This is a genomic window from Streptosporangium album (assembly GCF_014203795.1).
Classification (GTDB): Bacteria; Actinomycetota; Actinomycetes; order Streptosporangiales; family Streptosporangiaceae; genus Streptosporangium; species Streptosporangium album.
Window position 1 is genome coordinate 57672 of sequence record NZ_JACHJU010000001.1, and the last position, 57671, is coordinate 115342.

Consider the following 57671-nt stretch of genomic DNA (forward strand, 5'->3'; position numbering starts at 1 on the left):
CGAACACCCCGCGTGTCCAGAACCGGTGGTACCCGGCGGAGCGCTCGCTGACGAAGAAGTGAACCTGCCGCAGGACCTCGGCGCCCAGCAGCCAGAAGATCCACGGCGCGGCGACCGCGGTGACGACCAGCGCTTCCCGGAAGCTCATGATGCCCTCATAGGAGGCCATCGCATTCCAGACCAGGATGAAATAGATGATCGTCAGGATGACGACGAACTTGACCCGGTCCCAGAAGGGCATCCGCTTACGGGTCCGGGGATGCGGGTCGGTCGGGCCGGAGCCGGGTGCACGGAGGCCCTCGAAGCTCGGGGGCGGCGGGGATGACTTCAAGACGGGCTTCTCCTCACCCGGTGAGTCGCTTGACTTTGAACGAGTGTGCGATCCCGTCGAACTCGGCGCCGCGCCTGCGATAACAGCCCGCCGAGCAGCGGATCAACAGTGTGGAGATCCGCTTGCCGTCGCCGGCCAGGTAGGAGGTGAGGTCGAAAGTCTGAACGCCCGCCCCCTGGACCGCGTAGTTGAACCGCACATGCACCCCGCGCAGACCGTCCCCGGGGTCGAGCACCTCGTCGGCGAGCAGTTCGAAACCGGTCAGCGGGTAGCCGGGACCTTCGCGTACTCCGCCCGGATCGGCGCGGTGACAGGAAGGATCGAGTTGCGCATGCCGTTCAGGGAGACGGCGTCCTGCTCCTCGGGGAGGAGTTTGGCGACCCGGGCGAAGACGAACGGCTCGTCACCGGTGCCGTAACCGAGGAGGTGATCGGCGGAGGGAGCCGTGTGGGCGTCATAGGCGATCGACCAGACGAGTTGCCGGCGCAGTTGCGCGGTGGCCGACTCGGGGTCCTCCCCCGTGACCGCCCGCTCCAGCGCCTTCTGGTCGACCTTCCGCCAGGCCGCCGGAACTTTGAAATAGGTCTGCCCGTCGTCCTGGCGGACGTAGGTGAACTCCGAACGGAAACGGCCGGGTATCAAAGGACACCACCCTCCGACACCCGGCCCCCGGGGACACCCCTAGGTCAGGCTGTCGCAGCTCCTCGCGTCGGCGTCCTTGGCCGCCTTCGGCACCCACCGGACATTCGCGAACGAGGCGGAGAACGCCCCCTCGGTATAGACCAGGAACGGTGTGTTGACCACCTCCAGATCAAGGCCCGTCGCCGCGAAGCACGCGACCGGGATCTTGACCGTCGCCTTGCTCCCCACCGGAAGCCCCTGGAACAGCGACGTCGCCACCACCTCGGAGAAGCAGGGGTAAACACAGTGGACACTGATCACGGTCCGCGCCGCCGGAGCCTGATGGACGACGGTGTCGAAGACCAGAGCGGCGTCGGCGTTGAGGTAGCCCCGCAGGTCGCTGCCGCCCGCCGGGTCCTGCATGTAGAACTGCGCCGGTCCACTCCCGTTCCAGGTCGCCTTCAGACCGTCCTGCTGCACATTGACGTCGGACTGCACCACGCTGATCGCCGAATGCGCCGCCTCACCGTCGACGCCGATCTCGGTACCGCCCCAGCTGTCCGCCGAGCCGATGAAACTCCGGTACGGCGCGACATCCGCCCGGTTGAAGATCTCCAGATCCTCACTCGCCTCACCGCCGCCGCCCGTCTGACCGCAGCCCGCCTCGGGGACGGTCTCGTCGAGCGTTCCGACCGAACCGCTCTGCCCGGAGCGCAGGCCGTACCCGAGCGGGAAGAGCGGGTCGTAGCCCTCACCCCCCGGGTTCAGCGGCGTCTGGCACGCGCTCTTCGGCCAGGAATACGACAACGTGCCGGTGTACCCGGCCTCCCGGTGCGATCCGCGGACGAGCAGATCCGCGACGCCACCGCCCTCGGTGCCCGGCAGCCAGGCGGCCACGAAGGCGTCGGAGCGGTTGAGCTCCTTGTTGACCCAGAGCGGCCGGCCGGAGACATAGACGGTGACCACGGGTGCGCCCCTACCCCGGACCTTGTCCAGGACGGCCAGGTCACCCGGGTAGAGCTTGGCCGCCTCCAGAGAGCGCCGCCCGAGGTCGCCGACCCCCTCGGCGTACGGCGTCTCGCCGATCACCGCGACGACCGCGTCGTACGCCGAGGGGTCGACGCCGTCCGCCGTCTCGCTGAAGGTGACGTTCGCCTCGCCCAGCACCTCGCGCAGACCGCCCAGGATCGTCGTGCCGTTCGGGAAGTCGGCATTGGTGTTGCCGGTGCCCTGCCAGGTGAGGGTCCAGCCCCCGGTCTGGTTCTGCAGGCTGTCGGCGCTCTTTCCGACCACGAGCACCTTGGAACTCCTGGCCAGCGGCAGCACCGCGCCGTTGTTCTTCAGCAGGACCTGCGACCTGCGGACAGCCTCGCGGGCGAGCTTCCTCGCCTCCAGGGCGCGGGCCGACCCCGCCAGGGCGCGCCCGGACGGCTTCGGCGCGCTGAACACTCCGGCGCGCAGCTTCACCCGCAGGATCCGCGTGACCGCGTCGTCGATGCGCGCCATCGGGATCTCACCGGCTTCGACCTGCGCGACCGTGCTGGCGATGAACGCCTTCCAGTCGTTGGGCACCATCACCACGTCGATACCGGCGTTGACCGCCCGCGCGCAGCTCGCGTTGGTGCACCCTGCGACCTGGCCGATGCCGTTCCAGTCCGAGACGACGACGCCGTCGAAGCCCACCTTCTGCTTGAGAATGTCGGTGAGGGCGTGCTTGCTGCCGTGCAGCTTGCCCTCGTCGATGCCGAGATCCGCGTTCGCCCAGCTGTTGAAGGACACCATCACGGTCTGGGCCCCCGCCGCGAGCGCGCCGTAGTAGCCCTGGCCGTGAATGTTGATCATCTCGGCCTCGGACGAGGGGTTCACCCCCTGGTCGGTCCCCTTGAGCGTGCCGCCGTCACCGATGAAGTGCTTGGCGGTGGCGATGACCCCCCTGTCGCCGATGCCCTGCGAACGCCCGCCCTGCAGGCCGTTGACGGCCTCGTACCCATAGGCCCGGGTGATCCGGGGATCCTCGGAGAAGCCCTCGTAGGTACGGCCCCACCGATCGTCCCTGACCACGGCGAGGGTGGGCGCGAAAGCCCAGTCCTGGCCGGTCGCGCGGATCTGCGCGGCCGTCGCCGCCCCGATGTCGCGGACGAGACACGGATCGTGCGCGGCCCCCAGGCCGATGTTGTGGGGGAAGACCGTCGCGCCGTAGACGTTGTTGTTGCCGTGGACGGCATCGATGCCCCAGATGACGGGGATCTTCGTTCTGGTGCCGACGGACGCCTGCCAGTAGGCGTCGGCGAGGTCGATCCAGGCCTGGGGCGAGGCGTGCTTGTCGCGGCCGGGCCATGAGCCGCCGCCGTTGAGCACCGAGCCGATACCGTACTGCCTGACCTCCTCGGGCGTGATCGCCGCGATCTCCGGCTGCGTCATCTGCCCGACCTTCTCGGACAGCGTCATGCCCGCGAGGATCTTCGCCACCCGCTTCTCGTCGGCCGGGTCCCGCTTGATCCGGCTCTTCACCTTGGGCCAGTCGGCGAGCGCGGGCAGGCTCTTCTCAATGCGGGCACAGCCGCCGGCGCCCAGAGGCGGCCTGCCGATCTCCGGCTGCCGGATGGCTGCTGCGGCGTCCGCGGCCACAGCCGGGATCCCGGGGGCGCCGGCGGCCAGGAGCGCGAGGCCCGCCAGCACCGCGAGTCCGCTCCGGCGTGCGCCCGATCGGGCGAGAGGTCTGATCATCGAGGGTCCGTTCTCGAGACGCGGCAACAGTCGTGGCGGTCCCCCGGTCCGCACTGCGCAGATCCTGACGCCGTCACGGCAGCCGAGTCAATACCTCGCGAGAGCGCTCTCCCACAGAGACAGTCACCCGGTGGACGGCGGACACATCTGAAACACCGGGTGGAAGGCTCTTTTCATCCCGTCCCGTTCACCTGCGGGACGGCGATCAGATCGATCGCTCCTGAAAGCGCTCTCACCCAAATGCGAGACCCTCTGCCGCAGAACATGTCATGCGCGGAAAGTCAGAACCGGATCACCGCCGCCACGGTGGTGACGCGTCAGCCGTGTGCTTCGAAACGCTCCTCGGGGATCACGTCGGGCACGCCTCGCAGGCCGTACAGCGAGGCCACCGCCAGCACGGCGATCAACCCGGCGGCGGCGAGCGAGGTCACATCGACGGAGTCGACGAACGCCTGCCGGGCCATCGCCGCGACGGCCGCGCCCAGCTCGGCGGGGAGCGTCGCAGCCGCCTGCAGCGCGGTGGGCAGCGATTCCGCGACAGGGGCCGCCACCTCGCCCGGCAGCCCCTCGGGGAGCCGGAGGCCGGAACGGTAGAAACCGGTGAGGACGCTGCCGAGGATGGCGATGAGGTTGGCACCGACCGACGCGCTGAAGGCCCGTCGCCGGAAGAGCCGGACGTCGATCAGCGGTTCGGCCAGCCGGGTCTGTCGCCTGGCGAACAGCGTCAGCCCGGCGACACCGAGCGCCGCAGAGACCAGGACACCGGGGGTCGCCAGGCCGTACGCGGCCACCTCCTTTACAGCGTAGATCACAGCGATCACGCCGGCGAAGGACAGGAGGACACTAGCGAGGTCGATCCGCCCGGCCGAGGGGTTACGCGACTCCGGGAGCACGAAGAGGCCGGTGACCAGGATGAGCGCCATCACCGGAAGATTGATCAGGAAGACCGAACCCCACCAGAAGCGGTCGAGCAGCAGTCCGCCGACGACCGGTCCCAGGGCGAAGCCCGCGGCGCCCATCCCGCTCCAGACGCCGACCGCCACGGTCCTCTCCTTCGGGTCGGTGAAGGCGTTGCGGATGATCGACAGCGTGGAGGGCATGATCGTGGCGCCTGCCACCCCGAGCAGGGCGCGGGCGGCGATGAGCAGTTCCGGGGTGGGCGCGTAGGCGGTCACCGCCGAGGCCGCGCCGAAGGCCACGGCTCCGGCCAGGAGCAGCCGCTTGCGGCCGATCCGGTCGCCGAGGTTGCCCATCGTGATCAGCAGGCCGGTCAGCGTGACCGGCGGCGCTGACGGCCCGCGCACCGACCGCTGACGGCGCGTGTACGGCGGCGCCCGGATGTGCCCCACGTCTCCGGTCTTCCCGTGGCGACCCGTCCGGCGCCCCTCCGGCAGGTCGGCCCCCGGGGTCACACGCCGAGCAGGGCGATCACCTCGCTCCAGGCCATGCGGGTTCCTGTGAGCCATTCCTCCTCCTAAACGGTCCCGCCGATCCGGGCACGGACGGCCGCCGTGACGCGCACGGCGTCCGGGTGGGCCGACGCGGTGCCGCGCAGCGTCGTGGCCGCGCCCAGCAGCCTGGCCGCTCCCCCGGCATCGCCCTCCAGCAGCGTGATCTCCGCCAGAGCCTCGACCACCGAACCCGCCACCGGCAGGTAGCGGCGGAGCGCCGGCTCCAGCGCCTTGACGTACCATCCCCTCGCCTCTGCCCTGTCACCGCTGGAGGCGGCGCTGAGATATCCGGCGTGCGCCGTCTCCAGGTCACCGTCGCGGACGCTCCCCTGCGCCCTGCGGTAGACGAGCTCGGCGATGTCCTCCACCGACTCCAGTTCCTCGGCCAGGCGGAGCGCCTCGTCGGCCAGCGCGCGCGATGCCGCCCTGTCCTCCCGCACGTCGGCCAGCTCGGCCAGCGTGAGCGCGGTCCCCCAGCGATCCCCGAGGGAACGGAACAGTTTCAGCACATCCTCGAAGGAGCGCTCCGCGGTCCCTGCGTCACCGCTGTGCAGCAGGTAGTAGCCGTAGCCGAAGCGAGCCAGCGTCCACAGCCACGGGTCCGCGGCGGCCTGCACCGGCCCGTCCGGGACACCTATGGCGCCGGAGTCGGCCGGACCGGTGAACAGCGGCCACAGCATGCCCAGGAACGGATACCGGTACGGCTGGTCGATCGACGGGATGAACGGGGCGACCGCCTCCAGCCGGGCGGATGTCTCCGGCGACCGTGACTCGCTGGAGAAGGCGAGCAGCACACAGATGGCATACTCCTCCTCCAACCCCTCGACTGGTGACGGCCCGATCACGCCGAGAAGGTCGGCGGCCAGGCCCTCCCCCTCCGAACGGCGTCCCCGCGCCCACCAGTACATGGCGAGCCCCGCCAGGAGGCGGAGCCCCTGCTCGATCCGGCCGGTGTCGACGGTCCAGCGCAGCGCGGCGTGCAGGTCGTCGCGCTCGTCGTCCAGCCGCCGCAGCCACTCCAGCTGCCCGTCGCTCCGCAGGTGCGGGTCCGCCGTGGTCGCCAGATCCACGTAGTGGGCGGCATGCGCTTCGTGGTATGTCTCCGTCTCGCCCGCCTCGGCCAGCCGTTCTGCGCAGTAGGCGCGGATGGTCTCCATCCCTCCGTCGGCGACGGGGGCCAGCTCCACGAAGCAGACGTCGCCCCGCTGCGCCGCGGCGACCTCTCCGGCCAGCCGGGTCTTGCCCGCGCCGCCGGGACCGACCAGGGTGATCAGCCGTGACTCACCAAGCAGCGCGCCGAGCCGGGAGGTCTCGTCCTTCCGTCCGACGAAGCTGGTCAGCCGGGCCCGCAGACCCGACCGGACAGGTGCGGCGCCGGAGGTGAACGCCATACCCGGCGCGGGGCCGCCGCCGAGTTCCTCGCCAAGGATCCGCCTGCCTGCCGACACCGTAGAGGGCCCGCATCAGCTGCCCGTGCAGCCGTTCCCGGAGCGGATGGGCGGCGGCCAACTCCTGGAGCTCGGCGACCAACTCCCGGTGGCGGCCAAGATCCAGCTCGGCCTGGACGCGGTCCTCGACGCAGTCGAGCCGGAGTCTGTCCAGCTTGATGGCGGGCGCATCGGCGAAGGGCGCCTCCCGGACGTCGGCCAAGGCGGGCCCGCGCCAGAGGGAGAGCGCCTCGGCCAGTGTCGTGGCCGCTCGCCGGGGGTCACCGGCCCCAGTGCCCGGCGAGCCGCTCGAAACGGTAGGCGTCGACCGCGCCGGCATCGACCACGAGCCGGTAACCGGCCGGATGGAACTCGATCATGCTCTGGGCTCCGAGTGTCCTGCGGAGCCGGGAGATCTGGGACTGCAGGGCGTTGGCGGCGTTCTCGGGAGGGTCTGCGCCGTACAGTCCGCCGATCAACCGCTCGGTGGTCACGATCTTCCCCGCGGCCAGAAGCAGCAGCACCAGCAGGGCGCGCATCCCCGGCCCGCCGACGGTGACCACGCGCCCGCCGTCGAGCGTGATCCGCGTGGGGCCGAGAATGTCGAACTGCATGTCTCGATTATCGGGGGCGGGACGCCGATCACCGCTGCGGTCCGAGCTCTCCGGCCGGGGAGGTGGCGATGCGCGCCCGACCCGGATTTTGGGTCTAGGCAAGGGCGGACAGGTGAACTAACTTCTGGAAAAGTATCTTGTCCGAACCGCCGTCTCCACCTGCTCGCCTCCGGGAACCACCTGATCGCCGTCGCCGCCCGGGCCGTGCCGCCCCGGGCGGCGGACGAGGGCGGACCGGTGAACCGGACGGAGGACGTGCGTGCCCAGAGCCCTCCCCCACCCCGAGCGGCGGCCTGTCCTGGTGACCGGGGCCTCGTCGGGGATCGGCTCGGCCGTGGCCGTCGGCCTGGCGGCCGCCGGATATCCGGTGGCACTGGGCGCGCGCCGTACCGCGATCTGCGAGGAGCTGGCGGTGAGGATCCGCGCCGACGGCGGGGAGGCGGCGGCGCTGGCCCTGGACGTCACGTCGGACGAGTCCGTGTCCTCCTTCGTCGCCGGGGCCGAGCAGGTGCTGGGCACCGCCGAGGTGGTGGTGACCTGCGCGGGCGAGGTGACGCCGGAGAACGCCTATGAGACGGCCACACCCGACTTCGAGGCGCAACTGCAGCTCAACCTGGTCGGCACCCAGCGGTTCGTGGCCAAGGTGGCACCCGCGATGGCGACGAGGCACCGCGGTGACATCGTGTTCGTCAGCTCCGACGTCGTACGGCTGCCGCGCCCCCGGATGGGGGCCTACGTCGCGGCCAAGAACGGCGTCGAGGGGCTGGCCAGGCACGACCGCTTCCTCAACCCCTGTGACGTGGCGGCGGCCGTGCTCGCCGTGATCTCCATGCCGCGCGGCGCGCACGTCACACTGCTCGAGGCCGAGCCGGAGGCGCCCCTGCCCGCGGAGCGGCCTGCCCGCGGAGCGGCCTGCCCGCTGATCGGCGGGGCGTGTGGATCCGGCACGGTCCGGGGCGCCTGGTGCCCAGGCCGGGGGCCGAGATCGTCGTCTTGCCCGAAGGTGGGTGATACGTTCCAGTGAAAGGTCCGCACCATGGGCACAATCCCGTCTCTGCGAGATTCGAGCGTGTGATCGCCGGATCGGCGGGGGACGTGAAGAGGGATCGGATTCATCGGGATGGGCCGGGCAGGCGGGCCCGAGATGATCACCTCGCGGAAGACGGCATACCTGTAACGCCCGGCGACCTACTGCACGACATATTGGTACATGTCAGGACTATTGCGAGAAGGTCTATCCCTGGCGGGGAAACCAGCCGGGAACGAGGGGCTCAGACGTCTCTCGCCCTGCTCGCCTGAACCGGCTGGCTGACGGACTCGGAGTGCCTATGAGCGACCACGCGAACGAAAGCACCCCTGACCGCCGGGCCCGCGGATTGGAGATCATGAAGCGGGTCCATGGCTGGGACCAGGTCGGCGAGGGTCCCGGTGACTTCTTCGGCATGACCATCGAACATCTGTTCGCCGAGGTGTGGTCCAGAGACGGGCTGAGTATGCGAGACCGGCGGCTGCTCCTGCTCGGCCTCCTCGTCGGGCAGGGCATGGACGACGCGATCGACGTCCAGCTCGACGCGGCGCTGCGCACCGGGGAACTCACCCCGGACGAGCTCCGCGAGATCGTCATCTTCCTCACCCACTACGCGGGCTGGCCGCGCGGCGCCAAGCTCAACACCCAGGTCGAGGAACTGGTCGCCCGCGTCATGAAGGCGTAGCCCCGTCCCGCCGGCACCCGTCACGCCCGCGGAACGCGACAGGGCGGCGGCAGGCGGTGCGGCCGGTACGGCGAGCCGGTGCGATGCCTGTCGGCTCGCCGTACCGGCCCCCGGCCGCCGCCAGCCGGAGCCGGATGCGGCCGAGTGGCCGGCTCGCAGGCGACCGGCACCGGGGCGCCGACCGGCCGTTCAGAGACGCTCGACGTTGGCTCCCCGGCAGCGGTCGCGTGTGTCGAAGACGAAAGGGCTCACCCGCTGGATCATCTCGTAGTCGAAACAGTCGTGGTCGGTGAGGATCACGACCGCGTCCGCCTGTGACAGCTCCCCGGCCGTCGGCTGGACGATCTCGATCCCCGGCGGCGGCATGAGCGCGTCCACGTGGGGATCGGCGGCCCGCACGTCGGCGCCCAGCTTGCCAAGGACCTTGGCCACCTCGATCGCGGGCGACTCCCGGCAGTCTCCGGCGTTCTTCTTGTAGGCGAGGCCGAGCAGGAACACCCGGCTGCCCTTGACCGCCTTGCGCCGCTGGTTCAGCCCGAGGATCAGCCGGTGCACGACGTGGTCCGGCATGTGGTCGTTGATGTCGTTGGCCAGTTCCACGAACCGGAAGTTGTGCCCCAGGCTCCGCTTGACCTTCCAGGACAGGTAGGACGGGTCGATCGGCAGGCAGTGCCCGCCGACCCCCGGGCCGGGGGTGAAGCGCATGTAGCCGAACGGCTTGGTGGAAGCGGCGTCGATGGCCTCCCACACATCGATCCCGAGCTGCTGGGCGAAGATCGACAACTCGTTCACCAGGGCGATGTTGACATGCCTGAAGGTGTTCTCCAGGAGTTTGCACAGCTCGGCGACCTGCAGCGACGAGACCGGAACGACGTCTCGCACGATCCGCTCGTAGAACTCCCGGGTCCTTTCCAGGGAGGCCTCGTCGATCCCGGAGACGACCTTCGGCGTGTTCTCCAGCTGCCACCGGGGGTTGCCCGGATCGATCCGTTCCGGGCTGTAGCCCAGGAAGAAGTCCTCGGGCGTGCACAGCCCCGAGCCCTCCTCCAGCAGCGGCCGGAGATACTCCTCGGTGGTTCCGGGATAGGTGGTGGACTCCAGGATCACCGTGGCGCCCGGCCGGATCAGCGGGGCCAGCGACTCGCCGGCCGAGCCGATGTGGCGGAGGTCGGGGACGCCCTCACGTAGCGGGGTCGGCACCGTTATCACGCAGACGTCGAATGCCTCCGCGTCGGCGTAGTCGGTGCCGACCAGGTAACGGCCGGAACGGTGGGCGGCGACCAGCAGGTCGTCGTCGACGTCCTCGACATAGGACTCGGCGGCGTTGAGCCGCTTGACCCGCCACTCGTCCAGATCGATCCCCACGACGTCGAACCCCGCGCTGACCGCCCGCATCGCCAGAGGCAGGCCAACGTACCCCTGGCCGACGACGACCAGTTTCTCTCCCATGTCAGGACCCCCGTCACTTCGAGTGATATACGACCTGACTGTAGGAGCCGAGTGTCCTCGAAACACCGATTCGGCGACACCTCGGGCGTGTCGTCTCCGCGTTTCAGGGGTCCACCGCATGTCGGTTCAGGGCGGCGAGAACAACAACCGTAAGGTCGATTACTCAGATACATATTGATTTTACTTACGGACAAAGGGATAACTTCATGATAAAACACGGTTACCCTCGTGCTCTTCGGCGGAATATCCGTAGCTCCTGGCTGGATGCGACTCTCGCGACCGTCCTCGCGCTGGGCATACCCCTCGCACTGTCACCCAAAGCAAATGCGGACATACGGCCGGTGACTCTCGGAAATGCCATGGACTGCGTGGTCATGGCCGGCAACGCGGTCACAAGCACGAATCTCACCACGATCACCGGTGCGGTCGCCTTGAGCCCGGGCACCACGATGAGCGGCTTCCCACCGGGAATGCTGCGGGGAGGGGTACACAAGAACGACGCCGAGGCGAAGGATGAAAAGGCCGACGCGGTCGCTGCTTACAACGACGCGGCCGGGCGGACACCCACCGCCACCATTCCCCCGAACCTCGGAGGAGGGGCGACCATAACCCCGGGTGTCTACGACACTTCCGGAGGCGTCTTCGAGCTAACCGGGACGCTTACGCTTGACGCCATGGGCGACCCGAACGCGGTCTTCATCTTCCAAGCCGACTCCGCTCTCAACACGGCAAGGGTCAGCAACATCGACCTTGCGAACGGCGCACAGGAGGACAACATCATCTGGCAGGTCGGCAACTCGGCGACCCTGGGGCCATACTCCACCTTCCGGGGGAACCTCCTGGCCCTGAACGATGTCATGGTGATGAAGGGCACGGCGATGTACGGCCGCGCCATGGCCCTGAACAATGTGGTGGCCATAGACGGCACGAGCATCCTGCCGACCACCCGGGTCACGTTGCCGAACAACCCACCGACCACTACGACCCTGGCCTCGTCGCCGAACCCGTCCCGGAAAGATGAGCCGGTCACCTTCGCCGCCAAGGTAAGCGGAAACTTCGAAGGGGTCGGCCCCACCAACGAAGTGCTCTTCAAGGACGGCTCCGCCGTCATCGGCTCGGCCATGCTCGACGACTTCGGCGTCGCGACGTTCACGACCGCAGAACTCACCAGAGGCGTGCACCCCATCACGGCTGTCTATGTGGGCGGCGGCACCGCCGTTGGTGAGGCCTGGGTCGACTTCGCCCCAAGCGAATCACTCGTAGTGAATCAGCAGGTGCTCAACCGCTAGGCCCGTTTTCCGCACGTGGCTGATCGTCAGCGGAGTTCTCTGGGATCAACGTCGAGGAGATCGAGGAGATCGAGCTGGAGGTCGCTGGGTTGAGGAATGATCGGGGGCGACTGACCGGCCGTGGGAATGATCCGCAGGCCGGCCAGCGCCTTGAAGATGAGTCCACCGGTGGGAACCGCGGCTCGTCCGGCGTACAGACCGTTGACCTTGGTCGTTTTCTGCCGGGCCAGGGCTTGGCGGACCTGGCGTTCGACCAGGCAGAAGATGAGCAGGGCCAAGCAGATCACGGTGATCAGCGCACTGATGCGCCGGTTGCTCTTCAGGTAGAGGGTGGTCACGGCGAGCGGCCCCTTGAACGCCGCGTAGCGGCGCTCGACCGATTCCTGCTTTTTGTACAGCAGCAGGACCTGCGCGGCATCGGCCGGGCCGGGATCAAGATTGGACAACAAGGCGTACCAGCCGTCGGCTGCGGCTTCGGCCTCGATCGCCTCTTGGCTGAGCTCCCAGGTCAACGTGGGCTTACCGGTGGCCGGATCGGTCCCGACCTCAGAGGGCACGGCTAATCATGCATGAGGTCGTTATCGAGTAACTCGTGACCCGCACTGCCATATCTGGTGTCTCATTGTCTGAGAACGCCGGAGCCGTGGCATACTCCCCGGCCTGATCCTCCTCTTCCGCGGTAACCGGATAAGAGCGTAACGTTGCACGATCATCGAATACGTCGAGGTCATGAAAGATCCCGACCAAACGGGCATGTTTTATCTCGAGATGTCATTTATTTGCTCCAATCGTAACCTTGATCAGGCATCGCCACCCCATAAGCGGGCATCTCCCGTTCGCACCGCCATGCAATGCGGTGACTCGGAAAATCCAATTTTTCGCCGCAGGGAGAATCCCATTGATTCCTCGCAGAAGCATATCGGCCGTCGCGTTGGTGATGGCCTGTGGAACATTGGGGTTACCGAATCCGGGAGTGGCCGGCGCGAGCACGATCACCGAAACGGCCGGAACCACTCTCGTGGACCGACTCGCGAACAGGAACGATGTCCCCTGCATGGCCCACAGGTATCGTCACCGGAAATCCTGTAGGTGTCGGTGCGATCGGTGCGGATGCCGACATCGTAGCTGCAGGCGGGGCCCTCGAGGACCGAAGGGGCCCTCCGGCGAAAAAGGCCCCTGCGGGAAACAAGGACCACCCGGAGAAAGGGGACTTAACGGAGAAAGTGGGCTGAATGGAGAAAGGGGCCCGAAAGGACAGGATGGTCTTCCTGGGACGATTTCTAGCGTCGATACGACGCTCGTTTCGCTTACATTTCCGCCATATGATACAAACTTCACCGCCTATGCCAAAGGCGGTACTACCTGGATCCGGGACCCCCGGACCGCCCCGCCGCAGGCATGGCACAGTCTCGCCGCAGTGCCGGGCTATCCGGCCGGCGCGATCGGCGTCTCTTTGACCGAAGCCGCCGCACCCCTCAGCAGCCTTCTGATCACGGTGCTGACATCGGACGGCACCCTTACTGAGACCAAGTGCATTCTTACTGCATCTTCCCCGCCCCCAGGCCTGGCCTGGGGATCAACCTACTGTGCCCCGTTCACCGTCATCACTCCGCCATCCGGCTAAAAGCCCGCTGAAGATCTTGGTCTGGGACTGTCGCGGGCGGGGTGGATGCTCTGTCGTCAGGCGGCAGTTGCCTCGGGCAACCAACCGGGCCACCTCTCGTTCGACCGGTGGGCACCGGCGACAGGACCGAACAACTCACTCCGAGAACGCAACATCGCGATGCTGGCCAGGCAGTCACCACCCGGCATCAGCGTGATCGTGAGATAGGCGACGACCTTGCCGGGGCGCGGACCGCACCACTGGGCCACCGCTGCTCCAACTGCCTCGAAAGAGCCTGATTCAGGCCGATGACACGCAAGGTCTCCAGCAAGAGCAGGCCGCCCGGCCAGGAGATCGTCCCCCCATCGTCGGCGGATACGGTTTTGACGCGAGAAGCAATGATCTTCACGCGAAAAGTGTCTCTTGATCTGGCACAGACAGGACTCTCAACAAGCCCCGCCCTCGCACACCAAAGAAACCTTTATCACATAAACGATCAAATTTGCCTAGATTCACCGTGAAGCCCGAGGTCGGATGGCAAACCTATTTAAAGTACCGGCCGTGGAGTGCATCCATGGATAAAGCCCATTCAAATCGAATACTAATAGAGGCCTCTCCATGATCCAACATAGGCACATACCGCAATTCACTAAAATCTCATCTGCCCCCATATGTCGCGACGCCTTTCACGGATGCGACGATGCTCGATCGACACTTCTCGCCACCGGCATCTTTCATGCTCTTTATGGCAAATGCGGCCAACCGGGCAGAAGCAAGGTGGGGATCACAAGGTTGATCCTTAACGTACGGACTGCATGCAAGATCCGACGCCCGATATATTCCGAGATCACCGAAGATATGAGTTCCATGCCCAAACTCCATCGTGGCGCACCCGATCAACCGGCCGTTATGATCCCGCCGGTACAGCTGAAGCGTAAAACCGGTTACCGCAGCCTCCTCTCGCGAAGCATCGGTCGCTCCTGGCTCGTAGCGCTGCTGGCAGCCGTCCTGTCGATGGGCGTGATCGTCGGAACGCCACACAGTGCGAACGCGGATCAGGCACCGGTGAGCCTCGGCGATGCCGCGTCCTTCGGGGTTCTGGCCGGGGCCGCGGTGACGAATACGGATCTCACGGCGATCACCGGGGATCTTGGAGTGAGCCCGGGTAACTCGCTGACCGGCTTCCCACCCGGCACGGTGAGCGGGACCATCCACGCAGGCGACGCCGGAGCGGCCAATGCCAAAGCTGACCTGATCGCCGCCTACAACGACCTCTCCGGACGAACACCTGCCGTCACCGTGCCGACAGAACTCGGCGGCACAACCATAACCTCAGGCGTCTACAACTCCACCAACGGCATCTTCGGAATAACCGGAACGCTCACACTCGATGCCGAAGGCGAACCGGACGCGGTCTTCATCTTCCAGGCGACCACCCTCTCCACGGCAAACGTCAGCAACATCAACCTTCTGAACGGCGCCCAGGCAGATAATGTCTTCTGGCAGGTCAGCGGCTCCGCGACACTCGGGACCTACTCCACTTTCCGGGGAAACGTGCTGGCGCTGACGTCAATGACGGTGAGCGCCGGCACCGCCCTCTACGGCCGTGCCTTCGCGCTCAACAACACGGTCATACTTCAGGGCACCAGCAATCCGCCGAAAACCCGTATCACCGTGCCGAACGACCCACCGACCACAACAACCCTAACCACATCAGCCAACCCCTCCCAGAACGGGCAGCCGATCACCTTCACTGCTGCGGTGAGCGCGGTCACAGGCTCGGTCGTCCCTCAGGGTGAAGTGGTCTTCAAAGATGGCTCGACCATCATCGGCTCAGGCTGGCACGACGACTCGGGCCCCGCCACCTTCACGACCTCCAGCCTGGATGCAGGACCGCATCCGATCACCGCCGTTTATCTCGGCGGCAACACTTCCGACGGTCAGGCCATCATCCATTTCGCTCCGAGCAGGTCGCCCGAACTGATCCAGACCGTACAGACCAGCCTCTGGGATAACACGGCGATTCCGGCCGTCCAATCTTATCCCGACCCCCAGGCCAGTACGGCGGGCGTGAAATTCAAGGCGACCACGGCCGGAACCATCAACGGCATCCGGTTCTACAAGGGCGCACAGAACACCGGAACGCACACCGCAAGCCTATGGACCAGCAGTGGCCAGCTACTCGCGAGCGCGACCTTCACCAACGAAACCGCATCCGGATGGCAACAGGCGAACTTCCCCACACCCGTGAACATCGCCGCCAACACCACCTACCTCGCCTCCTACCACAGCACATCCGGATACTATTCAGTAACAAGACCCTACTTCACCACCCAATACACAAACGGTCTACTCATCGCGCTCGCAAACGGTGCGGAAGGCGGAAACGGCGTATACAAGTACAACGCAACAAACACCTTCCCAACCAGCGGTTACCAAGCCAGCAACTACTGGGTGGATGTCATGTTCACACCCTCGAACAGCCTCTGGGACAACACAGCGGTCCCGGCTGTCCAATCCCAGCCCGACTTCCAGCCCAGTACGGCGGGCGTGAAATTCAAGGCGACCACGGCCGGAACCATCAACGGCATCCGGTTCTACAAGGGCGCACAGAACACCGGGACACACACCGCAAGCCTATGGACCAGCAGCGGTCAACTGCTCGCGAGCGCGACCTTCACCAACGAAACCGCATCCGGATGGCAACAGGCGAACTTCCCCACACCCGTGAACATCGCCGCCAACACCACCTACCTCGCCTCCTACCACAGCACATCCGGATACTATTCAGTAACAAAATCCTACTTCACCACCCAATACACAAACGGCCCGCTCACCGCGCTCGCAAACGGCGCGGAAGGCGGAAACGGCGTATACACGTACGGCGCAACAAACACCTTCCCAACCAGCGGTTACCAAGCCAGCAACTACTGGATCGACGTGATATTCGTTTCGTCTTAGCCTCGATCTTTCTTAATCAGAGGTGTGGTCGGCTGACGCTGTAGCCGATCGCTGGCTTCGGTGTCCGGGCAGCGTGGCGGCCTGACTGTCGCGCCAGGTAGGCGGGGTTCACACGCCCGCGGATGTCTTTCTGATCGTCCGGACGGATGCCGCTGGTCAGGTTGGTGCAGGCAGTGCCTGCAGTCGTGCGATGGCCATGGTGATCTGCTTGGCCCAAGGCCATCGTGCGGCAATGCGGAGGCGTAGTTTTCTGCCGCCTTGAGACAGCCCGCGCCGGGTGGTCTTGCCGCTGGAGGCGGGGATCGGAGCCACGCCGCACAGGGCACCGAAGCCGTTGCGGAAAGTGAGCCGGTCGGGGTTGTCGCCGCTGGTGATGAGGAGTTGGGCGACGGTCTCGACCCGACGCCGTGGATGCCGAGCAGATCCGGTCGGGCCTGGGTAATCAGGGTTTTGAGGTGGGGTTGGAGGTCGTCGATCCCGGCGGTGAGAACCGGGTAACGGCGGGCCACACTGCGCAGGCGTCCAACGGGTCGGACTTGCACAGGTTATGGCGTTACCACCGGTCGGGCCGGTTGACCTCGATGACGACGAGGCCTTCGGCGCGCAGGTGGCGGACCAGGCCGGCGCCGTAGGAGCCGGTGCCCTCAACGCCATTGGCACGCAGTCGGCCAAGTAACCGGTCGTAAACCGGGGCAGCGGCCGAGAACTGGGCGTCGGCGATTCGGCCGCCGTTCATCAACTCCACGACGGCGCGGTGGATGTCGGCGTGGGTGTCGACCCGGGGCCTCCGCCGGCGGCGCTGTGCTAAAGGTCATGCTCGGTCATGGTCACTGCGTGTCGTACCCGCTCTCGCCCTGATTCATATCAGTTTGGGGTGATCATCCCGTATCTCTCGGTTGGGCTTGACACAGAGAGGACCCCGCGCAAGCCTCGGGGGCAGGTCGGGACGGGCATCGTCAGGACGATCGCAATGGCCTGACGGAATTGCCGGACTCGGGTCAGGCCTCGGGGATCTTGATGGTGCGCTTGCGCTGGCCGCGGATCAGGCGTGCACCGGCGTGCACCGGCGTGCACCGGCGTGCACCGGCGTGCAGAAACGCATAGCACAAGGTGGGGGTTCGGCGTTCGCGAGATCGTCGTCGCGGTACAGCAGGCGGAACCAGGCGAACAGGTCGCGGCGGCAATGCATCAGGTCTGGTTGACGGCGAACCGCCACGCTCACGGCCTCAGCCCTCGGAATCCGAGAGCGTCGGATCACCGCCACCCATCTCGGTGGCGACACCGCCGTCTATGAGGCCTGCGTCCAGTTTGCTGGAGGCACATCATCAGAGTTGATCCAGACCGTCGGCGACAGAGCCTTGACGTAGCCGCCAGGAGCGCCCACTCCGACAGGACCTAAATAAAAATCTGGCAAGAACATCACCGGATGGGAGCGTCCCCAGCGCCCTCCAACCATCGCATCGTCAGGCTTTCAATCGTCTAGTCATTTACTGTGACGGTTTGACCGAGGGGTCTAAGTGCCAGACGATAAACAGCAGCTCGGTCCAAGATCGCGGCGGACTCTCCGGAGCGCACTGATCACCTTCGGAGGCGGAGCGGTGGTCATACTCAGCCTGATGGGGGCGGCCTTGCCGCCATCCCCCACGCCGGAGGCCAGCTCGCCGACCATGCTGACATCAGCAGGCCCGATGGAGAACGGGATGGCATCCATCAGTCCGGCGTCGAGCGATCCCGGGGCCTCCCCATCCAAGAAGATATCGCTCGCCAAGAGCACAACCAGCGGCGCATACGACAGGAAGGCCAGGAGCCGGCCCGTCCATGCACGGAGGATCAGAGCCGGGTGCCCGCCTACTTCTGTCATCTGTATAGAGAACAGCCTACCGGGCAGTCCTCCTACCGAATGGGATGTTCCATCACAGAGCCTAAACATCGAGGGATACGCCGCCCAAATGAGCGTAAACAGGGGGGAGGCTATCCAATTCAAGGTGAACACCAATGCGACAAATTATCGTCTGGATATTTATCGCATTGGATATTACAGCGGCATGGGCGCACGGCTGATAACGACGATCGAGCCCTCCGCCGCCTTGCCCCAGACACAACCAGCCTGTTTGGGCGACACAACAACCGGCCTGATCGATTGCGGAAACTGGGGGGTATCGGCCTCCTGGGCAGTGCCGAATGACGCCGTTTCCGGAGTCTACGTTGCGAATATGATACGGGAAGACGGAGTAAGCGGGGTAAGTCAGATCGTATTTGTCGTCCGAGACGATGGGCGCAATTCGGATATTTTACTTCAAACCTCCGACGCCACGTGGACGGCGTACAACAAATATGGCGGCAACAGTCTTTATTCGGGCAAGCCGGTGGGGCGCGCCTACAAGGTGAGCTACAACCGTCCGTCTTTTACGCGTAGCAGTTTCTTCCTGGCCGAGTACCCCCTGATCAGATGGATCGAGGCCAACGGATACGACGTCAGCTACACCAGTAGTTTCGACACGGCCAGCCGGGGACTGGAGTTGCTTGAACACAAGATATTCATATCCTCCGGACATGACGAGTACTGGTCCAATGAAATGCGGGATAACGTCAAGAACGCTCGAGACAACGGGATTAACCTCATCTTCTTCTCCGGAAATGAGATTTTCTGGAAAACCAGGTGGGAGAACTCTCTCGATGCGACAAATACCCCCTTTCGGACACTCGTCTGCTACAAGGAAACTCACGCCAACGCCAAGATCGATCCGAGTCCACAGTGGACAGGGACGTGGCGTGATCCTCGCTTCTCCCCTCCATCGGACGGCGGAAGGCCTGAGAACGCCCTGAAGGGGCCGTTGTACATGGTGAACACTCCTTCAAACGATGCCATCGTCGTTCCTGCCGAATATGGCGACATGCGACTGTGGCGCAACACGTCTATCGCCGACCTGCAACCCGGCCAGAAAGCAACCTTTCCCACGGGAACACTTGGATATGAGTGGGATGAAGCACCCGATGATGTGTTTACACCGGCGGGGGTGGTGAAGTTTTCCAGAACGACCTTGAGCAAATCAACGACGTATCTGCTTGATTTCGGCAGCACATATGGCGCAGGAGACCCGACACATAGCCTGACGCTATATAAGCACGGGAGTGGCGCGCTGATCTTCGGCGCGGCGACTGTCCAGTGGTCCTGGGGACTCGACGACCATCATGATCTGACTCCCGCAGCCGGCGGCCGCTTGGGCGATGTACCTCCCACGGATATCCGGATGCAGCAGGCGACAGTCAATCTTTTGGCCGACATGAAAGCCCAACCGGCCAGCATCCAACCGGGACTGGTTCCGGCAACCGCATCGACAGACACCGCTCCGCCCACATCAACGATTACTTATCCGGCGAGTGGCGGCACTGTACCTACTGAGACTATTATCCCAATTCAAGGAACAGCAACTGACACGGGGGGCGGCGTTGTCGGCGCCGTTGAGGTTTCAGTTGACGGCGGAACGAGATGGTTTCAGGCAACAGGTCGCACCAACTGGCAATATAATTGGAAAACGCCCACCACCACCGGAACGGCAACGATCAAGTCCCGAGCGGTTGATGACATCGGGAATATTCAGGGAACTCCGACGGAAACAACCGTTACCATCGTCACAGGATGCTCCCCCTGTACCCTGTGGTCACCGTCGACTGTGCCGGCCATTCAATCCCAGCCCGACCCCCAGGCCAGTACGGCGGGCGTGAAATTCAAGGCGACCACAGCCGGGACCATCAACGGCATCCGGTTCTACAAGGGCGCGCAGAACACCGGGACACACACCGGAAGCCTATGGACCAGCAGCGGTCAACTGCTCGCGAGCGCGACCTTCACCAACGAAACCGCATCCGGATGGCAACAGGTGAACTTCCCCACACCCGTGAACATCGCCGCCAACACCACCTACGTCGCCTCCTACCACAGCACGTCCGGATACTATTCGGTAACAAGACCCTACTTCACCACGCAATACACAAACGGCCCGCTCACCGCGCTCGCAAACGGCGCGGAAGGCGGAAACGGCGTATACAAGTACGGCGCAACAAACGCCTTCCCAACCAGCGGTTACCAAGCCAGCAACTACTGGGTGGATGTCGTGTTCACACCCTCGAACAGCCTCTGGGACAACACAGCGGTCCCGGCTGTCCAATCCCAGCCCGACCCCCAGGCCAGTACGGCGGGCATGAAATTCAAGGCGACCACAGCCGGAACCATCAACGGCATCCGGTTCTACAAGGGGGCACAGAACACCGGGACACACACCGGAAGCCTATGGACCAGCAGCGGTCAACTGCTCGCGAGCGCGACCTTCACCAACGAAACCGCATCCGGATGGCAACAGGTGAACTTCCCCACACCCGTGAACATCGCCGCCAACACCACCTACGTCGCCTCCTACAACACCACATCCGGATACTATTCGGTAACAAGACCCTACTTCACCACGCAATACACAAACGCCCCGCTCACCGCGCTCGCAAACGGCGCAGAAGGCGCAAACGACGTATACACGTACGGCGCAACAAACACCTTCCCAACCAGCGGTTACCAAGCCAGCAACTACTGGGTGGATGTCGTGTTCACACCCTCGAACAGCCTCTGGGACAACACAGCGGTCCCGGCCGTCCAATCTTATCCCGACTCCAGGCCCGTTACGCTCGGCGTGAAATTCAAGGCGACCACAACCGGAACCATCACCGGCATCCGGTTCTACAAGAGCGCACAGGACACCGGGACACACACCGGAAGCCTATGGACCAGTGATGGCCAGCTACTCACGAGTGCGACCTTCACCAACGAAACCGCATCCGGATGGCAACAGGTGAACTTCCCCACACCCGTGAACATCGCCGCCAACACCACCTACGTCGCCTCCTACTACACCACATCCGGATACTGGTCGCTAACAAAACCCTACTTCACCACGCAATACGCAAACGGCCCGCTCATCGCGCTCGCAACCAGCGACGAAGGCGGAAACGGCGTATTCAAATACGGCCCAACAAACACCTTCCCAATCGAAACCTACCAAGCCAGTAACTACTGGGTAGACGTGGTACTTGTTTCGCCTTAGTAATCTGGCTGCAGATTACCGTGAGCCTTTTTCGTCCTGATCGTACAGATTGCGGGCTCATTGCAGATGGACGGTCTTGGGCGCATATAGATGGTCGGGTGCCCGGGGGAATCTCACCCCCGGGCTCTCACAGATCCCGGCGTGACAGTCTCCCGTCACCGGACACCTCTCAACCTCACCGCTAAAACTCAGGGACCCATCGCCAGCGCCCGAAGAAACGCGGATATTGGCGAATAGTCCGCTTCCATGCCGCATGCGCCTTCTCAAATACGGCAGCTGTAGATCGTTAATCTGATGTGGCGGGTGTCGGCGGTCACGTGACGGATACCGCTGTGACCTCGTTCCACCGTCGGTGGCAGGCTGCTGCCCGGTGTTGGTGACGTCGCCGCCAGTGCGACCGGTGCAGGGCGTGATCAGGGTCGATGTTCTGCCTGGGCCGGGCCGGCACGAGGATGCGCAGGAGTTTCAGCAGCTCACGGCAGCTCACCGGGACCAGTTCGACATGGGCGTGGTCGGCGCTGTCGCGGTGTTCCAGGCCGGCGATGACGGCCGGCAGCACATAGGAGATCATGCTGATCAGGCACCAACGGTGCCAGGACGTCCAGGTGGTGACCTGACCCTGGTCCAGCCCGGTCAGGCCCTTGGCGGCCTGGAAGTCCTCCTCGATCCGCCACCTGCGGCCCACCACATCGACCAGCACGTGCAACGGCACCGTGGCGGCTGACCAGCACCGATAGAACGACAGGGCGCCGGTATAGCGGTGCCGGCGGATCAGCAGCGCGGACTGCCCTACCCGGTGCCCGTCGGGAGTGTCGTCGGCGAGCACCTCGATCATCGCCCAGTCGTAGTGGCGTTCGCCCTTGGTGCCGCTTCCGGTCCGCAGCCGCTGCCAGGACCGGCCAGGCACGCGCTTGACCAGGTCGGTCACGGTGGAGGTGCCGGCCGGAGTGGTCACCCGGTGGTCGGTCTTAACGGCGATCACATAGTGGTAGGCCAGGTCGCGGATTGCTGTGCGGGTTTCTCGGCCACCGGACACCTCATCGGCGGCGATCCAGGCATCGGTGATCCCGCCGGCATGCAGACGGGCGAGTATGCCGACCGCGAGTTGCGGCTTGCTCGTGAACAGCTCCTCCTCGGGGACCCTGGCTAACTTGCGGCGTTCCTCATCGGCCGCCCACGCGCTGGGCAGGAAGAGACGCTGATCGATCAGCGTGTGCCCAGCCGCCGTGGCGTACTACAGATGCACGGCTACCTGGCACAGGCCGCCCCCGCCCAGGGCTTGTTCGTGAATAACTGTCAGAGTTGATCTGCGGGACCGGGTCGACGGTGAGACGCTGGAGCATGACCGCCTCTTCGAAGGAAGATGTACCCGCAGCCGAGCTGCGGGCCAAGTTCGAGCAGATCCTGCCGCACCTTGACGAGCGGTGCCGTCGCCTCTACCTGGCCAGCGAGGCCGCCGTGCTCGGCCATGGCGGGATTGCCCTGGTGGCCGCAGCCTCCGGCATCAGTACCGCCACCATCGCGCGTGGCATCATCGAGCTGGAGACGCACCCCGCGCCGACCCGCCGCATCCGGGCCTCGGGCGCCGGGCGCAAACCGCTGACAGTCACCGACCCCGGCCTGCTACCGGCCCTTGAGTCACTGATCGAGCCGCACACTCGCGGCGACCCCGTCTCCCCACTGCGCTGGACCACGCTGTCGCTGCGCAGCCTGGCCCATGCCCTTTCCGCGCAGAAGCATCCGATCGGTGCCACAACCGTCGGCCACCTGCTGCACGGCCTGGGCTACAGCCTGCAGGGCACGGCCAAGACCACCGAAGGCACCCGGCATCCGGATCGCGACGCCCAGTTTGCCCATCTCAACGCCACCGCCGCCGCCTTCCTCGACGACGACCAGCCGGTGATCAGCATCGACACCAAAGCCAAAGAGTGGCTCGGCAACCGCGACCGGCCTGGACGTACCTGGCAACCGGGAAAGAACCCGATCAAGGTGGACAGCCACACCCTCGTCACCAGCGACCAGCCAGTGGCCATCCCCTACGGAATCTACGACCTCGCCACCAACAGCGGCTGGGTCAACGTCGGAACCGATCACGACACCGCCGAGTTCGCGGTGGAGTCCGTCCGCCGCTGGTGGCGACGCCGCGGTTGTCTCGACCACCCGCACGCCACCCGGCTGTTGATCACCGCGGACGCCGGTGGCTCCAACAACCCCCGCTACTGGACATGGAAGAAGCAACTACACGACTTCGCCCGCGAGAGCGGCCTTGAGATCACGGTCTGCCACTTTCCTCCCGGCACTTCGAAGTGGAACAAGATCGAGCACCGGATGTTCTGCCACATCACCGCCAACTGGCGTGGCCGCCCGCTGACCAGCTACCAGGTCGTCATCGAGACGATCGCCGCGACGACAACAGAGGCCGGACTGAGAGTCAGCGCCGAACTGGACACCGGCAACTACCCACTGGGCACCGCCGTCACGCCCGCCGAGTTCCATGCCCTGCCGATCACACCCGATGCATTCCACGGCGACTGGAACTACACCCTGGCCCCCACCCCTCCCAGACTTTCCGAAGAAGCCGAGACCAACCAACCGATCGATCCGGACGTGACCTGGATGCTCACCGATCCGGCCCTGACCGGCATGCCGCGCTCGGACTTCGCTCGCCTGGTGCAGATCTCGGAGCCCTACTGGGACGCGCTGGCAGAGGCGGCCTTTCAACGCCGTTTCCACCGCCCGCGCCGCTACCTCCATCCGCAGACCAGCAGCCTAGATCACTTCCACCGGCTCCTGACCGCTTTACTCCGTCGCCGCAAGGCCGCGACCAGCACCCTCCTAGCCCGCCTGCTGGGCGTCACCCGCACCAACCTGTCCAACCAGTTCCAAGATGGCCACCGGATCCTCGACCTGCACAAAATCTCCGTCACGCCGATCCCCGGATCGCCCGCACGTACGCTCGAGCAACTGCAAGATCGTATTACGTCCGCCGATGACTGCCCCGCAGATCAACTCTGACAGTTATTCACGAACAAGCCCCCAGTGCGCCCGAGTACTGGCGGGCCGCTCCGACGGCGTCGGTGGAGGATTTCTCATCGCCGGTCTCGTCGACGACGAGCACCGTGTTCAGGTCGCCGAGCCGGTCGACCGCCCAGGTGGTGACCCGGTCGCGGACGGCGTCATCATTCCAGCGGGCCCGGGACAAGAAAGTTGCAGCACGTGCGGGCCGCGGTGACCGATCGCCTCGCCGAGAGTCCAGCAGTTGGCCGTCTCCTCGACCGTCAGCATCGCTTCGATCATGTTCCGGCAGGTCATCCGGGTTTCGCGGCGAGGGAAACAGACGGCGAGCCGGTCCATCAGCCCCTCGAAGCAGACCGGCCGGTGTTCATGCGCTGCGGTGATCGGTGCGGCCACCGTGTCTGGATTTGTTCTCACAAACGATCATGATGCTGGTGGCCGTTCTCATGCCCGCAGGCACTCCCGCGATCACCACAGCCCCACGATCTCGATCTACAGCTGCCGTATCTGACGAATGCAGCAGTACGCGTCCGACTTCACTCAGGATCGAGCCGGCACTCATCGTGACGCCCTCCCAGAAGTTGCGATCTTTAGGTGTCCGACGGCATCCGGCCCCGTGTTGAAGATGAGATCAAGGACGCTCACCTGGTGGTCGAACGGCGGATGGAGCTGTGGATATTCGGGGTAGCCCGAGTAGTCGAACCATCGAAGCTTGATGCCCGCTCTCCGAAAGAGGCTCTCATTGAGGTAAGCCCGTGCAGCCGGACCAGTGACATATTCGCAGGCACCCGCCTTCTGACATAGATCGACGAGGCGCTCTGTCTTGGATCCTGCCGTGTCATATTTGGTGGACCACTGCAGGTCGGCCTGAATGCCAAGAGCCGAACAGAGCCCTTCGAGGAAATGTTTGTTTATTTCGGATAGCCTCTCGCTTCCGCATTCTCGGTAAAGCTTTTCCAGGACCGGCGCGAACTCGTCGAAATATGCAGTCTTCCGATAGGCCTGTGTGAGAGCTCGCCAGTGCACGACGTTCCAGTTCGGATCAGCGATGGTCGCTTCGTTGATCAGCTGGCTCCGAGGACCACGCTTGAGCGGAATCGAGAGCCACCTGGAACCCATAGCCGTCTTTATACGATTACGATTACGCCAGTCCCTGTCGGTGTACTGCACCTCGTCAAGGAGGATGAACTCGTCGACGTGGGCGATTAGGTCAAAATATCCTTTCCATGGAATATAGTTTGACTGCACTATTGCAACCCGTTTCATGCGCCTCACACTTTCGACCCGTTCGGACTCCGTATGAATTCCTTAAGAAATCCCTTTAGCCGGACTACCGCTCGTGAATGTCGGCTCCCGGTCGGATTAAAGTCTCCGTGCTTACATCAGGAACCGTCGACAGGCGTGGGGTTTGACTTTCGGACCGTTCGCGAACGATGTAGGTGGGACGCCCCATGCGCTCCACATGAATCCTGCCCAGATATTCCCCAATGATTCCGAGGGCAACCATCTGGGCAGAGGCGAACAGCGAAATCATGGATGCTATAGACGTGAATCCTTTGAGTGTGCTATCCCCCCACCAATAATTCCAAAGAAAAATCGCGAGAAGGGCGGCGCCGAAGGAGCCCGTCAGCAGCCCGAAATAGGTGACCAAACGGAGCGGGATGGTACTGTATCCAACCATGACATGGATCGCATGGTGAATGAGCATCGGAAGGGTGTAATTGGATCCCCCAACGGGCCGGCGCTCCATGTTCACCCGGACGGTTCCGACTCGCATGGTCGCCCATGAGAACGATATATCGATCAGAGCGTGCGGGCCGGCGACCCCGTCCAACGACTCGCGCAAAAAGCTACGGAAGGCACGGAACGCACAAATATCTTGACCCGTTACCTCCCCAAATCGTCCAGAGAGTCCAATTTTGAGTGACTTGGAGGCGAGATCACGTATAAATCCGTGCGTTCCAGCACACGGGACTGCGTAGACGATGTCGAGGTCAGGTCGGAGACCGGCCAGAAGTTTGGGTATCTCTTCCGGTGGATGCTGAAGGTCGTCGTCCATGGTCACCACGATGTCGTAGCGAGCAGAGCGGATGCCGGCGACAAGAGCGTTGTGCTGCCCGTAATTCCGGGCCAGCAGTAGCGCACGGACCGTTTCATGCCGATCGGCAAGCTCTTGGGCGACTTCCCAGGTGTTGTCTGGTGAACCGTCGACGACGAGTACGACCTCGAACACGGAAGCGATAGTTGGCAGAACGGCAAGGAGGCGATCAACCAATGCCGGAAGTGTCTGCACGGATCGGTAACACGGAATTACAACGGATACGTGAGTCATAGCGCCAGTCTCACGAGCACCAAACCGGCCTGCCGCACATACAGGCCGGATTTACACTATATTGATGAAATAAAGGATGAATCCAAGCTTTTCTATATCGCTCCTCGAATTTTTTATGATCTTGGAGTGACCGACTCGCAGCGAGCTGATCTTCTACGGGGACGGGGTCTGGGGTCCGGGCATACCCGCGGTCCGGTCGCTGCTGCGTGCAGGCAGGCTCCATGGGACCGACAGAAGGACCTTCCGTCTCGCTCATCCGTGTTTCCGCTGTTCAAGGTAGGAATGCCAGGCCCTGGACCATCGTCATGCAGTGAGCAGGTCGGGGGTATGGGGCCAGTCGTCGAGTGGAGTCAAGCCTTCCCTCGCCCGGCGAACCAACCGAGCGAGAACGGTCAAGAGGGTTCAGCGCGGCATCCTTTCGACCTGATCTTGACCCGTCCGCGCGCTCGTGAAGATCTATCCGAGATCGGGAGGAAAAGCACTACTGACTCCATTTCAGTCATCCATCCTGCCGCAGCAGAGCGTGCACAGATGGACCAACTGGAGGAAAAAGGGGCACCGTCTTGGTCGTGCGCGATTTGATCACACAGCACCGTGGGAAGGCCAGGCGCCCGCGCCCCGAGAATATCCTTACCATTTTTCGTGCGGATCAAGGCCGACGTCCCTCATCGAGGATGCAACTCAGGACACGCCTACCGCATGTTTGTCTTCGGGAGGTCGTGATCCATAGCATGGCCCCATAATCAGGGACTCGGCCAACGTGTCCGTCTTTCCTGTCTCACTGAATGGGCAATCGAATGACTCTTTCGGAACACGTACCTGGCGGCACGGACATCGGAACTTCCCTAGCGCCCCACGATGTGCTGCCCGAATTTTCGTGATCCGCTTAGCCTGAAGAGCGAGCTTTGATGCGATGCGTACCCGGCCACGCATCCCGTCGACAATGGAACTCCACGGTCCATTCCCAGGACACAACTACGCGGAGGGATTCGGATATCGGTGGAGTAAGCATCGGGTGACGCATCCTGACTCACATGCCGGCATGCTGATTTCACGCGATCGGCTCCGAAGATGCTCATGAACTCCCATCTACGGCGATGTCCTGCGGCTCGCGTCCACCTATCGCCTGCTCAAACTGATCTGTCAGGTCGACCGCCTCGCAAGTCGGCACCGCTAGAACTGCTCTGTCACGAGGCCTGCGCAAGCCATATGGAAGGAAGGTCATGGAGGTCAGATTGAGGCCGGTCCGCGAGGAGGACCTGGACGTCTTCGAGACGGAACGGGCTACCCCTGAACTCAGAGGCGAGCTTCAGTGGTACGGACATCGCTCTTCTCACGGGCTTCGCCAAGAGTTCGCCGAGAACGGATTCCTCGGCGCCGACTCCGGCCGCCTCACCATCGACGTCGACGGTGACACAGCCGGATGGGTGGTGTGGTGGATGACCGCCTGGGGACCGGATTCTACGTGTTGGTGCTGGGCGATGGGCATCTGCGTCTTCTCCGGCTTCCGCCGCAAGGGCATCGGAACACTCGCTCAGCGCCAGCTCGTGGACTACCTGTTCGCCCACACCCGAGCTGAACGCATCCAGTCCTTCACGGACATCGCCAACTATGGCGAGCAACGCGCTCTAGAGAAGATCGGGTTCGAACGCGAGGGGATCCTGCGCCGCGCCCAATGGCGGGACGGTGACTGGCACGACCAGATCCTCTACTCGGTGCTGCGCCCATAAAGTCCAAGAGGCTCTACGTCGGCAAGTGCGGGTTCGTCCATTAAACCGGCTCCGCCGGACTCGGGGTACATCAGAGTCTCCACCACGGTTCCGGTGTTCTCACGTTTTGAGATCGAGGATGCTGAGCCTGAATCCACCGAGCGTCTTTGAATGATCGTTTCTAAGTTCGATTCCTCCATGAGGGCCGTTTCTCTCGGTGTTCGGCAGGTGGAGTCCTGTTTTCGGGCGTGATGGGGCCGCCGCTGGCGGGTTCTGCGGCTTGTCCGGGTCATGCGGTTCGGGGCGGTCGGTGGCGGTGTCGCCGGTGGCTGGGTAGGCCGTCAAGGTGCTGGCGGGGTGGTGCCTGTGAGATGGGATATCAAGCGGCTCGGGCGAGCGGTGGCGAGCGAAGCGCGTCGAAGAGGTTCATCCAGGCGGGCTGCCAGGGCCAGTGGCCGGGCAGGTGGAGGGTGATATGGCCGCGCCCGTGCCGGGCGAGGCGGGCGGGTACGGCGATGAGGTGGCGGCGCAGAGTGGCTCCACGTGCTCGTGCGCAGCGGGCTCCGGACAGGCAACCGGCGGCGCGGAGCAGGTTGTGGCTGATCGTGGCCAGTGCCAGCCAGGCGGCGTTGGCCGCGAAATTACCGGAGGGCAGGTGAGCCAGCGGCCCGGAGATCAGATCGGCGAAGATCTGCTCGATGATCGCGTGATCACGATGCTGTCCTTCGGCCTGGATCAGCTCATACGGAGTGTCGGTGAACACGGCGTGGTAGCGATAGCACGGGTGGTGGCCGGGGTCGGTCTGCTCACCCAGTCGTTTGACCCGGCGCACGATCAGGCGGGCGGTTACGGCCTGCCCCTTCTTGGAGGTGAACGCGGTGTAGCGGGTCTCGGCGACCTCGGCATCGGAGATCCACTGCCCGGATTCCTCGTCCAAGATGGCGTTGGGGTAGCTGATCGGGGTCCAGGCGCCCTGGGGGATCGCGGCGATCGCCGCCTTGATTTTGGGGTCCATCTTCGCGGTGAAGGAGAACCGGACATCGGCTCGCCGGCAGGCGCCGATGACCTTGGCGCTGTAGTAGGCCGCATCGCCTCGGCAGAGCAGGATGCCGGTGGCTCCGGCCTCCCGGGCCGTATTGATCGACTCGGTCACGAAGGTGTCTGCGCCGCGGGCGGAGTTGGCGGTGCCGCCGCGCAACCGACTGGCGGTGATGACCGGGGCGGCCAGTGGGGTGGACAGGGCCGAGGCGAGCACGTTGAGACCGCGGACCCGCAGGCTCTTGCCTTGAATCTTGGTGTGCCCGAACCCGGCGCCCTGTTTGGTCGGCCCGTAAATCCGTTTTTGCATCGAGTCCAGATCGAGGAACGCCAGCACGTCCACGCCGGGCAGCAGCGGTGTGTGCGCGGCCAGACGGGCCAGCAGGCGGCGGCCGACCTTCCCGATCTGCCGCACGTTGCCCCACGTCAGACAGCGCAGAAACGACCCGAGCGTGGAGGGGGCGCGGATCCCGGCAAACAACTTATCCATCCCGCCGTGGCGCAGCACGTCCAGATCATCGATGCTGTCGGCCCCGGCGATCATCCCGGCCACGATCGAGCCGATTTTCAGCGGGGCATTCACCCCGAGTCGGTCGGCGATGGTCACGTGCTCCTGAGCCAGACCGGCCAGGTCACAGCGCTCGGCCAGGCGCATCACCGGCAGCAGGCCTGCGTAGGCGACCGTGTGCTGGTCATCGAAGATCGCATGGGTGTGGGCGGGAGCGTGAGACAATCGCACTTACGACGTGCCCTCTTGATTCGGCGGCTGGAAGCGTAGAGAACTCCCATCCTGCCAGGTCAGAGGGCATCGTCATGTCTACGGTCCAGCCCTCACCTGATAACGCTCGGTGGATTCAGGCTGAGTGGGTTGGCGTAGTCGCTGTGTGACCAGCGTTGGCCTGCGGCGATGTTGGGGAAGCCGGCCAGGTGGAGGGCGCCGATGGCGAAGCTGCGCAGTGCGGCCATGACGGCGGGTCCGGTGCCGGTGCGGATGGTGCCGGCGCCCTCGCCGTAGGAGACGTCACGCACGTAGTGACTGGTTTCGATGGACCAGTGTGATCTGACCAGTGTGGCGAGTTGGGCTGCGGTGACCTGGTCGGCGGTCAGGCTGGTGATGCCGAGTGCGGCGATCGCCGAGGTGAGTTTCCCCTCCAGGTCATAGACCTCACGTTCGATCAGGAATACCTGCGCGACGTGCGGGAAGGTGATGTTCTCGGGTGCGGGCGGCATCTGGATGGTGCGCTTTTCGATGCGGCCGTTTCCGCGGCCGGTCTGGGTGTGGGCGATCGGGACGTCTTTCCGGGCCAGGGCATCCAGGTGGGTGAACAGCAGGGGCTGGTTGCCGGCCACGGGCAACAGGTAGTGCCAGCCCTTGGTCTCGACGACGAAGGCGGCGAGCTTGCGCTGGGTGTGGAGCGCGGCGGCGGTCAAGACGACCGTGCCGTCCAGATGGTCCAGGTCGAGGTTGCTCAGCAGCGGCACGGCTTGGGTGATTTCGTTGGTCTTGCGGTCGACGGCGCGCATGGCCGGCGTCGCGCGGGCGGCCGGCCAACTGCCGAGTGCGGCCATGACCTGCTTGTCGTTGGTCTTGTTCAAGGTCTTGCGGATGGTGGATTCGCAGGGTCTCACCAGTTGTCCGTTGCGGCGAGAGCGTACTCCCAGGGCGGTCAGCACCTGCCCGGGTGCCTCATCGGCCCACTGGCCGATCGCGGTGAAGGAGCGTGCGCCGCCGAGCACCGCTGCCACCGCGATCGCCAGGATGGAGACGAACGCATGCCGTACCCCGCGGCGTCCGCGCGGGTCGGTGATTTCCGACAGGTGTTCCAGCAGGTCACGGCAGTCATCGAGGCCAAGGACCGGATTGGCGAGATCAGCCGGACTGCCGCCTCCGGCCCCTCCCCAGATGAGGGTGGAAAGATCGGCGACAGGCATGGCAGGATTGACGGACAACGAGGCTCCGCAGGGACAGATGACGTAGAGAATCACCTGTTTAGCGGGGCCTCGTGCTGTTTTGCCCTGCTGACACGCTCTCAGCGATCGACTCGTGATCTGCACCGCCGCACCTGGTGTCTCACCATCCGAGAACGCCGGGGCCGTGGAGTCTCCACCGGAGCCGGGCGATTCGAACTGCAGAACTCCAGTGAGTCATTGTCAGCAACCGGCGTTCACGCTGGGTGACAGCTGCTTGTGAGCTTGCTCCCGGTGGAAGAGGACGAGCGCCGCGGCGACGATACCGCCGATCTTCCAAGGGCACTTGCTGACGTTCCGCAGTGCCTTGAACCGCATCTTGAGCTGGGCGTTCGCTCGTTCGGCGAGGGCTCGGAGCGCACCGTGGACCTTGTTGTACTGGATCTGATCGTCGGTGAGTGTGCCACCCCGAGACCTCTTGTACGGCAGGCGAAACCCCATACCCGCATCGACGTAGCCGAGGTCGGCCAACGTGATCAGCCCGTCCTCGGCGGCCTTGGCCAGCGGGTCGAGGAGGCCGTGCAGGCGGGCACAGGTGAGATCGTGTTCACGGCCGGGCCGTACCTCAGAAGTCCACAGCGGGTCGCCGCCGGGGCTGGACAGGACCTGAATGTTGCCGCCGTGCTGCTTGTGTTCTCCACTCCACCACAGGTCGGCGCCGTTCGGGCCCAGGGCGCGGCAGCGGTCGGTTTCGATCAGCGTGCCATCCAGATGCAGGTGGGTGTAGCCGGCGGCCTTCGCCGCCGTGAGCGCCTCCTGTAGCGTCGGCGCCTGGGCCTTCAATACGGTGACCCCTTCTTCGACGTACCGATCACAGGTCGCGTGCGAGATGGCGTTATCGGCGGCCGGCCGGGCGATCCGAGCGCCGTCCACCAGCCAGCGGATGATCAGAACGGCCTGCTTGAACTCGCCCAGCGCCCGAGTGCCCGCGCGGGTGCGGCGCCGTACCCGCTCGGCGCGCAACAGCCCGGCCAGAAACAGCACAACCTCGCGCGGCATGTCCAACTCGGCTGTGTAGGTGATACTGGAGGTCACGTGAAGCCCTTGTGTGCGGTGCGGTGGATCCTTCGACAAGACCCACCCCTACCAGGGGCTTCACGCTTTTCTCTACTTGATCACTCCCACGCCCGCCGTGATCGGCTACACACGGTCATCGACCGTTGCTGACAACGTCTCAGTGCTTATCGATCGGTTTTTTTTAGTGGACGCCACCAGTCCTGGTGATCGCGGTACCATCGCACGACTTGGACAAGTCCCTCATCGAAGTCAATACGGGATTCGTAGCCGATCGCCGCGATCTTGCTGCTGTCCACGGAGTAACGCCGGTCGTGTCCGAGCCTGTCCGGCGCCTGTGTGACCATCTCCCAGCCCATGCCGAAGGCTGCGAGCAGTCGTTCCGTGAGTTCCCGGTTGGTCAGTTCGACCCCACCGCCGATGTTATAGATCTCACCGCCAGAGCCCTTGTCCAACACGAGCTGAATGCCTCGGCAGTGATCATCGACGTGCAGCCATTCGCGGACATGATGGCCGTCGCCGTACAAGGGCACGTGACGTCCGTCGATGAGGTTCGTTATGAAGAGCGGGATAACCTTCTCCGGGTACTGATAATGGCCGTAGTTGTTGGAACAGCGGGTCACCCGTACATCGAGCCCATGGGTTCGGTGATAGGCGCGGCAGAGAAGATCGGCTCCCGCCTTCGCAGCCGAGTAGGGCGAGTTGGGCAGCAAGGGCTCCGACTCTGTCCAGGATCCTACGGCGATGGATCCGTATACCTCGTCCGTGGAGACCTGAACGACTGTACGCACGCCGGCATTGAGCGCCGTCTGCAAGAGGCGTTGCGTGCCGTAAACGTTGGTGACAACGAACTCCCCAGGGCCGTCTATCGATCGGTCGACATGTGTCTCGGCGGCGAAATTCACGATCACGTCGTGTCCCGGCACCACGTCGGCCAGTAACCGGACGTCGGTGATGTCCCCTCTGACGAATGTGAAGCACGAATGTCCGGCCACTGGGAGCAGATTCACCAGGTTGCCCGCATACGTGAGCTTGTCCAGCACCGTCACATGGACGTCCTCATAGCCGGGGTATCTCCCGGACAGCAGTGACCGCACATAGTGGGAACCAATGAATCCAGCACCACCTGGAACAAGGATTCTCATGCCCGCACCTGAATCCTGCTGTGGTCGCCGACCATGAGCTGATGTGTGTTCGGCACTCCGCTGGCCTGGCTGACCTCAACGTTTCGGCCGATCAGGGAGTACGTAAGCCCTGATACGCCTCTGATGGTGGATTCTCCCAGAACTATGCTGTATTGCACCTCGGCGTCCTCCAGCACGCAGCCTTCGGCGATCGAGGTATAGGGGCCGATGTACGAACCGTTGATCTTACTGTGGGCGCCGACAATCGCAGGCCCTCGGATCACCGAGTTCTCTACCACCGCCCCGAGTTCGATGACAACGCGCCCCGTTATCTCCGAGAACCCGTCCACGGTTCCCCGGACGTCTGGTTGGATTGCCTCCAGGACGATGCGATTGCACTCCAGCATGTCCTGCAGACGCCCGGTATCTCTCCAGTAGCCGCTAACGAAGTGCGAACGGACACGACCACCGTTGTCGATTAGCCATTTGATGGCGTCCGTTATCTCCAACTCGCCGCGGGCGGAAGGTGTGATCGCCCTGACCGCCTCATGGATGGCCGGAGAGAATGTGTATACCCCTACGATCGCGAGATCGCTACGCGGGTATTCCGGCTTCTCCTCCAGACCAATAATATCGCCGTCCGGCCCGAGTTCGGCGACTCCGTAGAATTGTGGCTCGGCAACTCTGGTGAGCAGGATCTGGGCATCATTGTCAGCCTCACGGAAGGCATCCACCAGATCGGTGATGCCACCCACCAGAAAGTTGTCGCCCAAGTACATCACGAACGGCTCATCGGCGAGGAACTCTCGGGCGATCAGGACACAATGCGCAAGCCCAAGAGGAGCCTCCTGGGGAATGTAAGTCACGTCGAGGCCGAACTTCGAGCCATCCCCGACCGCTTCCCTGACCTCGCAAGCCGTGTCGCCGACAATGATCCCGACGCTGCTGATGCCCGAGTCCCGTATCGCTTCAAGTCCGTAGTAGAGCACCGGCTTGTTGGCGACGGGGACCAGTTGCTTCGCTGAGGTATGGGTCAGCGGGCGCAGCCTCGTCCCCTTGCCGCCCGCTAGAACGAGTGCCTTCATGGTTGTTGAGTCCTTCCACCAAGAATGCTTGGCCACAGTGACCGCCTATGGGCTCAATTTACGCGTAGCTCAAATCAGCAGCTCGTCGCCATCCTGCACTTTTGTCAAAGAACGTGTGGTATCTTGACAAGACTAGACTTTTCCGCGATCGGAAAACGTCCATGCTCGATGCGTGACATAGCTTAGCGGAGGACTCGCGGCTATTATCAGACCCTGTGCCACCATAATCGGAATACCGGCAAATTCCACCAGAATCGGAACACCGATAACGGACGCCGCCAAGAAGCTTAATCCGACTGCATAGAACCGCAGATAACCCGTAATCCACGATTCCCCGGAAACACGGAAAACCACCAGCCTGTACCAGGGGTACACGATTACCGAGGTGACGAACTGGCAGGCCGCGAGCAGAAAAAGATAAGGAACCCGATCTTTGGTGACAAACAATCCCAGGCCCAGGAGAGCGTAATAGACCGCAGCCGTCATGACGCCGGCCAGTAGATATATGATGCGCCGGTCCCCAAATATCGAGAGCAGAGCTCGCCACCTGGAACGTGAATCCTTGTCGCCGGCGGCTCGACTTTCGACTTCAACCATATGGCAGTCACTTCGGATCGTGATCGAACAGCGGATAAAATGAATTATGGTCGGCCGCCGAAAATTAATCGGGACTAACGTCAGGGGCGGCGGTCATTGCGTGTTGCCACCCGAACGGACTCCTCCGGTGCTCGTGACCCGGCCCATGCCGGCCGTGACCGGATACGTCCGCCCATCATGAGGTGATCCTCCTCATCGAGGGAAGTCCGGACGGTAACGGGGAGACGGCCGCCGGCCTGAAGCGGAGGATCGATGACGATGACGCCCGTGGCCGGCCTGTGAACGGCCTTTCAAGCCGCGGAAAATGGAGACTCGGCCTCAGCACGGGAACGGCGAGGCGTTCGGCCGAGCACCCAGGACAGGGCTGGCTCCAGCGGCGATTCCCGGGCGTTTACGACCCGCGGCTGGATCATGTCACACACCATCAGCCCACCTCGTAGGTCTGGACGGCGTTGACTACTCGGTCGACATCGGCCTCGGCCAGATCAGCGAACAGCGGCAGCCGTACAAGGCGGTCGGCGACCTCCTCGGTAACCGGACACCCTCCTGGGGCCGCCCGACCGTATCGCACCCCCGCGGGCGCGACGTGCAGCGGTTGGTAGTGGAACGCCGCTTGCACATCCATCTTCGAAAGGTGGGCGATCAATGCCTGCCGGTTCGCCAGATCCGGAAGCAGAAGGTAGTACAGATGCGCCGGATGGGCGCAGCCATCCGGGATCGTCGGCTGGACCACCCCGTTCACCGTACCCCAGCCCGCCAGTTCATCGTGATATCTGCGCCATACGGCATGACGCCGGATCTGGATCGTGCCGAACGACTCCAGTTGGGCGGTTAGCTGGGCGGCGAGAACATCGGACGGAAGGTAGCTTGATCCGATGTCAACCCATCTGTACTTGTCCACCATGCCACGGAAGAACTGGCCGCGATCAGTGCCCTTCTCACGGATGACCTCGGCGCGCGCCACCAGGCCGGCGTCGTTCAGGAGCAACGCGCCGCCCTCTCCGCACTGCACATTCTTCGTCGCGTGGAAGCTCTGCGTCGCCAGGCAACCGAACGACCCGAGTGGCCGACCCCGATAGAAGCCGCCGAGGCCGTGGGCGTTGTCCTCAACGAGGGCGAGCTCGTACCGCTCGCACAGCTTGCCAATGGCCTCCATCTCGCAGGCGACACCTGCGTAGTGGACGACCACGACAGCCCGCGTGCGATCGGTGATGGCGGCTTCCAGAAGTCGCTCATCCAGATTCAGGGTGTCCGGGCGGCAGTCGACGAATACAGGGACCACCCCCCGCAGGGCAAAGGCGTTGGCCGTCGACATGAAGGCGAACGAGGGCATGATCACCTCATCTCCGGGCTTGAGGTCGAGCAGAATCGCCGACATCTCCAGTGCATGCGTGCAGGAAGTGGTCAGCAGGACATAGTCGACGCCGGTCATCTCGCGCAGAAGCCCGCCAGCCCTCCGGGTGAACGGCCCGTCCCCACAGGTGAATCCCCGGCGCACGGCCTCCGTCAGGTAGTCGAGTTCGTTCTCCGAAATATGTGTCCGATTGAAAGGAATCATGTCGTACCGCCTGGCACCTGGTAAACGGCATAGTCGCCGGAACGGAATCGAAGGTTTGCGGCATCGCCGATCCTGTTGCCCGGGCTCATGTACCGCTCGTCAACGAACAGCCAGCGCACGCCGTAGCGCACTCGCAGTCGTTGGATCGAAGCAGTCGAGGGCGATCGGAAGGCCGCATCATTGAGTTGGATCCGCTCCTGGTCCCAGAACGGCAGATACTCTGCTGTAAGGCCCCTGCGCCAATGCTGGTAATTCGTCGGAGTGAACGCCCAACCCTCCACCAGCATGCGTCGTTCGGTCAGAGCGGCTCCCCAGAATTCACGGCTGTCGCAGGGGTTTTCGTATCCCCAGCGGCAATGTGTGTTCGTGGCGACCAGATCGTCCGGGTCGGAGTGGGCACGCAGCCACCGTCCGGCGGTCAAGGCGTTTCGAGGGACCATCGACGCCTCCACGGCCGGGTCTGTGTCAGTGCTGCCGCCTGCCGGGGTGTGGACAGCCATCGAAAGAACGCGCAGGGCGCAGGCGGCGGGCAGACCGGCGGCTGCGATCATTGAGATCGTGAGAGCCCCGGCGACGACAAGACGCTGCCTGTTGACGACAAAGAGCACACTGGTCGCGAGCAGGGCGAGGACCGCCAGGACGATGTACGGCCGATACAGGAGGATCTCGTCCTGGCCCGGAGTCAAGGGGACCTGGACGCCAAGGAACATACGGATCAGACAGGTCACCACGATCGCCGCGCCGGCCGCGCACGCTGTCGCACGCAGTGGTATCCGGGCTCGCCGCAGGATGATGAAGATCCCGTAGACCGCGACAATCCCCAGATAGGGATAGACCGCTACGGAGAAGTACCGTTCAGCGTGATGAGGGTGCCCGAACAGGAGCGTAGCGCCGATCCCCGCGGCACCGATACTGAGCATCAGAACCACCGCGGGTCGCATGAGCAATCGCGGCCGGCTCAGCAGCCCACAGATCCCACACCATCCTATGACCCAACTCAGCAGGTACAGCAGCGTGATACCGAGAGCCGAAGCGAGTGGTGGCTCGATGTGTTCGCCCTGACCGGTCAGTTCTCCCCATACGTTACGCATCATGGCGAGCGGTTCGACGGTCATCCCCAGACGCGCTTGGCCGAACAGTATGAACTGCGCATAGGCAAAGCACACCGTGGTGATCCCCAGCGAAACAAGTGCGGGCCAGGGCATCCGTCGATGTCTCGCCGCCTCCATCAGGGCGATCGCGATCAGGCCGACGGCGAGCAGGGGCAGATACGTGGCTTTGGCCCCCGTCACCGCCACGAGAAAGACGGCCAGTAGGAGCCACTTACCGGGGGCGCTCCGCCTACGATCAAGAAGATCGACCAGGAGGAGGACCACTGGTGTGAAGAGGAGAGCCCCGAAGGTCTGGGTGGGGCTCTGCCACGTCTGAGTGGGTCTCCACGTGAACGCTCCAACCTCTGTGCCGAGGTACAGGTTCGGAGCCTCCAGGAAGAGAGCGCCCGCGGTGGCCAGCAGCGCAGCCGGCCATGAGCCCACCACACGCCGTCCGATCATTCCTATCAGAACGGCGAACGCGACCATCATGGGCAGCATGACCAGCCTGAACAGCAGCACCAGCGGCTCCACGCCGGTAATCCAGCTTGCCGCCGCGAAGTGGGCGTAGACGAACCAGTGGTAGAAGAGGGGCTCACCAGCGATCATCGGCACCGTGGGCGGCATGTGGTGCTTCAACTCGCCGATCAGCGCCAGGTGGAACGGTATGTCGAGACTGACGGTTCCAAATGCCGGCCACGTCAGGGCATGCAGCTTGAAGAACCTGGTAGCGCTCCAGGCCACCAGATAGGCCGTGACCAGGGCGAGGGACCAGGACCACCAGATCGGCGCAGTGGGACGAGGGGCGCCTTTCCAGTGCCGGCGCAGGCGGGGGACGGCGGTGAAGACCACGTAGGTGATGATCGGCCAAGCTGTGACGAGCAGCGGTACCCCAGCCGCGCGGGCGGCGATGTAGGTGAGCACCTCGATCGCATAGCCGAGCACCAGCCCGAGAGCGATCTCCTCCGCCAGTGTCCACCTGCCGCCGTACAGAGCGCGGATCAGCAGCAACCCCGGAAGCGTGAGCCCCAGCGCGACATAGGCGCCGAAGCAGACCATATCCCGGGCGGAAACACCAAAGAAACCCAGCACCGCCACCGCAAAGATGGTTACAAACGCCGCCGGCAACCATCTAAACGCGTGAAAGCACCAGAATCTCCGCCACCGAACAGCCCATTTCTGTTCACGCGGAGTCCCATTTGCCTGAGATTCTCCCGTGGGTTCAAGGAGATCCGGCAAGGGACTTTGAAGGTGTGGAGTCTTGGCCATGCATGCAAGTCTCACGACACGAGCGTCCTGACCGGATTTGGACGTCCACGTTTTTCAATGTCTTTGCCAGCCGTTCATATGGTCCAACCAGTACAGCAGGGCGGCAAGACTCGCCGTCCTTTCTGACAGACGGGGTGTCCGATTTCAAGCATTGCTCCGCCGTGGAATCGCGGACGGCATGCCCCGGCCAGAACCGGGGCGGCATCGACACACTCCGCACTGATCATTATTCGGCGATGACCGGTTACGGCAGCTGTAGATCGTTAATCTGATGTGGCGGGTGTCGGCGGTCATCTGACGGATACCGCTGTGACCTCGTTCCACCGTCGGTGGCAGGCTGCTGCCCGGTGTTGGTGACGTCGCCGCCAGTGCGACCGGTGCAGGGCGTGATCAGGGTCGATGTTCTGCCTGGGCCGGGCCGGCACGAGGATGCGCAGGAGTTTCAGCAGCTCACGGCAGCTCACCGGGACCAGTTCGACATGGGCGTGTTCGGCGCTGTCGCGGTGTTCCAGGCCGGCGATGACGGCCGGCAGCACATAGGAGATCATGCTGATCAGGCACCAACGGCGCCAGGACGTCCAGGTGGTGACCTGACCCTGGTCCAGCCCGGTCAGGCCCTTGGCGGCCTGGAAGTCCTCCTCGATCCGCCACCTGCGGCCCACCACATCGACCAGCACGTGCAACGGCACCCTGGCGGCTGACCAGCACCGATAGAACGACAGGGCGCCGGTATAGCGGTGCCGGCGGATCAGCAGCGCGGACTGCCCTACCCGGTGCCCGCCGGGGCATGCACCCGATGGTCGGACTTGACGGCGATCACATAGCTGTAGCCCACCTCGCGGATGGTCATCCGGCAGGCGCGCCCGCCGTACACCTCATCGGCGGCCACCTACGCGCGGAGGACGCCACGCTCGCGCGCATGGGTGGGCATCTCGCATGCCAACTGCGGCTTGGTGGCGAACATCACCTCCTCGGGAACCCCGCTCAGCTCACGACGCTCCTCATCGGCGGCCCACGCTCCGGGCAGGAAGAGCCGGTGGCCGATCAGGGTGTTCCCGGCCCGGGTGGCAGTTGGCCGTGCCCTCCACCGCCAGCATCGCCTCGATTGCCGTACCAGTTAAATGGGATACATCCCAAAAATAACCGTAAGTTACATCGCCAAGACACACCACCTCCTGCGCCACAAATACAGTCACGGTCTGTAATGCTACAACCATGATCAGCAAACTTAAGGGGCGAAGTCGCCGTCTGACGGGTGCGCACGAGCTGCGTGTCTTCTACATGATCGGCACTATGGGCATAGGTGGCGCAGAAAGCCAGGTTGTACTGCGCGCCAAGGAACTACGCGCCCGTGGCGTTGACAGCCGCGTGCTGCTGCTCTTCGACGGCGGCCCCTTCGAAGCAGTTCTCCAGGATGCTGGAGTTCCCGTCGTACATCTGCGCTTCCGGACTATCAGCACCGTGGGCTGGTGGCAAGCGCTCTTCTGCGGTATCGCGGCGTTCTGCCGTCTCGTACGCCTCCTACGCCAGGCCCGGCCTCACGTGCTTCATGCTCACCTATTCCACTCTTATGCCATTGGTGTGCCGGCAGGCAGGTTAGCCGGCGTCCCTCTGGTGGTGGCGGGACGTCACACACCACTTATGATCATCGGTTGGGGCCGTCTGACTTCGCTCGTAGACAAGGCCGCCAACCATTTGGCCGATCACATCATTCCGGTTAGCCAGAGCATCGCGGACGAGCTCGCGAGCCGCTTCCATGTCCGCCACAAAATCAGTGTGATCCGCAACGGCCTCCCGCCCGTGGCGTTTCTTCCACAGAGCCCGGCCTCTCTGGAAACGAAGTCCCCCGTCGTGGTCTGTGTGAGTAGACTTCACTCTCTCAAGGGCCACTGCTACTTGCTCGACGCCACGGCGCTCCTCGAGCGCCGCGGACTGAGATGTACCGTTGTTCTGATTGGAGACGGACCAGAACGCGGCAATCTGGAGAAGCAAGCGGAGAGGCTCGGAATCGACGTTCGTTTTCTTGGTTTCCGAACCGACGTGGGCGCATGGCTGGCCCGCGCCGACATCATGGCCCATCCGACGCTGGCAGAGGCCCTTGGGAACTGCATCATGGAGGCGATGGCCGCCGGGCTCCCCACGGTGTCGACAAACGTTGGTGGTGTACCTGAGCTTCTCGGAGAGAACCGTGGGCTACTCGTGCCCCCAGCCGACGTCACCGCTCTGGCTGACGCGATCCAGCGACTGCTCACCGACCACGTGCTCGCAAAACAACTGAGCGCTTCGGCACGGGCGTGGGCGGTGGACAACCTCACAAGCGAGAAGCTCGTCAATCGGTACCTGAGCACCTACTCACGCCTCATGCACCAGAAGTTCACGACAGATCTGAACATACCGATCGGTCACCGTACCCAAGGCTAGGTGAGAGCGGGTCCGCTTCTCCGCCTTCATCCAGAGATCACGAGCGCGGTGACGATCCGTCAGGACGTCGGCCAGAGCATCTGAAATCACCTGGCGAGATGACGACCTCCGCCTCGCGAAGGAATTCGGGAATGCCGCACCCGGCCCCTAAAGAGCTCAGGAGCACCGTCAACGCCTCCTCCGTAGCCCTTGCATCCAAAATTTCTTCACATTTTCCTTTACGAGAGACGGAACCCGGCGTCTTTTTCAACGATCCGCATCGGGACACACCCTTCCGTATGCTCGTGTCCGTGCAGTCACGTTCCGTAACATGTCTCAGTAGCCCGGGGCCAGCCAACGTGGCCGTCCTTGTTGTCTCGCTGGATAGGTAATCGAATGACTCTCTCCAAACGCGTAGACGGTGGCACGGACGCCGAGACCGCCTGGTGGTCCGCGCTGCGCTGCCCTCACTGTCGTGGTCCACTCCGCACCGCAACCGAGCTTCGGTGCGATGCATGCTCGACCGTTTATCCCATCGACAATGGAATTCCACGATTCGTTCCCCGGGACAACTATGCGAAGGGGTTCGGATATCAGTGGAACCGGCATCGACTGACTCAACTCGACTCGCATTCCGGCTTGCCGATCTCACGTAATCGATTGATGAACGCGAGCGGCTGGTCGGCCGCCGATCTGAAGGAAAAGACCGTGCTCGAATGCGGCAGCGGCGCGGGGCGGTTCACTGAAGTACTGTGCGAAACCAGCGCCGAGGTGACGTCGGTCGACATCTCAAGCGCCGTGCACGCCAACGCCGCCTCGAACGGCCACTTTCCCAATCTGAGGATTGTTCAGGCCAGTATCTACGAATTGCCGTTTCCAGAGGAGTCGTTCGACTTCTTGTTCTGTTGCGGAGTGATCCAGCACACGCCGGATGTCGAAAAGACATTCAAGACCCTGTTCCGTTACCTACGGCCCGGAGGCCGGTTCTGCATCGACGTGTACGCGGCGATCATCGCCTACACGCATCCTCGGCAGTTGCTGCGCCCGATCGCCAAACACGTGCCTCCCGCCAAGCTCTACGCTCTCGTGGAGAAGACTGTGCCGAGGCTGCTCCCCCTGTCCATGAGGCTCGGCGCCGTTCCAGGGGTGGGACAGTGTCTGGCGCGTCTGGTTCCGGTGGCGAATCACGGCTATTTGGGTTTGACGGACAAGGAAATCGCCCGGAACTGGTCGGTGCTGGACACCTTCGACTGGCTCTCGCCACGGCACGAGAAGCCGCAGCCTCGGCGACGCCTCGAGCGATGGACGCGAGAACTGGCCTTGCGTGAGGTTTCCATCGAGCGTCACCGCGGGTTGTACGTGATCCGCGGTATCAAATAATCGGCCGGCTCCCGCTCGGCTCGACGCCGGACTCCCCATCCCCCTCAGGGTCGTATCCGTCAAAAAATCGGCTCGGCCAAGTCGTCATGCCTTCGCTCCATACGGCACCCTGATGGCGGCTCCGGCCAAGGATCGCGGATGCAAACCGTTTCAATCAGACTTTGGCGCTAAAGAACAGCCTCTGGAAGGGGTAACGTCGTGGCGGTCAGCGATAGATCCGGCCTTCGACGCGTCGTGCTTCTCATCCCACAGTTGGCACCGCTGGGAGGCACCGAGGTACAGATCTCTTTGCTGGCCCGGGAGCTACGCGCGAGGAACATCGACACAAAGGTGATCGTCCTGAGGAGAGGCGGACGGCACACGGAGACTCTGCGCCCGGCGGGGATCGAGGTATGCCACCTCGGCTTCGTCCCCATCTCGTTGGGACCATTGGCTCTAGCTCGCAACCTGTACGCCTGCGTCTCCCTGCTACGCCTGTTGCGACGTCTGAAGCCTCAGGTGCTGCATGCGTTTCTCTACTTCGGTTACGTCGTCGGCCCGCCCGCCGCCCGGTTGGCACGGGTTCCGATCGTGGTCGCCGGCCGACGCAGTCAGAGCTTCTTCAAGAAGAACCGCAGGTGGGTACTGGCTTTGGAGAGGGCCGCGACCCGCATCACCGACCATGTGATCGCGAACGCCGTCGCCGTTGCGGAGGACGCCCGCGCAGTCGAGCGTATGCCGGCGCACAAACTGAGTGTGATCTACAACGGCCTCCCGGAGCCGGCATTCGATCCGGCCAAGCCGGAGAATATCGACACCTCTCTCCCGGTGGTTCTTTGCGTGGCCAATCTCCTGAGGGTCAAGGGACACCGTTTCCTGATCGAGGCCGCTGCGATGCTCTCCCGGCAGGGACGCGCATGCACGGTGGTACTTATCGGCGAAGGCCCTGAACGTAGTCACCTCCAGACGCAGGCGACCGCGCTCGGCGTCGACGTCCGCTTTCTCGGATTCCGTACGGACACGGCCGGCTTCCTGGCCCGCGCCGACATCGTGGTCCTTCCCTCACTGTCCGAGGGGTTGAGCAACGCGGTCATGGAGGCGATGGCCGCGGGCCGACCGATCGTCGCCACCTCGGTAGGCGGTATGCCCGAACTTCTCGAGGACCGTGGCATCCTCATCCCCGCCTCCAGCCCTTCGGCTCTGGCCGAGGGGATAGTCCGTCTCCTCGACGATCCAGAGCTCGCCACTGCGCTGGGAGCCGCAGCACGTGCCTGGGCACGTAAGAACCTCGACGTGGCCGTCATGGCCGAGCAGCACATCAACCTGTATCACCGACTTCTGGAGGCCCGATGTGCGGGATAGCCGGAATGGCTTCGATGTCGCATCCGGACCCCGGACTCGTCCGTCGCATGTGCGACGTGCTGGTGCACCGAGGACCCGACGGTGCGGGCTTCCACAGTGACGAACACGCGGCACTCGGCATGCGCCGACTGGCGATCATCGATGTGGCGACCGGCGACCAACCCGTCTACAGCGAAGACGACCGGATCGTGGCCGTGTTCAACGGCGAGATCTACAACTTCCCCGAGCTCCGCGACATCCTGATCGCCAAAGGGCACCGTTTGCGTACCGCGGGAGACTCCGAGTGCATCGTGCATCTCTACGAGGAGTTCGGCGTAGATCTAGTTCATCAACTCCGGGGGATGTTCGCCTTTGCCATCTGGGACCAGGATCGCCAGCGTCTGGTTCTGGCCAGGGACAGAGTGGGCAAGAAACCGCTCTACTGGCGATCTGATCACTCCTCGATCCAGTTCGCATCCGAATTGAAGTCCCTTGCGCAGGACCCCGGCATGGACCGCGAGATCGACCCTGTCGCCCTGCACCACTACTTGACATACCTGTACGTCCCCGCACCGCGGTCCATCTACCAGGGCGTACACAAACTCCCTCCCGGTCACGTGCTCATCTGGGAACACGGCAGGATCACGGTCAACCGCTACTGGCGACTGAACCGCATCCCCCGGGCCGTGGTAGACCAACGGGCGGAGGAAGAGCGGCTGCGTGAGCTCCTCCTGGAGGCAACGCGGATCCGCATGATGAGCGAGCGCCCGCTCGGAGCATTCTTGTCCGGCGGCGTGGACTCCTCCGCCGTTGTCGCCGCCATGGCGATGCAGAGCAGCGAGCCGGTCAAGACGTTCAGCATCGGCTTCGAGGACAGCCGGTACGACGAACGACACAAAGCGCGGATGGTTGCCGACCGGTATTCCACCGATCATCATGAGCTCGTCGTGACATCGAACCTTCTCGACATCCTGCCGCGCCTCGCGTGGCACTTCGACGAGCCGTTCGCCGACTCCTCGGCGATTCCAAGTTTCTACCTGGCTCAGCTGAGCCGACAGCATGTCACCGTCGCGCTCAACGGAGACGGCGGAGATGAGTGTTTCGGTGGCTACCAGCGCTATGCGCTGATGGACCAAACCCGCAGGATTCCGGTCATACCCCAACCCTTCGCGGCAATGCTCGCGCACACCGGCACCCTCATAAGCGAGCGGAGCGCCTCCGGATCCTTGTCCCAGAAGCTAGGCCGGATGATGGGGTTCGCCGCGGCGCATCCATCACAACGCTATGCCCGTCTGATCTCCTACTTCACGCCGGAACAGAAATCTGAGATTTACAGCGACCCACTCCGGGACCTGCTGGCGGAGGTGGACAGCTACCGCCTGCTTGAGGAGGTCTTCCGAGGTTCGTCGGCGGAAACCGATGTCGGCCGAGTTCTGGACGTCGACACGCTCACATACCTTCCGGGTGACCTGCTGGTCAAGATCGACATCACGACGATGGCCAACTCTCTGGAGGCCCGCTCGCCGTTCCTGGACCACCACATAATGGAGTGGGCGGCGGCCCTTCCCAGCGCACTCCATGTCCGCCACGGCCGGACCAAACTATTGCTCAAACGAGCAGTGGCGCCCTGGTTGCCGCAACAGCTGCTGCGCTATCCCAAGCAGGGGTTCGGTGTGCCGCTTGCCACCTGGCTCCGCGGTGAACTGCGGGAGCTGGCCTACGACCTGCTCATCGACGACACCGCTCGCAACAGGGGCCTGTTCCGGCCGGCGGCGATCCAGGAACTGCTCCGGCAGCACATCGACGGCGTCGACCATAGCGTCCGGCTGTGGGCTCTGCTGCAGTTCGAGCTCTGGCATCGAACGCATGCCACACCTGGCACGCGGAGCCAAGACGAGGTCCGATGCTCCATCCCGCAGACCTGAGTTCATTCCTCTCGACATGGTGGCCCAGGCCATTGGAAGCCATTTGGTAACGGTAGGGGTGCAGTGACGGGCGTGCTCACCGCACGGGCCGTTCAGCCCGAGGGCGAGGGACCTACAGCGTCGTCGTGTGCTGAGTGATGTCCATCGTTCTCCTTTCATTTTTCTCGTTCGGTCGCTCCGTCCACATCCCAGGGCATCGGCAAAGTCGTAACGGTTCGCCGGTCCGGGCGCCCACCTGATCGAGAACGGCTTGTGGCAGGTCGGCGGTATGATCGCCGGCCTCCCGGAAGTTGCCGGCCCCGACCGGAACGCAGATCACCGCGATCACCAACAGCCCGTTTGGGCCATGCCTTACACCCCGCACCGCCCGTGGGTCGTCTACCTGGGCCGGCATCTCCAACGCCCCGGGGATCTCCTCCCCGCCGGGCATGACACGACCGGCGGATCAAGGTGGGAGACCAACAACGATGGCCTCTTGCTGGGGGAACGGAAGCTCAGGAACTCCCATTTCTCTTGATGATGGGTCGTCCTCATACGCTCAGGCGCCCGCCCTCGCCATGATCATGCAACTTTGCCGATGCCCCGGCTGCAACCCTGCGCATTCGGGTAATTCCCGAGAGGACGGAACGTAGATCGGATATCTGGGGGAGCATCTCCCGTGCACGGATTTTGGAGACGCGGATGAACCAGGTGATTTCGACCGCGACCATCGCTGTATAGGAAGCCGATGAGGCCAGACCCGCTCCGACAGCTCCCCAGTGGGGAATCAGTACCGCGTTCAATGCGAGGTTCACGATGAGGGCGGCAATTGCGATGGTCGTCATGGTCATAGGGCGTGCCAGGCGGATCAGGTACTGCTCCACCACACGGAGCGGTGCTAGGGCGAGCGAGCCGATCGCGAGAGCGAGCAGCGGCGCCACACTACCGGCGTAGACGGAACCATAGACCAGCGGGACCAATACAGGAGAGGTGACTATCAACGCAATGATTACGATCGCCGAGAACATCAGGTTGAACCGGAGGGCGCGAACGGTGGTGTTACCGGCGTCGCGGTCATTCTCTACGGTCTGACCCGGAAGACAGACCTGTCTAACCGCCTCGGTCGGCACCTGCGTGAGAGACAGGATCGACACCGCCACGGTGTACAGGCCGACCTCGGATGGCGAGGCAAGAGCGTTTAACAGCAGGACGTCTGCGGTCATGTGCAGATATAAAGCAACCCGGCCTATGTGATAACGGCCTGATAGAGCGAGTTGCCGCCGGGCGAGCGCAGCGTCTCCACACAAGGCTGAGTGGCGGAGTACGTAGAGAAAGAGCAGGAAGGGAGCGACCGTGGAGATCGCCCAGCAGACGATCACAACGGTGACGGTGAGAGAGTCGGTGACGGTGAAAACCAGTATCGGCAGGAACTGGACCAGCCCCGTCAAGACCCCGGCTCCGTTGACCAGACGTGTGCGGGACTGAAGGAGCAAGATCCCTTGGAGATTGGTCCATGCGATGCCGAAAGGCACCGGAAGCATGGCAATGACTAGCAGGTAGGGCGCTGGCAGGGGGACGAACAGCGCTGTGGCAATGAAGGTGACCGAGGCGGATACGACCCCCAGAATCAGACCGAGAAGCAGTCCGTTACCCATCAGGAAGTGGCGCCGGGAAGCATCTGGCCACAGGGCGATCTGTGACCGGTCAAGGGAGAGCTGTCCTATGGTCATCGCGATCAAAGCCGCAGTGGTGATGACGGCGTAGATACCCCGACTCTCCGGCTGCAAGGTCCGTGCAATGAGGATGCCCGTCCCTGTCGCCAGCACGAGCCGGAGCGTGTTGCTCGCCATCGTCTGCACGGTCTTGCGGAGAGGGGTTGCTACTACTGACGGAGGCATCCAACCTCGATCACGGCGGCATCGGACGTATGCGCGGCGCGGCACGCCGAACCAGCGATGGGGCCTTTTCGGTGCATGAGAGTCCTTCCGATGAAATACTTAAAGTCACTGAATCCTACTGAGTGTGTTGTCGTCCAGCGCTGTGCGCTACTCGGAGGTGTGTCGTGCACGGTGCTGATCCGAAGATCAAAGCCATGGCGGCCATCGCCCGGGCGAACGCAGGCGATCGAGCTCTCCTAGGGAGGGGACGCCCGCAGCGTTGATCGAGGCAGGACTCGCTGGGGTGTCATGCGTAGCGACGAGGGTCGGGTGTGTCGCCGAGGTCGTGCAGGACAAGGTCGCGGGGATGCCGGCCACCCCCGGTCCGAGAACCCTCGGCGCGCGGATGATGAGGTTGCCGGCAGATCGAAGGCTGTGAGAGCAGATGGGTGGTGCCGCTCAATACCGGGCACAGCGCCTGCCCGGTATTGACTGCTTCGTTGGGAAAATGCGGGATTTGCGAGAATTCCTGATGGTACGGAAAACGATGGGAGTGATTTCCAAGTGATCAAGCAACGCTTTGAGCATCAGCTTGAAATGGCAAGAAAGCACGGAGTTGGAAACGCGATGCTCGCGCTTTCTCGTAAGGCTTTCTTGTCTCCTCTGCTATCAGCATACGGCGCGGACAAGTGGCATCTCAGAGGATTTCATACGACGAATTACAAGAAGATCGCGGTAGCTCTCTCCCGGGAGGTGTCAGGATCAGCCCGGGTGGTCGTCGAGGTCGGCTGCGGTCTGGGTGACATCGTAAGCAGAGTGAAGGCCTATCGAAAGTTCGGGTATGACGTTGATTCGGCGACGATTTCGTGCGCAAGGCTCCTAAGAAGACTGCGTCGTCCGGATACTTCTTACAGAGTGGGCAGTTTCGACTCCCTGGTTCACCTCGAGTTCGAGTCCATAGACCTGCTGATCGCGATGGGCTGGCTCCACTATATGCCAGATGAATGGATTGAGGAGAACCTGCGTTCACTACTCACGAGCAAGCGGGTGCGGTACATCATGGTGGATGAATTTCCTGGACAACGCGGCAGGATCGAAACGATGATGAAGACCTTCGGAACGCTCGTTAAGCAGGAGTTCGACTGGCAGGACGGGAAAGCCGTACTCCTGTTTCACTGCGACCGATGACCCTGTGTTTTGAAGATATTGAAGAAACACATGCCACGCTTCTCGCGATGTTCCCGGTCGTCAATTAATCTTGAGTATGTGAATGGATCATCCCAGCCTCGCCCTGCCTTCGTTATCACCATAGACGTGGAAGCCGATGATCAATGGAGTCGGACTTCAACGGCCACGACGGAAAATGCCAGGTATCTGCCGAGGTTTCAGTCGCTGTGCGAAAAATATAAGATGCGCCCTACATACTTAGTGGAATGGGCAATGGCTCAAAGCCCTGCATTTCAGGAATTCGGCGCATCCGTGATCGGCCGCGACACCGGTGAGATCGGAATGCATCTGCACTCCTGGACCACTCCTCCGTCAACTCCTTTGACGAGCATGGATCATGCATACCATCCGTTTCTGATCGAATTCCCAGAGAGCGTCATCAGGGAGAAGGTAAAAGTAGCCACCGGGACTTTAGAAGATATCTTCCAAGTGTCCATGATAAGCCACCGGGCCGGCAGGTGGGCGCTCGACGAGAGATATGCGAAAATTCTGGTCGAACATGGATACCTTGTTGATTGCTCTGTGACCCCACATATTTCTTGGGAGGGAAGTCGGGGGGCACCAAACGGCTGCGGACCGAGGGATTATTCAGGTTTTCCCGAACATGCATATTTCGTCGACCTAAAATGTATCAGCAAAGAAGGCGACTCGCCTCTTCTGGAGGTGCCAATGACTATAGCCCCCAGCCGGTGGAGGCAGTCTTGGAAGCAGGTCAACAAATTTATTTCGTATAGCAGTACAGCGAAACGCCTCCTGAATCGGATCTCTCCTGAGGTCAAATGGATGAGGCCCAACGGCAGGAACAGAACCGACTTGTTGCAGCTCGCCTCTCAAACGCGAGCGGCGACGGGCGACCACGTAGAGTTCATGCTTCATTCATCGGAGATGATGCCCGGCGGGAGTCCCTACTTCCGCACGGGTCGAAGCATCGAGGGGCTGTTTGGTGACATGGAGGAGCTCTTCGAGTTCGTCGCCGAGAGATTTAAGGCCCTGACATTGGCCGAGTATCACGCTCGGATCTCCCAGATCACAAGCCGGAGATATTGAGCGAGAAAGCCGGAGGTTACGGCGGACCGGAGAGCGCGAGACCGGTCTCGGCGATGAAGCAGTTGAGCAGGTCGGGTCGGTACTGCGAGTTTGAGCCGGTTCTTGACCAGTATGGTGAGCTGGTCGATGGCGCGGGCTGCGGGGATAAACAGGCGGGCCAGGACGCGGCGGATCTCGGCGAGCGAGGGCCGGAGCAGACGGGGTGGGGCGGTGGTCAGGGTGGTTTGGGGCGAGCCCGCTGGTCTTTTCCCTGGTCGGAGGGCTCGTCGATGTCTGGTGGTAAGGCTGCCTGGGTGACGGCGAGGAAGGCCAGGGCCAGCATGACGGTGGTGACGTGCCGATGCCAGGGTGTCCACCTGCGGACCTGGTACTGGGTCGGGCCGGGATAGAAGGCACGATCTCGCAGGCCGTCCGCGGCCCCGACATCAGACACGCACGCTATCGGGGCCTGGCCAAAGTAGGACTGCAACAGCTGCTGAGCGCTGCGGCGGTTAACCTCATCCGGATCGACGCCTGGCTCGACGGGATTCCCCTGGCCACTACCCGAGCCTCGCCTCTGATGAAACTAGCGAAGGCAGCCTGACTGAATTCGTCAACAGCATCAGTACTGGCGGTAAGCATCGGTAGTTTGTTGTGATCGTCGAGGGTGGCCTACGGCGGTAGGTAGAGGTTGACGCCGACGCCCTTGGTGAGTGTGGCGATCAGGGCGGTGAGTTCGGGTGCGCAGAGGCTGAGGGCGCCGTCGCGGGCCAGGCGGGAGAGATCGCGTATCGGGTTCAGGCAGGCGCGGATCCGGCGGAGGCGTTCGGGCCAGGTCTCCTGGCGGGCAGGGCCCGCGGCCGGGGGTGCCGGAACCTGGTCGCCGGGCGGCGTGGTGTCCTCGGTCGGGGCGGGGTGCCGGCCGGGATCGTCGGCGGGGTGCAGCCAGCAGAAGCAGAAGGCCAGGTTGACCAGGGCCCAGTGGCGCTGGATGGCCCGGCCGGAGCGGACCTGAAAGTCGGCCCAGCCCAGCTCGTGCTTGGTCTGTTTGCAGTCCTGCTCGATCCAGCCGCGCAGCCCGTACAGGTGAACGATTTCGGCCAGTGTGGCCGGCCGCGTGCCGGGTCGGAGGTGGCGACGATCATCCGGTGGGGCCGGTCGGGCCCGTAGCGGGCCATGGTGAGCTCGATGGCCCACCAGGTCTCGGCGTGTCCGTCGCGGTAGCGGCGGCGCACCGGGCGCCAGCGGCCCGGATGGGATCGCGACAGCCATCCGGCCCGGACGACCCGCCGGGCGGGGGTGAGCGTGTGACCGCTGCTGGTCATGATGGGCGTGTTCGGCTTGATCGCCACCACGTAGGGGACGCCGGCGGCGTCCAGATCGGCGATGAAGCGCGGGCTTTCGCTGGGGCCGTAGAAACAATCGGCGACCAGCGCCCGAAACGGGATCCCCGCGGTGCGGGCCCGGGCCACCAGGTCGGCGGCGAGCCGGCCCTTGGTGCGAAACGCCGCATCGGCCCGGCCTTCGGGCAGCGTGGGAGCCGACTGGTAGGGGGCGGTGTGCAGCGGATAGTAGATCCGCTCGTCGGCCCAGGCGGTGCTCACCGCGACGATGCCGTTCTCGATCTGCGCGCGTGAGCCGATGTACTGGCGGGACACGTACGCGGTCGCGTGCCCGGATTTCCGGTTCCCGGAGTCGTCCAGCAGCAACGCGCCCTGGCCGTGGGGCGCGGTCGCGGCTGCCTGGATGAGCAGTTCGATCCGCCGGTCGTTGATCGGCTCGTGCTCCCAGGGTGATTCGGACAAGAACCACTGCAGGCGCTGGACCTCCCGGTGCGTGGCGCCGACGACCGCTTCGGCCTCCGCCGGCGCGGTCAACGTTTTGTTCCGGTCCCGCGGTTGCAGCAGCGCCGTGACATAGTCCCGCAACGCCCGGCGCCGCGCCCGGGACGCCAGCAGGTCATCGAAACCGGGCCGGGTAGCCCTCCAACGGGCCGGGTGCCGGAGAAACCGGGAGCCGCTCAGCCATGATGTCCTCCCAGACGAACGAGCGGATACCTTCATCTCCACTCTGCATCCGCCCACGAGCCCGGACATAGCAGCGATCAAGCGATCACAACAAACTACCGATGCTTACATCTCAAGATCTCTGAATGTAGTACCGGTGCGGCTAAACCCTCGAAACAACATCACCGGCAGACTGCTCTTTGCCGTCTAAATTCTTTGTCCATGCCACCGAGGTGAGCACGCTCGTAACCATGATGATCGGCATGCGCTGGCGAAAGATGAGGCCCATGTTGGCCATAGTCGTTGCGTAGGCGATCGCGCCCGGGATGATGAATGACAGGAGAATAAGGAGTGTCACGCGGTCATGGCGCCATAGCCGGCGAGCTCCGCGCACCGCATGGTAAAGAATGAAGTACCAGATGAATACGTCTATCTTTCCAAGTTGCAGCATCGGGCCGCCCTGGGTCCAGGGAAATGGAGATAGGAGCGTATAGAGCAGCTTAGGGCCAAGCGCGTTCCATGGATTTCCGCCGTCTTCGAAACCGACGCCAGATCCTCCATCCCCGTTGGCGCGAAGGACGTTCTCCGCCTGGCCCTTATCAAGTTGTTGCTGAATCACCTCGATCGGAGCACTTTCGTAAATACCGCCGAAAACCAAAAGAGCGGACACCAGTAGCACCGAAAAGGCGAACACGCCCCGGAAGGAGAACACCTTCTTAAGACCAACCAGACCAAGGATCAGCGGCACTGCACACATGAACACCATGTACGGGCGCACATACCAGAGTGCCCACAGCAGCGGCACGAGCATGAGCATCTTGCGTACATCGAAACGACGTGCGATCGAAACCCCCAGCCCAATACTGGCAACCACGAGGAACGCATTAAATCCATCTTTGTACGTATCCGACGTGTGCAACAGGAATGCAGGCATGAATGCCGTCACGACAAGCAGCAGAAATGCTGAGCGATCATCGGCGCCGACCAACCGCGCAAACTTGTATACAACAATGCACAACGCACAGGCGAGTAGTGCGACGACAGCGGTGCAGGCAAGCGGGGCCGGACCATCGCACAGGTAGACGACAATCGCGAAGACCTGACACGGCACAGCGACGAAAGACAGGGAGCTGATATCTTCGGATGTGACGAACTGAAGACCATTACGTTTCCAGTATTCAACGATTTCCATGGCCCTGCCCTCATACCCCAGATTGTCGCCGCCATAGTCGATGACACCGCTTCGCATCACCAGAACATGGACGATCAGTCGGACGATGAACGCGACCAGCAGAACCGGTAGCACTCGGCGTGCCACTCCCGCGTCCAGGTTCGCATGAACAAGAAAGGCGAGCATCATTGCGGCAGCGGCGACGATGAAATATTCCATGGAAAGCGACCTTCAGTCCGCGTCAAGGCGACGCCACAGGGACCGGCGGTCGATTTGAACCACCGGCAAGCAACTCTGCGACGGCGACGCTAGCGCTAGGGCTGGACAACAGCATGCCCGGAGGTCGCCCATGGTCCGGTGATTACCCCTCCTTGCCGATTCTTTTTACCAGTGCATTCCATTGGCTGATCCCCATGGCTATAAGGAGCCGCGGATGGCTGCCGCGCCTGGCAACGTGGCTCGATCACGCGCAGGTAGGGAGCGAGAAAACATTTCACCACAGTCGCGACGGCGTGGGCGGAACAGACCGAATCCCTAGTTAGCTTTTCGACGTGAGCCACGCCTGTCACCAAGGAGCCCGTATGAAGCCGGACGGTCGGATTCGTGTCATGGAGATAATCGCCCGGATGAATGTGGGCGGCCCCGCTACCCAGGTATCGGGGCTGTCCGAGGGGTTGGACCAGGAGGAGTTCGACCACCGTCTCTATACGGGCCATGTCGGCGCCGGCGAGGGCGACCACCTCGACCTGAAGGGTCCGGCGGTGCGCGTTCACCCGATTCCGGGTCTCGGCCGGTCGATCAGACCGTCGGACGACTATCTCGCCCTTCTCCGGCTGACGGCCGCCATGCGCGCCTTCCAGCCGCACGTCGTCCACACCCGGACGACGAAGGCCGGCACTCTCGGGCGTATGGCGGCCTGCCTGTCCCGTGTCAGCGCGGCCCGGATCCACGTCTTTCACGGGCATCTCCTCAACGGTTACTTCACCCGGCCGAAGCGCGCGCTCTACGTACGGTCGGAACGGATCCTCGCCTCCATGACCGACCGGCTCGTGACCGTCGGCTCACAGGTCCGCGACGAACTGCTCGAAGCCCGGATCGGCCGTCCGGAGCAGTACGTGGTGATCGCCCCGGGTGTACGGCTCGGCCCGGTCCCCGAGCGTGGAGCCGCCCGTGCCGAACTGGGCCTGCCGCCCGACGCGCCCGTCGTGGCATACGTGGGCCGGCTCACCCAGGTGAAACGGCCCGACCGGTTCGTCGCCACGGCCCGTGCCGTGCTCCGGCAGGTTCCCGGCTGTCACTTCGTCGTCTGCGGCGGAGGTGAACTGCGGGAGCAGATCGAGCGGGACATCGACCCGATCCGGCATTCCTTCCACCTGCTCGGCTGGAGAAAGGACGTGGAGACGGTCTACTCGGCCGCCGACGTGGTTCTGCTGACCTCCGACAATGAGGGCACGCCCCTGACACTCGTCGAGGCGGGGATGGCCGGGACCCCGGCCGTCTCCACACGGGTGGGGAGCGTCGCCGAGATCGTCCAGGACGGGCGTACCGGCCTGCTGGCCGGGGCCGACGCCGACGAACTGGCTGGACAGGTGGTGAGGCTGCTCTCCGATCCCGATCTCGCGCGCCGGATGGGCGAGGCGGCCTGCCGGTGGACCACGACCTCGTTCAACGTGGAGCGCCTCGTCGCGGATACCGAAGCCCTCTACCGATCGCTGGGCACAGCGCACCGCGATCGCGGTGCCACGCAACCAACCACGGGAGGGATGGACAGGTGAGAGTCCTGGTGACCGGTGGCGCGGGGTTCATCGGCGCGAATCTGTGCCGTGCGCTCACGGCCCGCCCCGAAGTCGAAAACGTCACGGTGCTGGACGACCTGAGCAGCGGAGACCTCGCCAATCTCGAAGGCGTTGAGGTGGACTTCGTGATGGGCAGCATCCTGGACCGAGGGCTCCTGGCCGATCTCATCACCGGCACCACCACCACCGTCGTCCACCTCGCCGCGCGACCGTCGGTTCCACGGTCCCTGGCCGACCCTCTGGCCACTCACTCCGTCAACGCCACGGGCACCCTCCACGTCCTGGAGGCCTGCCGTGCGGCCAGGCCGCACGTGGTGCTCGCCTCGTCGTCCTCGGTGTACGGCGACTGCCGGGAGCCGCAGAAGCACGAGGACCTTCCCACCAGGCCGCTGAGCCCGTACGGCGCGAGCAAACTCGCGACCGAGGCATACGGCCTGGCGTACGCGGAGAGCTTCGGCCTGCCGGTCCTGCCTTTCCGCTTCTTCAACGTCTACGGCCCCATGCAGGCCGCCGACCACGCCTACGCGGCCGTCATCCCGACCTTCGTGTCCATGGCGCTGCGAGGTCGTCCGGTGCCCGTCTACGGTGACGGGAACCAGGCGCGGGACTTCACCTACGTGGGCTCGCTGACCGAGGTTCTCGTCGACGCCACCGTCCGCCGGGTGACGAGTCCGACGCCGGTGAACCTCGCGTTCGGCACGCGGACCACCCTGCGGTATCTGAAGGACACCCTCGGAACGGTTCTCGGCAGGCCGGTCGAGCCGGCTTTCCTGCCTCCCCGGATCGGTGAGATCCAGGAGTCACAGGCCTCCCCCCGCCTGCTGCGCCGTCTGTTCCCCGGTGTGTGCCCGGTGCCCCTCGAAGACGGGCTCCGCAAGACGGTGGCTTGGTTCGAGAATTCGGCGACCACCGACACGGCCCTACAACTCGATGCGCACATCTGACCCATCGCTTCCCCCTGGCCACAGAGACCTTCTCCTAGCGCGTAATAGAGGAAGCCAGTGAAGAAACAATCAAGGAACACCTACCTGATAACAGGTGGCAGCGGGTTCGTCGGGTCGCATCTGACCGACGCCCTGCTCGCCCGCGGCGAATCCGTCGTGATCCTGGACAACCTGTCGACCGGGCGGCGAGAGAATCTGCACTCCCACCCCCATCTGCACTTCGTGCACGGGTCGGTCCTGGACGAGCTTATGGTGGACGAACTGGTCCACCAGTGCGACGTGGTCGTCCATCTCGCGGCCGCGGTCGGCGTCAAGCTGATCGTCGAGCAGCCGCTGCGGTCCCTGACGACCAACATCCGCGGTTCGGAGATCGTGATCGAGGCCGCGCACCGGTACCGGAAGAAGATCCTGGTCACCAGCACGAGCGAGATCTACGGCAAGAACTCCTCCGGCGCGCTCCGAGAGGACTCCGACCGCATCCTCGGGAGCCCTGCGGTGGTGCGCTGGGCCTACAGCACCGCGAAGGCCGTCGACGAGATCCTCGCCAACGCCTACCACAAGGAACGCGGCCTGCCGACGATCGTCGTCAGGCTTTTCAACACCGTGGGATCGCGGCAGAGCCCGGCCTACGGCATGGTCATCCCACGCCTGGTACGGCAGGCGCTCAGCGGCATGCCCCTCACAGTCTTCGGCGACGGCACCCAGACCCGCTGCTTCGCCCATGTCGCGGACGTCGTCGACGCGCTGCTCGGGCTTCTCGACGAGGACGCGGCGATCGGGCAGACCTTCAACATCGGCTCCGCCGACGAGGTGAGCATCCTGGAGCTCGCGAAGCTGGTCATCGAGCGCACCGGCTCTACGTCGGGTGTCGACCTGATCCCCTACCACGAGGCCTACGAGCAGGGCTTCGAGGACATGGCGCGCAGGGTCCCCGACACCACCAAGCTCCGCGAACTCACCGGCTGGATTCCACGTCGCGCTCTCGACGAGATCCTCGTAGATGTCGTCACGGAGGCCCGCGCGGATTTCGCGGCGTCCATCCGGTGAACGGTACGATCCCCCTCGCCACGGGAGCGGCCGCCTTCCTCCTCAGCGCGGCGGCCGTCGTGCCGCTGAGGCGTCTGGCCCTACGGTGGGATCTCACCGACCGTCCTGGCGGGAACAAGGCCCATGCCCGTCCGACCCCTTATCTGGGAGGCGTCGCGATCGCACTGGCCACGGTCGTGCCCGCGACGGCGGTGCTGGGCCTGGCCGATCGGCGGATCACCGCGATTCTTCTGGCCGCCACCGCGGTTGCCCTGCTCGGCCTGATCGACGACCTCGGCTCGCTGCCCATGTTCACCCGGTTGGCCGTGGAGACGGCGGCGGCGAGCGGAGTCGTGTTCTCCGGCGTCCAGATCACCCTGACGGATAGCTGGGTGGACGGAGCCGTCACGGTGGTGTGGATCGTGGTGATGACGAACTCCTTCAACCTGCTGGACAACATGGACGGCACGCTGGGAGCCGTCACCACGGTCGCCGCCGCCTTCCTTGCGGGGGTGG

43 protein-coding genes and 7 pseudogenes (1 of these 50 only partly in view) are annotated in these 57671 nt (G+C 63.7%); 20 read left to right on the forward strand and 30 right to left on the reverse strand.

Going from position 1 to position 57671, the window contains the following annotated elements:
• Window positions 1–344: 344 nt before the first annotated feature.
• The 7 genes and pseudogenes from FHR32_RS00230 to FHR32_RS00260 all read right to left on the reverse strand — a co-directional run bounded on the left by FHR32_RS00230 (window position 345) and on the right by FHR32_RS00260 (window position 7171).
• Window positions 345–566, reverse strand: a complete 222-nt coding sequence (locus FHR32_RS00230) for a hypothetical protein (RefSeq protein WP_184751855.1) — start codon at window positions 564–566, stop codon at window positions 345–347.
• A 26-nt stretch (window positions 567–592) separates the two neighbouring features.
• The gene (locus FHR32_RS00235) at window positions 593–973 is read right to left on the reverse strand and encodes a hypothetical protein (RefSeq protein WP_184751857.1); all 381 of its coding nucleotides are present in this window, start codon (window positions 971–973) and stop codon (window positions 593–595) included.
• A gap of 39 nt (window positions 974–1012) precedes the next feature.
• Window positions 1013–3679 (reverse strand): glycoside hydrolase family 3 protein, encoded by a 2667-nt coding sequence (locus FHR32_RS00240; RefSeq protein WP_184751859.1) that lies wholly within the window; start codon window positions 3677–3679, stop codon window positions 1013–1015.
• A gap of 317 nt (window positions 3680–3996) precedes the next feature.
• Window positions 3997–5091 carry an MFS transporter gene (locus FHR32_RS00245; protein ID WP_312881761.1) on the reverse strand — a complete coding sequence of 365 codons (1095 nt, stop codon included), beginning with the start codon at window positions 5089–5091 and terminating at the stop codon, window positions 3997–3999.
• A 62-nt stretch (window positions 5092–5153) separates the two neighbouring features.
• On the reverse strand, window positions 5154–6578 hold the full coding sequence (locus FHR32_RS00250; RefSeq protein WP_246465868.1) for a hypothetical protein: 1425 nt from the start codon (window positions 6576–6578) through the stop codon (window positions 5154–5156).
• Window positions 6579–6618: 40 nt separating this feature from the next.
• A pseudogene (locus FHR32_RS47075) lies at window positions 6619–6897 on the reverse strand (BTAD domain-containing putative transcriptional regulator); the annotation flags it as partial.
• Complete coding sequence (locus FHR32_RS00260) at window positions 6839–7171, reverse strand: AfsR/SARP family transcriptional regulator (protein ID WP_184751868.1); 333 nt, start codon at window positions 7169–7171, stop codon at window positions 6839–6841. The gene FHR32_RS00260 and the pseudogene FHR32_RS47075, both read right to left, overlap by 59 nt.
• Before the next feature lie 259 nt (window positions 7172–7430).
• On the opposite strand from FHR32_RS00260, the gene FHR32_RS00265 reads away from it, so the two are divergent.
• Window positions 7431–8195 (forward strand): SDR family NAD(P)-dependent oxidoreductase, encoded by a 765-nt coding sequence (locus FHR32_RS00265; protein WP_312881762.1) that lies wholly within the window; start codon window positions 7431–7433, stop codon window positions 8193–8195.
• Window positions 8196–8556: 361 nt separating this feature from the next.
• A complete protein-coding gene (locus FHR32_RS00270; RefSeq protein WP_246465869.1) occupies window positions 8557–8883 on the forward strand; it encodes a carboxymuconolactone decarboxylase family protein in 327 nt (108 codons plus the stop codon).
• 189 nt (window positions 8884–9072) lie between these two features.
• Here FHR32_RS00270 and FHR32_RS00275 read toward each other — a convergent pair whose 3' ends face one another.
• Window positions 9073–10332 (reverse strand): nucleotide sugar dehydrogenase, encoded by a 1260-nt coding sequence (locus tag FHR32_RS00275; RefSeq protein WP_184751872.1) that lies wholly within the window; start codon window positions 10330–10332, stop codon window positions 9073–9075.
• Window positions 10333–10706: 374 nt separating this feature from the next.
• Here FHR32_RS00275 and FHR32_RS00280 point away from each other — a divergent pair, with 374 nt between their 5' ends.
• Window positions 10707–11621, forward strand: a complete 915-nt coding sequence (locus FHR32_RS00280) for an ice-binding family protein (RefSeq protein ID WP_184751874.1) — start codon at window positions 10707–10709, stop codon at window positions 11619–11621.
• A 26-nt stretch (window positions 11622–11647) separates the two neighbouring features.
• On the opposite strand, the gene FHR32_RS00285 is transcribed toward FHR32_RS00280, so the two are convergent.
• The gene (locus FHR32_RS00285) at window positions 11648–12133 is read right to left on the reverse strand and encodes a hypothetical protein (RefSeq protein ID WP_184751876.1); all 486 of its coding nucleotides are present in this window, start codon (window positions 12131–12133) and stop codon (window positions 11648–11650) included.
• 1949 nt (window positions 12134–14082) lie between these two features.
• Here FHR32_RS00285 and FHR32_RS00295 point away from each other — a divergent pair.
• Window positions 14083–16185, forward strand: a complete 2103-nt coding sequence (locus FHR32_RS00295) for a DUF4082 domain-containing protein (protein WP_184751878.1) — start codon at window positions 14083–14085, stop codon at window positions 16183–16185.
• Between the two features lie 252 nt (window positions 16186–16437).
• Here the strand turns inward: FHR32_RS00295 and FHR32_RS47080 are convergent.
• Both FHR32_RS47080 and FHR32_RS43920 read right to left on the reverse strand, forming a co-directional pair.
• Window positions 16438–16734 (reverse strand): annotated as a pseudogene (locus FHR32_RS47080) (hypothetical protein); the annotation flags it as partial.
• A 4-nt stretch (window positions 16735–16738) separates the two neighbouring features.
• Window positions 16739–16921, reverse strand: a complete 183-nt coding sequence (locus FHR32_RS43920) for a hypothetical protein (protein ID WP_184751880.1) — start codon at window positions 16919–16921, stop codon at window positions 16739–16741.
• 1249 nt (window positions 16922–18170) lie between these two features.
• Here FHR32_RS43920 and FHR32_RS00305 point away from each other — a divergent pair.
• A complete protein-coding gene (locus tag FHR32_RS00305; RefSeq protein ID WP_312881765.1) occupies window positions 18171–21278 on the forward strand; it encodes a DUF4082 domain-containing protein in 3108 nt (1035 codons plus the stop codon).
• Window positions 21279–21591: 313 nt separating this feature from the next.
• On the opposite strand, the pseudogene FHR32_RS00315 reads toward FHR32_RS00305, so the two are convergent.
• Window positions 21592–22500 (reverse strand): annotated as a pseudogene (locus tag FHR32_RS00315) (IS701 family transposase); the annotation flags it as partial.
• Window positions 22501–22619: 119 nt separating this feature from the next.
• Here FHR32_RS00315 and FHR32_RS00320 point away from each other — a divergent pair.
• Window positions 22620–24271 (forward strand): annotated as a pseudogene (locus tag FHR32_RS00320) (ISAzo13 family transposase).
• 29 nt (window positions 24272–24300) lie between these two features.
• Here FHR32_RS00320 and FHR32_RS00325 read toward each other — a convergent pair.
• The 3 genes from FHR32_RS00325 to FHR32_RS00335 form a co-directional block, all read right to left on the reverse strand.
• Complete coding sequence (locus FHR32_RS00325) at window positions 24301–24648, reverse strand: transposase (protein ID WP_312882630.1); 348 nt, start codon at window positions 24646–24648, stop codon at window positions 24301–24303.
• Between the two features lie 203 nt (window positions 24649–24851).
• Window positions 24852–25559 carry a WbqC family protein gene (locus FHR32_RS00330; protein WP_184751886.1) on the reverse strand — a complete coding sequence of 236 codons (708 nt, stop codon included), beginning with the start codon at window positions 25557–25559 and terminating at the stop codon, window positions 24852–24854.
• Between the two features lie 64 nt (window positions 25560–25623).
• A complete protein-coding gene (locus tag FHR32_RS00335; protein ID WP_184751888.1) occupies window positions 25624–26625 on the reverse strand; it encodes a glycosyltransferase family 2 protein in 1002 nt (333 codons plus the stop codon).
• Between the two features lie 1223 nt (window positions 26626–27848).
• Between FHR32_RS00335 and FHR32_RS00340 the strand changes: the two genes are divergently transcribed.
• Window positions 27849–28355: a GNAT family N-acetyltransferase gene (locus tag FHR32_RS00340; RefSeq protein WP_184751890.1), complete on the forward strand. Its 507-nt coding sequence runs from the start codon at window positions 27849–27851 to the stop codon at window positions 28353–28355.
• 358 nt (window positions 28356–28713) lie between these two features.
• Here FHR32_RS00340 and FHR32_RS00345 read toward each other — a convergent pair whose 3' ends face one another.
• The 11 genes from FHR32_RS00345 to FHR32_RS45680 all read right to left on the reverse strand — a co-directional run bounded on the left by FHR32_RS00345 (window position 28714) and on the right by FHR32_RS45680 (window position 40195).
• Entirely contained in the window at window positions 28714–30111 is a 1398-nt protein-coding gene (locus FHR32_RS00345; protein ID WP_184751892.1) for an IS1380 family transposase, read from the reverse strand.
• Between the two features lie 92 nt (window positions 30112–30203).
• Complete coding sequence (locus FHR32_RS00350; RefSeq protein ID WP_184751894.1) at window positions 30204–31322, reverse strand: ISAs1 family transposase; 1119 nt, start codon at window positions 31320–31322, stop codon at window positions 30204–30206.
• Between the two features lie 201 nt (window positions 31323–31523).
• Window positions 31524–32339: an HARBI1 family protein gene (locus FHR32_RS00355; RefSeq protein WP_184756280.1), complete on the reverse strand. Its 816-nt coding sequence runs from the start codon at window positions 32337–32339 to the stop codon at window positions 31524–31526.
• Window positions 32340–32521: 182 nt separating this feature from the next.
• Window positions 32522–33499, reverse strand: a complete 978-nt coding sequence (gene rfbB / locus FHR32_RS00360) for a dTDP-glucose 4,6-dehydratase (RefSeq protein WP_184751896.1) — start codon at window positions 33497–33499, stop codon at window positions 32522–32524.
• Entirely contained in the window at window positions 33496–34563 is a 1068-nt protein-coding gene (locus FHR32_RS00365) for a glucose-1-phosphate thymidylyltransferase (protein WP_184751898.1), read from the reverse strand. Before FHR32_RS00365 ends, rfbB begins: the two co-directional genes overlap by 4 nt.
• 132 nt (window positions 34564–34695) lie before the next feature.
• On the reverse strand, window positions 34696–35160 hold the full coding sequence (locus FHR32_RS00370) for a GtrA family protein (protein ID WP_184751901.1): 465 nt from the start codon (window positions 35158–35160) through the stop codon (window positions 34696–34698).
• 424 nt (window positions 35161–35584) lie between these two features.
• Window positions 35585–36718: a dTDP-4-amino-4,6-dideoxygalactose transaminase gene (rffA, locus tag FHR32_RS00375; protein WP_184751903.1), complete on the reverse strand. Its 1134-nt coding sequence runs from the start codon at window positions 36716–36718 to the stop codon at window positions 35585–35587.
• A complete protein-coding gene (locus FHR32_RS00380) occupies window positions 36715–38907 on the reverse strand; it encodes a hypothetical protein (RefSeq protein WP_184751905.1) in 2193 nt (730 codons plus the stop codon). The genes rffA and FHR32_RS00380 overlap by 4 nt, the downstream gene beginning before the upstream one ends.
• Window positions 38908–39368: 461 nt before the next feature.
• Window positions 39369–39755: a hypothetical protein gene (locus FHR32_RS00385; RefSeq protein ID WP_184751906.1), complete on the reverse strand. Its 387-nt coding sequence runs from the start codon at window positions 39753–39755 to the stop codon at window positions 39369–39371.
• Window positions 39756–39844: 89 nt separating this feature from the next.
• Window positions 39845–39967, reverse strand: coding sequence for a hypothetical protein (locus FHR32_RS45675; RefSeq protein WP_281390802.1), 123 nt, complete (start codon window positions 39965–39967; stop codon window positions 39845–39847).
• Window positions 39968–40195, reverse strand: a complete 228-nt coding sequence (locus tag FHR32_RS45680) for a transposase (protein WP_184756281.1) — start codon at window positions 40193–40195, stop codon at window positions 39968–39970. It lies immediately after the preceding gene.
• Window positions 40196–40293: 98 nt separating this feature from the next.
• On the opposite strand from FHR32_RS45680, the gene FHR32_RS00395 reads away from it, so the two are divergent.
• The 5 genes and pseudogenes from FHR32_RS00395 (at window position 40294) to asnB (ending at window position 46103) form a co-directional block, all read left to right on the forward strand.
• A complete protein-coding gene (locus FHR32_RS00395) occupies window positions 40294–41499 on the forward strand; it encodes a glycosyltransferase (protein WP_184751908.1) in 1206 nt (401 codons plus the stop codon).
• Window positions 41500–41874: 375 nt separating this feature from the next.
• Window positions 41875–42012: pseudogene (locus FHR32_RS47085) on the forward strand (Trm112 family protein); the annotation flags it as partial.
• Between the two features lie 129 nt (window positions 42013–42141).
• Window positions 42142–42858 carry a class I SAM-dependent methyltransferase gene (locus tag FHR32_RS00400; protein WP_184751910.1) on the forward strand — a complete coding sequence of 239 codons (717 nt, stop codon included), beginning with the start codon at window positions 42142–42144 and terminating at the stop codon, window positions 42856–42858.
• Window positions 42859–43056: 198 nt separating this feature from the next.
• Entirely contained in the window at window positions 43057–44199 is a 1143-nt protein-coding gene (locus FHR32_RS00405) for a glycosyltransferase (RefSeq protein ID WP_184751912.1), read from the forward strand.
• A 47-nt stretch (window positions 44200–44246) separates the two neighbouring features.
• Window positions 44247–46103, forward strand: a complete 1857-nt coding sequence (gene asnB, locus FHR32_RS00410) for an asparagine synthase (glutamine-hydrolyzing) (protein ID WP_246466322.1) — start codon at window positions 44247–44249, stop codon at window positions 46101–46103.
• Between the two features lie 530 nt (window positions 46104–46633).
• Here the strand turns inward: asnB and FHR32_RS00415 are convergent.
• Window positions 46634–47980: a lipopolysaccharide biosynthesis protein gene (locus FHR32_RS00415; RefSeq protein ID WP_281390803.1), complete on the reverse strand. Its 1347-nt coding sequence runs from the start codon at window positions 47978–47980 to the stop codon at window positions 46634–46636.
• Between the two features lie 244 nt (window positions 47981–48224).
• On the opposite strand from FHR32_RS00415, the pseudogene FHR32_RS47090 reads away from it, so the two are divergent.
• The 3 genes and pseudogenes from FHR32_RS47090 to FHR32_RS00425 form a co-directional block, all read left to right on the forward strand.
• A pseudogene (locus tag FHR32_RS47090) lies at window positions 48225–48398 on the forward strand (glycosyltransferase); the annotation flags it as partial.
• Window positions 48399–48523: 125 nt separating this feature from the next.
• Entirely contained in the window at window positions 48524–49147 is a 624-nt protein-coding gene (locus FHR32_RS00420; protein ID WP_184751918.1) for a methyltransferase domain-containing protein, read from the forward strand.
• 126 nt (window positions 49148–49273) lie between these two features.
• The gene (locus FHR32_RS00425; protein WP_312881773.1) at window positions 49274–50233 is read left to right on the forward strand and encodes a polysaccharide deacetylase family protein; all 960 of its coding nucleotides are present in this window, start codon (window positions 49274–49276) and stop codon (window positions 50231–50233) included.
• A gap of 214 nt (window positions 50234–50447) precedes the next feature.
• Here the strand turns inward: FHR32_RS00425 and FHR32_RS00430 are convergent.
• Window positions 50448–50615 (reverse strand): annotated as a pseudogene (locus tag FHR32_RS00430) (IS701 family transposase); the annotation flags it as partial.
• On the opposite strand from FHR32_RS00430, the gene FHR32_RS00435 reads away from it, so the two are divergent.
• Window positions 50574–50816: a transposase gene (locus FHR32_RS00435; RefSeq protein ID WP_376773263.1), complete on the forward strand. Its 243-nt coding sequence runs from the start codon at window positions 50574–50576 to the stop codon at window positions 50814–50816. The pseudogene FHR32_RS00430 and the gene FHR32_RS00435 sit on opposite strands and share 42 nt — an antisense overlap.
• A 193-nt stretch (window positions 50817–51009) precedes the next feature.
• Here the strand turns inward: FHR32_RS00435 and FHR32_RS42755 are convergent, their stop codons facing one another.
• On the reverse strand, window positions 51010–52308 hold the full coding sequence (locus tag FHR32_RS42755; protein ID WP_312881775.1) for an IS701 family transposase: 1299 nt from the start codon (window positions 52306–52308) through the stop codon (window positions 51010–51012).
• Between the two features lie 73 nt (window positions 52309–52381).
• The gene (locus FHR32_RS00445) at window positions 52382–53608 is read right to left on the reverse strand and encodes a hypothetical protein (RefSeq protein ID WP_184751924.1); all 1227 of its coding nucleotides are present in this window, start codon (window positions 53606–53608) and stop codon (window positions 52382–52384) included.
• Window positions 53609–53997: 389 nt separating this feature from the next.
• Here FHR32_RS00445 and FHR32_RS00450 point away from each other — a divergent pair, with 389 nt between their 5' ends.
• The 4 genes in view from FHR32_RS00450 to FHR32_RS00465 are tightly spaced (at most 57 nt apart) and all read left to right on the forward strand, a layout consistent with a single transcriptional unit that may run on beyond the window.
• Window positions 53998–55164 carry a glycosyltransferase gene (locus FHR32_RS00450; RefSeq protein WP_246465874.1) on the forward strand — a complete coding sequence of 389 codons (1167 nt, stop codon included), beginning with the start codon at window positions 53998–54000 and terminating at the stop codon, window positions 55162–55164.
• Window positions 55161–56129 carry an NAD-dependent epimerase/dehydratase family protein gene (locus FHR32_RS00455; protein ID WP_184751928.1) on the forward strand — a complete coding sequence of 323 codons (969 nt, stop codon included), beginning with the start codon at window positions 55161–55163 and terminating at the stop codon, window positions 56127–56129. Before FHR32_RS00450 ends, FHR32_RS00455 begins: the two co-directional genes overlap by 4 nt.
• 57 nt (window positions 56130–56186) lie before the next feature.
• Window positions 56187–57176 (forward strand): NAD-dependent epimerase/dehydratase family protein, encoded by a 990-nt coding sequence (locus tag FHR32_RS00460; protein ID WP_184751930.1) that lies wholly within the window; start codon window positions 56187–56189, stop codon window positions 57174–57176.
• Window positions 57173–57671 carry the beginning of a glycosyltransferase family 4 protein gene (locus tag FHR32_RS00465; protein ID WP_184751932.1) on the forward strand. It continues 542 nt past the right edge of the window, so only the first 499 of its 1041 coding nucleotides appear in the window; its start codon is at window positions 57173–57175; its stop codon lies off the right edge, out of view. The genes FHR32_RS00460 and FHR32_RS00465 overlap by 4 nt, the downstream gene beginning before the upstream one ends.

Coding starts and splice junctions, on each gene's coding strand:
- FHR32_RS00240 (WP_184751859.1), bottom strand. CDS start 3,679: ATGATCAGACCTCTCGCCCGATCGGGCGCACGCCGGAGCGGACTCGCG.
- FHR32_RS00260 (WP_184751868.1), bottom strand. CDS start 7,171: ATGCAGTTCGACATTCTCGGCCCCACGCGGATCACGCTCGACGGCGGG.
- FHR32_RS00270 (WP_246465869.1), top strand. CDS start 8,557: ATGAAGCGGGTCCATGGCTGGGACCAGGTCGGCGAGGGTCCCGGTGAC.
- FHR32_RS00275 (WP_184751872.1), bottom strand. CDS start 10,332: ATGGGAGAGAAACTGGTCGTCGTCGGCCAGGGGTACGTTGGCCTGCCT.
- FHR32_RS00280 (WP_184751874.1), top strand. CDS start 10,707: ATGGCCGGCAACGCGGTCACAAGCACGAATCTCACCACGATCACCGGT.
- FHR32_RS00295 (WP_184751878.1), top strand. CDS start 14,083: ATGAGTTCCATGCCCAAACTCCATCGTGGCGCACCCGATCAACCGGCC.
- FHR32_RS43920 (WP_184751880.1), bottom strand. CDS start 16,921: ATGAACGGCGGCCGAATCGCCGACGCCCAGTTCTCGGCCGCTGCCCCG.
- FHR32_RS00330 (WP_184751886.1), bottom strand. CDS start 25,559: ATGAAACGGGTTGCAATAGTGCAGTCAAACTATATTCCATGGAAAGGA.
- FHR32_RS00335 (WP_184751888.1), bottom strand. CDS start 26,625: ATGACTCACGTATCCGTTGTAATTCCGTGTTACCGATCCGTGCAGACA.
- FHR32_RS00340 (WP_184751890.1), top strand. CDS start 27,849: ATGGAGGTCAGATTGAGGCCGGTCCGCGAGGAGGACCTGGACGTCTTC.
- FHR32_RS00355 (WP_184756280.1), bottom strand. CDS start 32,339: ATGCCGCGCGAGGTTGTGCTGTTTCTGGCCGGGCTGTTGCGCGCCGAG.
- rfbB (WP_184751896.1), bottom strand. CDS start 33,499: ATGAGAATCCTTGTTCCAGGTGGTGCTGGATTCATTGGTTCCCACTAT.
- FHR32_RS00365 (WP_184751898.1), bottom strand. CDS start 34,563: ATGAAGGCACTCGTTCTAGCGGGCGGCAAGGGGACGAGGCTGCGCCCG.
- FHR32_RS00370 (WP_184751901.1), bottom strand. CDS start 35,160: ATGGTTGAAGTCGAAAGTCGAGCCGCCGGCGACAAGGATTCACGTTCC.
- rffA (WP_184751903.1), bottom strand. CDS start 36,718: ATGATTCCTTTCAATCGGACACATATTTCGGAGAACGAACTCGACTAC.
- FHR32_RS00395 (WP_184751908.1), top strand. CDS start 40,294: ATGATCAGCAAACTTAAGGGGCGAAGTCGCCGTCTGACGGGTGCGCAC.
- FHR32_RS00400 (WP_184751910.1), top strand. CDS start 42,142: ATGAACGCGAGCGGCTGGTCGGCCGCCGATCTGAAGGAAAAGACCGTG.
- asnB (WP_246466322.1), top strand. CDS start 44,247: ATGTGCGACGTGCTGGTGCACCGAGGACCCGACGGTGCGGGCTTCCAC.
- FHR32_RS00415 (WP_281390803.1), bottom strand. CDS start 47,980: ATGCCTCCGTCAGTAGTAGCAACCCCTCTCCGCAAGACCGTGCAGACG.
- FHR32_RS00435 (WP_376773263.1), top strand. CDS start 50,574: ATGCCAGGGTGTCCACCTGCGGACCTGGTACTGGGTCGGGCCGGGATA.
- FHR32_RS42755 (WP_312881775.1), bottom strand. CDS start 52,308: ATGTCCGGGCTCGTGGGCGGATGCAGAGTGGAGATGAAGGTATCCGCT.
- FHR32_RS00445 (WP_184751924.1), bottom strand. CDS start 53,608: ATGGAATATTTCATCGTCGCCGCTGCCGCAATGATGCTCGCCTTTCTT.
- FHR32_RS00450 (WP_246465874.1), top strand. CDS start 53,998: ATGGAGATAATCGCCCGGATGAATGTGGGCGGCCCCGCTACCCAGGTA.